General features: G+C 29.8%; 64 protein-coding genes (1 of these 64 cut by a window edge). 48 read left to right on the top strand and 16 right to left on the bottom strand.

Features of this window, described 5'->3' with window-relative positions; translation table 11 throughout:
- A protein-coding gene (locus ACTTBN_RS00320; RefSeq protein ID WP_440680465.1) for an aspartate aminotransferase family protein crosses the window boundary here: on the top strand, positions 1-362 show its 3' portion. It extends 985 nt beyond the left edge of the window; only the last 362 of its 1,347 coding nucleotides appear in the window; its start codon lies off the left edge, out of view; the stop codon is at positions 360-362.
- A 30-nt stretch (positions 363-392) separates the two neighbouring features.
- Positions 393-1,511 (top strand): alanine dehydrogenase, encoded by a 1,119-nt coding sequence (gene ald / locus ACTTBN_RS00315; protein WP_440680464.1) that lies wholly within the window; start codon positions 393-395, stop codon positions 1,509-1,511.
- 33 nt (positions 1,512-1,544) lie between these two features.
- Here the strand turns inward: ald and ACTTBN_RS00310 are convergent, their stop codons facing one another.
- Entirely contained in the window at positions 1,545-2,711 is a 1,167-nt protein-coding gene (locus ACTTBN_RS00310; protein ID WP_440680463.1) for a mandelate racemase/muconate lactonizing enzyme family protein, read from the bottom strand.
- A gap of 126 nt (positions 2,712-2,837) precedes the next feature.
- On the opposite strand from ACTTBN_RS00310, the gene ACTTBN_RS00305 reads away from it, so the two are divergent.
- The 3 genes from ACTTBN_RS00305 to ACTTBN_RS00295 are packed head-to-tail and all read left to right on the top strand — an operon-like array spanning position 2,838 to position 5,755.
- Entirely contained in the window at positions 2,838-3,788 is a 951-nt protein-coding gene (locus tag ACTTBN_RS00305; protein ID WP_440680462.1) for a tripartite tricarboxylate transporter substrate binding protein, read from the top strand.
- A 12-nt stretch (positions 3,789-3,800) separates the two neighbouring features.
- Positions 3,801-5,300, top strand: coding sequence for a tripartite tricarboxylate transporter permease (locus tag ACTTBN_RS00300; RefSeq protein ID WP_440680461.1), 1,500 nt, complete (start codon positions 3,801-3,803; stop codon positions 5,298-5,300).
- Positions 5,297-5,755 (top strand): tripartite tricarboxylate transporter TctB family protein, encoded by a 459-nt coding sequence (locus ACTTBN_RS00295; RefSeq protein ID WP_440680460.1) that lies wholly within the window; start codon positions 5,297-5,299, stop codon positions 5,753-5,755. Before ACTTBN_RS00300 ends, ACTTBN_RS00295 begins: the two co-directional genes overlap by 4 nt.
- Before the next feature lie 9 nt (positions 5,756-5,764).
- On the opposite strand, the gene ACTTBN_RS00290 is transcribed toward ACTTBN_RS00295, so the two are convergent.
- Both ACTTBN_RS00290 and ACTTBN_RS00285 read right to left on the bottom strand, forming a co-directional pair.
- The gene (locus tag ACTTBN_RS00290) at positions 5,765-7,060 is read right to left on the bottom strand and encodes a DEAD/DEAH box helicase (protein WP_440680459.1); all 1,296 of its coding nucleotides are present in this window, start codon (positions 7,058-7,060) and stop codon (positions 5,765-5,767) included.
- Between the two features lie 84 nt (positions 7,061-7,144).
- On the bottom strand, positions 7,145-7,630 hold the full coding sequence (locus ACTTBN_RS00285) for a YajQ family cyclic di-GMP-binding protein (protein ID WP_440680458.1): 486 nt from the start codon (positions 7,628-7,630) through the stop codon (positions 7,145-7,147).
- A gap of 140 nt (positions 7,631-7,770) precedes the next feature.
- Between ACTTBN_RS00285 and ACTTBN_RS00280 the strand changes: the two genes are divergently transcribed.
- From ACTTBN_RS00280 to ACTTBN_RS00220, 13 genes are all read left to right on the top strand, one after another.
- The gene (locus ACTTBN_RS00280; RefSeq protein WP_440680457.1) at positions 7,771-8,088 is read left to right on the top strand and encodes a hypothetical protein; all 318 of its coding nucleotides are present in this window, start codon (positions 7,771-7,773) and stop codon (positions 8,086-8,088) included.
- 5 nt (positions 8,089-8,093) lie between these two features.
- Positions 8,094-8,351, top strand: coding sequence for a hypothetical protein (locus ACTTBN_RS00275; protein WP_440680456.1), 258 nt, complete (start codon positions 8,094-8,096; stop codon positions 8,349-8,351).
- 4 nt (positions 8,352-8,355) lie between these two features.
- On the top strand, positions 8,356-8,928 hold the full coding sequence (locus ACTTBN_RS00270; RefSeq protein WP_440680455.1) for an MASE1 domain-containing protein: 573 nt from the start codon (positions 8,356-8,358) through the stop codon (positions 8,926-8,928).
- A gap of 211 nt (positions 8,929-9,139) precedes the next feature.
- The gene (locus tag ACTTBN_RS00265) at positions 9,140-9,610 is read left to right on the top strand and encodes an arsenate reductase/protein-tyrosine-phosphatase family protein (protein WP_440680454.1); all 471 of its coding nucleotides are present in this window, start codon (positions 9,140-9,142) and stop codon (positions 9,608-9,610) included.
- 4 nt (positions 9,611-9,614) lie between these two features.
- Positions 9,615-9,776: a hypothetical protein gene (locus tag ACTTBN_RS00260; RefSeq protein WP_440680453.1), complete on the top strand. Its 162-nt coding sequence runs from the start codon at positions 9,615-9,617 to the stop codon at positions 9,774-9,776.
- A 74-nt stretch (positions 9,777-9,850) separates the two neighbouring features.
- On the top strand, positions 9,851-10,870 hold the full coding sequence (locus ACTTBN_RS00255) for a D-2-hydroxyacid dehydrogenase (RefSeq protein WP_440680452.1): 1,020 nt from the start codon (positions 9,851-9,853) through the stop codon (positions 10,868-10,870).
- A gap of 20 nt (positions 10,871-10,890) precedes the next feature.
- Positions 10,891-11,340, top strand: coding sequence for a YtoQ family protein (locus ACTTBN_RS00250; RefSeq protein ID WP_440680451.1), 450 nt, complete (start codon positions 10,891-10,893; stop codon positions 11,338-11,340).
- Positions 11,341-11,390: 50 nt separating this feature from the next.
- Positions 11,391-12,032, top strand: coding sequence for an aspartyl/asparaginyl beta-hydroxylase domain-containing protein (locus ACTTBN_RS00245; protein WP_440680450.1), 642 nt, complete (start codon positions 11,391-11,393; stop codon positions 12,030-12,032).
- 290 nt (positions 12,033-12,322) lie between these two features.
- Entirely contained in the window at positions 12,323-13,165 is an 843-nt protein-coding gene (locus tag ACTTBN_RS00240; protein WP_440680449.1) for a HalD/BesD family halogenase, read from the top strand.
- A gap of 1 nt (position 13,166) precedes the next feature.
- Positions 13,167-14,063: an NAD(P)-dependent oxidoreductase gene (locus ACTTBN_RS00235; RefSeq protein ID WP_440680448.1), complete on the top strand. Its 897-nt coding sequence runs from the start codon at positions 13,167-13,169 to the stop codon at positions 14,061-14,063.
- On the top strand, positions 14,060-14,791 hold the full coding sequence (locus ACTTBN_RS00230; RefSeq protein WP_440680447.1) for a class II aldolase/adducin family protein: 732 nt from the start codon (positions 14,060-14,062) through the stop codon (positions 14,789-14,791). Before ACTTBN_RS00235 ends, ACTTBN_RS00230 begins: the two co-directional genes overlap by 4 nt.
- Positions 14,791-16,005: a Coenzyme F420 hydrogenase/dehydrogenase, beta subunit C-terminal domain gene (locus tag ACTTBN_RS00225; RefSeq protein ID WP_440680446.1), complete on the top strand. Its 1,215-nt coding sequence runs from the start codon at positions 14,791-14,793 to the stop codon at positions 16,003-16,005. The genes ACTTBN_RS00230 and ACTTBN_RS00225 overlap by 1 nt, the downstream gene beginning before the upstream one ends.
- 54 nt (positions 16,006-16,059) lie before the next feature.
- Positions 16,060-16,401, top strand: a complete 342-nt coding sequence (locus ACTTBN_RS00220; RefSeq protein WP_440680445.1) for a DUF2306 domain-containing protein — start codon at positions 16,060-16,062, stop codon at positions 16,399-16,401.
- 38 nt (positions 16,402-16,439) lie between these two features.
- On the opposite strand, the gene ACTTBN_RS00215 is transcribed toward ACTTBN_RS00220, so the two are convergent.
- Positions 16,440-17,378, bottom strand: coding sequence for a LysR family transcriptional regulator (locus tag ACTTBN_RS00215; RefSeq protein ID WP_440680444.1), 939 nt, complete (start codon positions 17,376-17,378; stop codon positions 16,440-16,442).
- A 117-nt stretch (positions 17,379-17,495) separates the two neighbouring features.
- Here ACTTBN_RS00215 and ACTTBN_RS00210 point away from each other — a divergent pair, with 117 nt between their 5' ends.
- The 5 genes from ACTTBN_RS00210 to ACTTBN_RS00190 all read left to right on the top strand — a co-directional run bounded on the left by ACTTBN_RS00210 (position 17,496) and on the right by ACTTBN_RS00190 (position 23,257).
- Positions 17,496-18,491 (top strand): TRAP transporter substrate-binding protein, encoded by a 996-nt coding sequence (locus ACTTBN_RS00210; protein ID WP_428080319.1) that lies wholly within the window; start codon positions 17,496-17,498, stop codon positions 18,489-18,491.
- Positions 18,492-18,557: 66 nt separating this feature from the next.
- Positions 18,558-19,058 carry a TRAP transporter small permease gene (locus ACTTBN_RS00205; protein ID WP_440680443.1) on the top strand — a complete coding sequence of 167 codons (501 nt, stop codon included), beginning with the start codon at positions 18,558-18,560 and terminating at the stop codon, positions 19,056-19,058.
- 33 nt (positions 19,059-19,091) lie between these two features.
- On the top strand, positions 19,092-20,381 hold the full coding sequence (locus ACTTBN_RS00200; protein WP_428080317.1) for a TRAP transporter large permease: 1,290 nt from the start codon (positions 19,092-19,094) through the stop codon (positions 20,379-20,381).
- A complete protein-coding gene (locus ACTTBN_RS00195; protein WP_440680442.1) occupies positions 20,378-21,649 on the top strand; it encodes an NAD(P)/FAD-dependent oxidoreductase in 1,272 nt (423 codons plus the stop codon). Before ACTTBN_RS00200 ends, ACTTBN_RS00195 begins: the two co-directional genes overlap by 4 nt.
- A gap of 12 nt (positions 21,650-21,661) precedes the next feature.
- The gene (locus ACTTBN_RS00190; RefSeq protein WP_440680441.1) at positions 21,662-23,257 is read left to right on the top strand and encodes an N-acyl-D-amino-acid deacylase family protein; all 1,596 of its coding nucleotides are present in this window, start codon (positions 21,662-21,664) and stop codon (positions 23,255-23,257) included.
- A gap of 109 nt (positions 23,258-23,366) precedes the next feature.
- Here the strand turns inward: ACTTBN_RS00190 and ACTTBN_RS00185 are convergent, their stop codons facing one another.
- Positions 23,367-23,597: a hypothetical protein gene (locus tag ACTTBN_RS00185; RefSeq protein WP_440680440.1), complete on the bottom strand. Its 231-nt coding sequence runs from the start codon at positions 23,595-23,597 to the stop codon at positions 23,367-23,369.
- Between the two features lie 530 nt (positions 23,598-24,127).
- Here ACTTBN_RS00185 and ACTTBN_RS00180 point away from each other — a divergent pair.
- The 5 genes from ACTTBN_RS00180 to ACTTBN_RS00160 all read left to right on the top strand — a co-directional run bounded on the left by ACTTBN_RS00180 (position 24,128) and on the right by ACTTBN_RS00160 (position 30,395).
- Positions 24,128-25,474, top strand: coding sequence for an NAD(P)/FAD-dependent oxidoreductase (locus tag ACTTBN_RS00180; RefSeq protein WP_440680439.1), 1,347 nt, complete (start codon positions 24,128-24,130; stop codon positions 25,472-25,474).
- A 412-nt stretch (positions 25,475-25,886) separates the two neighbouring features.
- Complete coding sequence (gene rseP, locus ACTTBN_RS00175; RefSeq protein WP_440680438.1) at positions 25,887-26,999, top strand: RIP metalloprotease RseP; 1,113 nt, start codon at positions 25,887-25,889, stop codon at positions 26,997-26,999.
- A gap of 156 nt (positions 27,000-27,155) precedes the next feature.
- Positions 27,156-27,431: an HU family DNA-binding protein gene (locus tag ACTTBN_RS00170; RefSeq protein WP_440680437.1), complete on the top strand. Its 276-nt coding sequence runs from the start codon at positions 27,156-27,158 to the stop codon at positions 27,429-27,431.
- 145 nt (positions 27,432-27,576) lie between these two features.
- The gene (locus ACTTBN_RS00165) at positions 27,577-28,878 is read left to right on the top strand and encodes an ammonium transporter (RefSeq protein ID WP_440680436.1); all 1,302 of its coding nucleotides are present in this window, start codon (positions 27,577-27,579) and stop codon (positions 28,876-28,878) included.
- 224 nt (positions 28,879-29,102) lie between these two features.
- A complete protein-coding gene (locus ACTTBN_RS00160; RefSeq protein ID WP_440680435.1) occupies positions 29,103-30,395 on the top strand; it encodes an ammonium transporter in 1,293 nt (430 codons plus the stop codon).
- A gap of 57 nt (positions 30,396-30,452) precedes the next feature.
- Here ACTTBN_RS00160 and bcp read toward each other — a convergent pair whose 3' ends face one another.
- A complete protein-coding gene (bcp, locus tag ACTTBN_RS00155) occupies positions 30,453-30,920 on the bottom strand; it encodes a thioredoxin-dependent thiol peroxidase (RefSeq protein ID WP_440680434.1) in 468 nt (155 codons plus the stop codon).
- A 79-nt stretch (positions 30,921-30,999) separates the two neighbouring features.
- On the opposite strand from bcp, the gene ACTTBN_RS00150 reads away from it, so the two are divergent.
- Positions 31,000-31,344, top strand: a complete 345-nt coding sequence (locus ACTTBN_RS00150) for a rhodanese-like domain-containing protein (RefSeq protein WP_440680433.1) — start codon at positions 31,000-31,002, stop codon at positions 31,342-31,344.
- Here ACTTBN_RS00150 and ACTTBN_RS00145 read toward each other — a convergent pair.
- Both ACTTBN_RS00145 and ACTTBN_RS00140 read right to left on the bottom strand, forming a co-directional pair.
- Positions 31,341-31,919, bottom strand: a complete 579-nt coding sequence (locus ACTTBN_RS00145) for a 2-hydroxychromene-2-carboxylate isomerase (protein ID WP_440680432.1) — start codon at positions 31,917-31,919, stop codon at positions 31,341-31,343. The genes ACTTBN_RS00150 and ACTTBN_RS00145 overlap by 4 nt on opposite strands.
- A complete protein-coding gene (locus ACTTBN_RS00140; protein WP_440680431.1) occupies positions 31,912-32,385 on the bottom strand; it encodes an ABA4-like family protein in 474 nt (157 codons plus the stop codon). The genes ACTTBN_RS00145 and ACTTBN_RS00140 overlap by 8 nt, the downstream gene beginning before the upstream one ends.
- 24 nt (positions 32,386-32,409) lie before the next feature.
- Here ACTTBN_RS00140 and ACTTBN_RS00135 point away from each other — a divergent pair, with 24 nt between their 5' ends.
- Positions 32,410-32,973, top strand: a complete 564-nt coding sequence (locus tag ACTTBN_RS00135) for a regulatory protein RecX (protein ID WP_440680430.1) — start codon at positions 32,410-32,412, stop codon at positions 32,971-32,973.
- On the opposite strand, the gene ACTTBN_RS00130 is transcribed toward ACTTBN_RS00135, so the two are convergent.
- Genes ACTTBN_RS00130 through ACTTBN_RS00120 form a run of 3 tightly spaced genes read right to left on the bottom strand, consistent with a single transcriptional unit; the run spans position 32,965 to position 34,042 of the window.
- Positions 32,965-33,108 (bottom strand): hypothetical protein, encoded by a 144-nt coding sequence (locus ACTTBN_RS00130; protein WP_179850440.1) that lies wholly within the window; start codon positions 33,106-33,108, stop codon positions 32,965-32,967. The two genes, ACTTBN_RS00135 and ACTTBN_RS00130, sit on opposite strands and share 9 nt — an antisense overlap.
- Positions 33,108-33,869, bottom strand: coding sequence for a 3'(2'),5'-bisphosphate nucleotidase CysQ family protein (locus ACTTBN_RS00125; RefSeq protein WP_440680429.1), 762 nt, complete (start codon positions 33,867-33,869; stop codon positions 33,108-33,110). The genes ACTTBN_RS00130 and ACTTBN_RS00125 overlap by 1 nt, the downstream gene beginning before the upstream one ends.
- A gap of 2 nt (positions 33,870-33,871) precedes the next feature.
- Positions 33,872-34,042: a DUF3553 domain-containing protein gene (locus ACTTBN_RS00120; protein WP_440680428.1), complete on the bottom strand. Its 171-nt coding sequence runs from the start codon at positions 34,040-34,042 to the stop codon at positions 33,872-33,874.
- 41 nt (positions 34,043-34,083) lie between these two features.
- Here ACTTBN_RS00120 and mnmA point away from each other — a divergent pair, with 41 nt between their 5' ends.
- The 13 genes from mnmA to ACTTBN_RS00055 all read left to right on the top strand — a co-directional run bounded on the left by mnmA (position 34,084) and on the right by ACTTBN_RS00055 (position 45,533).
- A complete protein-coding gene (gene mnmA, locus ACTTBN_RS00115; protein ID WP_440680427.1) occupies positions 34,084-35,202 on the top strand; it encodes a tRNA 2-thiouridine(34) synthase MnmA in 1,119 nt (372 codons plus the stop codon).
- 163 nt (positions 35,203-35,365) lie between these two features.
- On the top strand, positions 35,366-36,541 hold the full coding sequence (locus ACTTBN_RS00110; protein WP_440680426.1) for a trans-sulfuration enzyme family protein: 1,176 nt from the start codon (positions 35,366-35,368) through the stop codon (positions 36,539-36,541).
- A gap of 3 nt (positions 36,542-36,544) precedes the next feature.
- Positions 36,545-37,765, top strand: a complete 1,221-nt coding sequence (locus tag ACTTBN_RS00105) for an MFS transporter (RefSeq protein WP_440680425.1) — start codon at positions 36,545-36,547, stop codon at positions 37,763-37,765.
- Between the two features lie 4 nt (positions 37,766-37,769).
- A complete protein-coding gene (locus ACTTBN_RS00100) occupies positions 37,770-38,927 on the top strand; it encodes a chorismate-binding protein (RefSeq protein WP_440680424.1) in 1,158 nt (385 codons plus the stop codon).
- Positions 38,924-39,484 (top strand): aminodeoxychorismate/anthranilate synthase component II, encoded by a 561-nt coding sequence (locus tag ACTTBN_RS00095; protein ID WP_440680423.1) that lies wholly within the window; start codon positions 38,924-38,926, stop codon positions 39,482-39,484. Before ACTTBN_RS00100 ends, ACTTBN_RS00095 begins: the two co-directional genes overlap by 4 nt.
- Positions 39,444-40,187 carry an aminotransferase class IV gene (locus tag ACTTBN_RS00090; RefSeq protein ID WP_440680422.1) on the top strand — a complete coding sequence of 248 codons (744 nt, stop codon included), beginning with the start codon at positions 39,444-39,446 and terminating at the stop codon, positions 40,185-40,187. The genes ACTTBN_RS00095 and ACTTBN_RS00090 overlap by 41 nt, the downstream gene beginning before the upstream one ends.
- 2 nt (positions 40,188-40,189) lie before the next feature.
- The gene (locus ACTTBN_RS00085) at positions 40,190-40,588 is read left to right on the top strand and encodes an HIT family protein (protein WP_440680421.1); all 399 of its coding nucleotides are present in this window, start codon (positions 40,190-40,192) and stop codon (positions 40,586-40,588) included.
- Positions 40,589-40,686: 98 nt separating this feature from the next.
- Positions 40,687-41,481: an adenylyl-sulfate reductase gene (locus tag ACTTBN_RS00080; protein WP_440680420.1), complete on the top strand. Its 795-nt coding sequence runs from the start codon at positions 40,687-40,689 to the stop codon at positions 41,479-41,481.
- A gap of 33 nt (positions 41,482-41,514) precedes the next feature.
- Complete coding sequence (gene aprB / locus ACTTBN_RS00075) at positions 41,515-41,985, top strand: adenylyl-sulfate reductase subunit beta (protein WP_075506608.1); 471 nt, start codon at positions 41,515-41,517, stop codon at positions 41,983-41,985.
- A complete protein-coding gene (aprA, locus tag ACTTBN_RS00070; RefSeq protein WP_440680419.1) occupies positions 41,985-43,844 on the top strand; it encodes an adenylyl-sulfate reductase subunit alpha in 1,860 nt (619 codons plus the stop codon). The genes aprB and aprA overlap by 1 nt, the downstream gene beginning before the upstream one ends.
- 27 nt (positions 43,845-43,871) lie before the next feature.
- Positions 43,872-44,222: a hypothetical protein gene (locus tag ACTTBN_RS00065; RefSeq protein ID WP_440680418.1), complete on the top strand. Its 351-nt coding sequence runs from the start codon at positions 43,872-43,874 to the stop codon at positions 44,220-44,222.
- Positions 44,223-44,290: 68 nt separating this feature from the next.
- On the top strand, positions 44,291-44,425 hold the full coding sequence (locus ACTTBN_RS00060) for a hypothetical protein (RefSeq protein WP_440672607.1): 135 nt from the start codon (positions 44,291-44,293) through the stop codon (positions 44,423-44,425).
- A gap of 28 nt (positions 44,426-44,453) precedes the next feature.
- Positions 44,454-45,533 (top strand): TSUP family transporter, encoded by a 1,080-nt coding sequence (locus ACTTBN_RS00055; RefSeq protein ID WP_440680417.1) that lies wholly within the window; start codon positions 44,454-44,456, stop codon positions 45,531-45,533.
- Here the strand turns inward: ACTTBN_RS00055 and ACTTBN_RS00050 are convergent.
- The 3 genes from ACTTBN_RS00050 to ACTTBN_RS00040 are packed head-to-tail and all read right to left on the bottom strand — an operon-like array spanning position 45,530 to position 48,075.
- Positions 45,530-46,603, bottom strand: a complete 1,074-nt coding sequence (locus tag ACTTBN_RS00050) for a YeiH family protein (RefSeq protein ID WP_440680416.1) — start codon at positions 46,601-46,603, stop codon at positions 45,530-45,532. The two genes, ACTTBN_RS00055 and ACTTBN_RS00050, sit on opposite strands and share 4 nt — an antisense overlap.
- Positions 46,604-46,619: 16 nt before the next feature.
- Complete coding sequence (locus ACTTBN_RS00045) at positions 46,620-47,786, bottom strand: UxaA family hydrolase (protein ID WP_075506613.1); 1,167 nt, start codon at positions 47,784-47,786, stop codon at positions 46,620-46,622.
- Between the two features lie 4 nt (positions 47,787-47,790).
- On the bottom strand, positions 47,791-48,075 hold the full coding sequence (locus ACTTBN_RS00040; protein ID WP_440680415.1) for a UxaA family hydrolase: 285 nt from the start codon (positions 48,073-48,075) through the stop codon (positions 47,791-47,793).
- 116 nt (positions 48,076-48,191) lie between these two features.
- On the opposite strand from ACTTBN_RS00040, the gene xsc reads away from it, so the two are divergent.
- From xsc to ACTTBN_RS00015, 5 genes are read left to right on the top strand one after another with little or no spacing between them, the layout of a single operon-like run.
- Positions 48,192-49,976, top strand: coding sequence for a sulfoacetaldehyde acetyltransferase (xsc, locus tag ACTTBN_RS00035; protein WP_440680414.1), 1,785 nt, complete (start codon positions 48,192-48,194; stop codon positions 49,974-49,976).
- Between the two features lie 39 nt (positions 49,977-50,015).
- Positions 50,016-51,320 carry an NAD(P)/FAD-dependent oxidoreductase gene (locus ACTTBN_RS00030; RefSeq protein WP_440680413.1) on the top strand — a complete coding sequence of 435 codons (1,305 nt, stop codon included), beginning with the start codon at positions 50,016-50,018 and terminating at the stop codon, positions 51,318-51,320.
- A 44-nt stretch (positions 51,321-51,364) separates the two neighbouring features.
- Positions 51,365-51,748, top strand: coding sequence for an SxtJ family membrane protein (locus ACTTBN_RS00025; protein ID WP_440680412.1), 384 nt, complete (start codon positions 51,365-51,367; stop codon positions 51,746-51,748).
- A gap of 1 nt (position 51,749) precedes the next feature.
- A complete protein-coding gene (locus tag ACTTBN_RS00020) occupies positions 51,750-51,899 on the top strand; it encodes a DUF5989 family protein (RefSeq protein ID WP_440680411.1) in 150 nt (49 codons plus the stop codon).
- Positions 51,900-53,735, top strand: coding sequence for a carbamoyltransferase family protein (locus tag ACTTBN_RS00015; RefSeq protein ID WP_440680410.1), 1,836 nt, complete (start codon positions 51,900-51,902; stop codon positions 53,733-53,735).
- Positions 53,736-53,744: 9 nt separating this feature from the next.
- On the opposite strand, the gene ACTTBN_RS00010 is transcribed toward ACTTBN_RS00015, so the two are convergent.
- Both ACTTBN_RS00010 and ACTTBN_RS00005 read right to left on the bottom strand, forming a co-directional pair.
- Positions 53,745-54,869 (bottom strand): hypothetical protein, encoded by a 1,125-nt coding sequence (locus ACTTBN_RS00010; protein ID WP_440680409.1) that lies wholly within the window; start codon positions 54,867-54,869, stop codon positions 53,745-53,747.
- A gap of 48 nt (positions 54,870-54,917) precedes the next feature.
- A partial coding sequence (locus tag ACTTBN_RS00005) for a sulfatase-like hydrolase/transferase (RefSeq protein WP_440680408.1) occupies positions 54,918-57,259 on the bottom strand: 2,342 nt, incomplete at its 5' end.

The following is a 57,259-nucleotide window of genomic DNA, read 5'->3' as shown; positions in this document are numbered from 1 at the left end:
TTGCAGTAGCAGCAGGTTTAGCAGTTCAAGATATTTTTGAAAAAGAAGATATATTTAATAGAGCAAAAAATTTAGCACCTTATTTTCAAAAAGGATTATTTTCTCTTCAAGATTTAGAGTCTGTTGAGAATATAAGAGGTTATGGAATGATGGGTGGTATTGACATGAAAATGAATACTAAACCAGGTAAAGCAGGTTATGAATGTTTTAAAGCTTGTTATGAAGCAGGAGTAAACTTTAAAGCAACTGGTGACTGTCTAATTATTGCCCCTCAATTTATATGTGAAGAAAAACATATAGATGAGATTATTGATAAACTTAGAACAGGTATTACAAATTATCAAAAAAACCAAAAGAACTAATTAGTTTTTTAAAAGACATGGAGAGTGCTTATGAAGATAGGCGTACCTAAGGAGATAAAACCACAAGAAAATAGAATAGGTTTAACACCAGAGAGTGTTAAAACTTTAGTTTCTGAAGGTCACGAAGTTATTGTTGAAAACAACGGTGGTTTTGAAGCTGGATTTGAAAATGATCAATATACAAATGCAGGTGCAAAAATAGCAAGCACCGCATCTGATATTTTTAATGATGCGGATATAATTGTAAAAGTTAAAGAGCCTCAAAAAGTTGAGGTTGATATGATTAGAGAAAATCAAATTGTCTATACATATCTTCACTTAGCAGCTGCAAAGGAATTAACTGAAGGGTTAATTAAATCAAAGAGTGTTAATATAGCTTACGAAACAGTAACAGATGATAACGGAAGATTACCATTGTTAGCTCCAATGAGTGCTGTTGCTGGTAGAATGTCAGTACAAGCTGGAGCTCATTGTTTAGAAAAAAATCAAAAGGGAAGAGGACTTTTATTGGGAGGTGCTCCTGGAGTAGTCGGTGGAACTGTGGTTATTTTAGGTGGTGGTGTCGTAGGTGAAAATGCAGCAGTTATCGCAACAGGTATGCAAGCCAAAGTTCATATCGTTGATAAATCAGAAGCTAGATTAAAACAATTAGTTGAGATGTTTGGTGACAAAATTATTCCAGAGCAAAGTGATAAAATTGATCTTCCAAAATTAGTTTCTGAAGCAGACTTATTAGTTGGTGGAGTTTTAATTCCAGGTGCGGAGGCTCCTAAATTAGTTACTAAAGATATGATTAAAAGTATGAAAAGAGGTTCTGTTATTGTTGATGTTGCAATTGACCAAGGAGGATGTGTTGAGACAAGTAAACCAACTACTCATGGAGATCCTACATATATTGTAAATGATGTTGTTCATTATTGTGTAGCAAATATGCCAGGTGGAGTTCCAAGAACTTCAACTTTAGCTTTAAATAATGCAACGTTACCTTTTTTAGTTAAGCTCGCAAATAAAGGTTATCAAAAAGCTTTAAGTGAGGATAAAAATTTTTTAGCAGGGTTAAACGTTTATAAAGGTCATGTAACCTATAAAGCAGTAGCAGATGTCTTTGGTCATGAGTTTTTAGATCCTGTTAAGGCGTTAAATTCTTAAAACAAATTTTAGACAATTCTGAACTACTAATTTTTAATTAAATAGTTTTTTAAATAGATCTTTTAATTTAGCTTTATTTTCGTATCCCATTCCAATGAATTTTGGAAAGGTAACATAGCTATTTTCAACCAATGAATCATCTGGAAATCCTCCAAATGGTTGAAATAAACTTGGATAAATTTCATTTCCACCAAGATTCAGACCTGCTGCAATATTACAAGAAATTTGATGACCTCCATGAGGTACTACTCTTGTAGAGCTCCAATTATTTTCTTCCATCATTTTGAGTGTTCTTAAATATTCAACAAGACCATAACTTAAAGAACAGTCAAATTGCAACCAATCAATATCTTTTCTCATTCCGCCATATCGAATTAAATTTCTAGCATCTTGCATAGAAAATAAATTTTCACCTGTTGCAATTCCATTTTTATAAGCTTCTGACAATTTAGAATTAAGTTCGTAATCTAATGGGTCACCTGCTTCTTCATACCATTTCAAATTATAACCCTCTATTGCTTTTCCATATTCAATTGCTGTTTTAAGATCAAATCTTCCATTTGCATCAACACATAAATTTTTTCCATCACCAACAATTTTTAATACACTTTCAATTCTGTTTAGATCATCTTTTAATGATGCTCCTCCAATTTTCATTTTAACAGTTGAATATCCTAAATCTAAATAACTTTTCATCTCATCCTGAAGCATCTGAATATCTTTTCCTGGATAATAATAACCACCAGCAGCATAGACAAAAATTTTATTAGTAAAATTTCCATCACCATACTTTTTCGCTAAATGTTCATACAACGGCAGTCTTTCAATTTTCGAAACCACATCCCATACAGCCATATCAATAGTACCAACCGCTGTACTTCTTTCACCATGACCTCCAGGTTTTTCATTTTGCATTAAAACTTTCCAAATTTTTTCAGGACTAAAATTGGTACCCTCATCATTTAATAATTCTTTTTCTTCAGCTTCTTTAAGTCTTGGAATAAATCTTTTAGTTAGCAATTCACTTACAGCATATCTTCCATTTGAGTGAAATCCGTACCCAACAACATTTTCTCCATCAATTTTTACGTCTGTTTTGATAGCAACAACACTACAGTCCATTTTGGCAAAACTGATATATGCATTTTTGATTTCTGAGCTAATGGGAACAATTTTTTCTTGGATATCTATTATTTTCATTTTTATTTAATCAATTTATAAACATTTCTCAGTTTCTTATAAGCCAAATTTTAATCGCATTGACAATGGTTAAGGATTAATTAGTTTAAATATTCTTAAATTTTAATAATTAACATAAGGAAATAAATGAAATTAAATACATTTTTTAAAAAGTTCCTTGCTGTAATATCACTATTAGCTTTAACGTTTACTAGTGCTAATGCAGGAGTAACTAATATAATTCCATTTGGACCTGGCGGTGAATCTGATGTGACTGCTAGAATGCAACAACCATATTATAAAGATATTTATAATGATGACATTGTTGTTCAATACAAACCAGGTGGCGGTGGATCAGTAGGATGGTCTTCACTTAATTCTGAAAAAGGTGATGGTAGTGTTATAATGGGAGTAAACCTTCCTCATATTATTATGCAACCAATCGCAAAAGGGGACAAAGCTGGATATAAAACAGAGGATATTAATGTATTCTCTTTTTTCCATTATACTCCAGATGCAATCTTAGTAGAAGCGTCTAGCCCTTATAATAGTCTTGCAGAATTAATTGACTTTGCAAAAAAAAATCCAGGAAAACTAACGTTTAGTGGATCTGGAACTTATTCTGCAAACCACTTATTAACAATTTCTTTAAACCAAAAAGCAAATATCAAAACAACTTATGTTCCTTTCAAAGGTACAGGAGCTGCAGTTCAAGCACTACTTGGTAAACAAGTTGTAGCTGAAGCAGGTTACTCAACTGTTGCTGCTAAACAAGGATCTAAAGTTAGAATGTTGGCTGTTGCATCAGAAAGCAGACTTCCTGCATACCCTGATGTTCCGACATTTAAAGAGTTAGGTTTTGATATCGTTTCAGGTGCTTATAGAGGTTACGCGTTACCTAAGTCAGCTTCTGCAGCAACTGTTAAAGAATGGTCTGATAGAATTATGAAAATTAATTCAGATCCTAAATTCAAAAAACAGATGGAAGATGGTGCTTTCGTAGTTGTTAACATTGGTCATGATCAAATTGATGATTTTATGAAACAACAACAAGCAGCTAACGAAGCGATAGCTAAAGAACTTGGTTTAATAAAATAATTAAGTTTTTAGATGGCAAGTCTTTTTGCAGATTTTTTGTCATCACTGAGCCTAATTAATTTAGGTTTAGCATTTTCAGGAGTTCTGGCGGGGATCATTATTGGTGCCTTGCCAGGACTTTCGGCAACTATGGCGGTTGCCATTCTTGTTCCTTTCACATTTGCATTAGAACCTTCATCAGGACTTATTGTTCTTGGAGCAATATATACAGGTGCAATTTTTGGAGGATCATGGTCAGCAATTTTAATTAATACACCTGGCACACCTTCAGCTGTTGCAACTACATTTGATGGGTATCCTTTAGCAAAAAAAGGTGACGGAGATTTAGCAATGTCCATTAGTTGCATGTCTTCATTTGTAGGAGGAATAATTGGTGTGATATGCCTTGCTCTTTTTGCTCCTCCACTTGCAAGTGTTTCATTAATGTTTGGTCCAACAGAATATTTTTGGTTAGCTTTATTAGGATTAACGCTAATTTCTACATTATCAGAAGGAGATAATATCAAATCGTTGATTGGTGCTTGTATTGGTTTGTTAATGTCAATGATAGGTGTTGCAGTAGTTGGTGGTGACGTCAGAATGACATGGAATATAAGTTTTTTAAATAGTGGAATAGAGATTGTCAGTGCAATGATTGGTCTTTTTTGTATTCCTGTGATTTTAGATCTTACTAGCATGAAAGGTAAACATTTAGGAGAAAACGAAACTCCTAAAAGTCTTAGATTAAAAGAGTCTTTTTTAATTATGTTTGCAAAAAAATTTGAGGCAGTTCGAGGCGCATTAATTGGAACATTTGTTGGAATTTTGCCTGGAGCAGGTGGAAGTATTGCAAGTATAGTCTCTTACGGTGAAGCCAAAAGAACATCAAAGAATAAAGAAAATTTTGGTAAAGGTGAGCCTGAAGGATTGATTGCTTCTGAAACAGCGAACAATGCTACAGTTGGAGGAGGTTTTGTTCCAACTTTATGTCTTGGAATACCAGGAACCCCACCTGATGCAGTAATTTTAGGAGCATTATTAGTTCAGGGAATTAGAACTGGTGATACTCTGTTCACTCAACAATCTTCAATTGTTTACACATTTATTTTTGGATTGTTATTAGCAACAATAATGATGTTACCATTAGGATTATTGATGGGTCGTTATGCTTATAAGTCTTTATTAAAAGTTCCAAAGCAAGTTTTAATTCCAATAATTATTTTTTTAACAATTATTGGAAGTTATTCTATTCAAAACAATATTTTAAATGTTTATTTTATGTTTTTCTTTGGTTTAATTGGCTGGGTTTTAAACAGATCAGGTTTTAGAGCCTCACCAATTGTATTAGGTTTGGTTTTAGGTCAAATTGCAGAACAAGGTTTTGTTCAAGCGTATATCATAGGAAGCGCTCAAGGCAGTGTTGTAGCAAACTATTTTGCAAGACCAATATCTTTTGTTTTAGTTTTATTAATTATTATGAGTTTATTTTTTCCAGCTCTAAAAAAAATTTACAAAAAAAGATTTAGCAAATGATTAAAGATCTTACTTCTTTTATATCTGGAATTTGTTTAATTATTTTATCAGCTGTTTTGTTTCATGAGGCAAATCAGTTAAGCCCTTTTGCTTCTGTTTTTCCCTATGCAATAACTTCTGTACTATTATTATTATCAGTGCTTTTAATTTTCAGATCTTTTAAAATTGAAATTAAAGTTGAAAAGGAAAATGTAGATACTGTTAAAATTTTCTTACTAATTATTGTTTTTTTTGCATGGATTTATTTTTTAGAAAGAACAGGGTTTGTATTAACAAGTTTAATTGCTTTTAATTTATTAATATTGGTAAATTCAGGTTTAAACGCAGGTATTAAAAAAATAGCTTTATATATGATTTTTGGAAGTATCTTTGTTTTATTGTTATACTTTGGTTTCAAAAATTTATTGTTAGTTCCTTTGCCTGAAGGGTTATGGTTAAGAGATCTACAAAGTTAATAGATTATCTTACTTCCGTTTATTCTTTTTAAATTTAAAGTTTTTAGGCCTTTTTCTATTTTTAAATTTTCTTTTTTTATCTTTGTTTTCAAATTTTTTAAATTTCTTCTTTTTACTTAATTTATTATTCGAAAATTTATTCTTAAATTTCTTTTTAAATTTATTTTTTTTATTAAATTTCTTATTCTTTTGACCATTTGGCCTAGCTTCTTCTTTAACTTTAAAGTCAGGATCTATTAATTTTTGTATAGATCTCCACATACTTCTGTCATTGTTTGTTAAAAAAGTTAAAGCTGATCCATCTTTTCCAGCACGACCAGTTCTACCTATTCGGTGAATGTAATCTTCCGGAACTTGTGGAAGATCGTAATTGATTACGTGTTTAATAACCGGAATATCTAATCCTCTTGCTGCAACATCTGTTGCAATTAAAATCCTGCTATTGCCATTTCTAAATCCTCTAATAACTCTGTCTCTTTTACTTTGTCTAAGATTTCCATGAATGGCATCAGCTTTATGACCATCATATTTTAATCTTTTTACTATTTTATCAGCACCATGTTTTGTTTTAACAAAAACTAGAATAGATCCACTTCTTTCAACTAACTGGTTAATCAACTCATGATATTTTTTATCAGTTGTAATTTCAAAAGTTTCTTGTTTAATCTTTTCAATTGGAGTTGATAAAGACCCAACTGATATTCTTTCAGGATTGTTGAGATATTTTTGAGAAATCTTTAAAATATTTTCAGGTAAAGTTGCAGAAAATAATAATGTTTGATGATCTTTTGGAATAAATTTTAAAATCACCTCAATTTGTGGGGTAAATCCCATATCTAACATTCGATCTGTTTCATCTAGAACCAGGTAATTTACATTTGATAAGTTTAAACTTTTACGTTCAATGTGATCGTTAATTCTTCCAGGAGTTCCAACTATTATTCTTGCTCTTTTTTTTAATTGTCTAAGTTGTTTTTGCATACTCTCACCACCAATTAAAAGAGCATTACCAATTCCTATTTCTCTTATATTAAGTTTTAAAACAGTTTCCATTACCTGTGTTGCAAGTTCCCTTGTTGGACAAATTATTAATGCCATTGCTTGCTTATCTTTTAAAAGCTTATTCAACATTGGGATTGTGAATGCTAATGTTTTACCGGTACCGGTTTGAGCAGTTCCTAAAACATCTTTTCCTTCTAGGCTAATTGGTATTGATTGACTTTGAATAGGGGTTGGGGTTTTAAATTCAGCTAATTCAATCGATCTTTTTAATTTATTTTCAATATTTAGATCAGAGAAGTTCATTATGTCGGGATTGGTATAAATTTTAAGTAATTGAGTGTCTGCTTATATCTTTTTGTACCAAATACAATAAATAGTTTGAAAGGATTAATCTCTAAAGTTTACAAAATCTATTGGAAGCCCAATATCAATAGCTTTAATTGCTGCTATAGCCTCTTGAAGATCATCTCTTTTTTTACCATCAACTCTTAATTCATTTCCTTGGATTTTAACCTGAATTTTAAGTTTAAGTTTTTTAATGTCAGCTATAACTTTTTTTGCATTTTCTTGGCTAATTCCTTCTTTAAGTTCACTTATCTGTCTTATTGCACCACCTGAAGCACCTTCTGAACTTTTAACTTCTAAAACTCTTGGATCTACTTTTCTTCTTACTAAATGGGTTTGTAATAATTCATTGACTTGTTTTAATTTTAATTCATCAGGAGCATTAGTAGTAACTGATTTATCTTTTCTCTCTATAGTGATGTGTAGTCCTTTAAAATCGTATCGATTGCTAATTTCTCTTAAGCAATTTGCTAAAGCATTATCAAATTCTTGATAATTAATTTTACTGATTACATCAAATGAAGGCATAAATTACTTTTATTATATTTTACAAAATTAATCTATATTTTGGATTATCAAAGCTAATCCTATAATAACTTTAGCAAATATTTAATAATAATATTAAAATTTAATATTAATTTTTTGATTAAGAAAGTTATAGTATAACAGTGAATTTATATTCAAAATTGTTAAATTTAATCACAAGCAAAGATCCATTATTAAAAAAAATAAATGATGATAAAATAAAACTAGAAATTGTAATGATTATTTATGATTATAATATCAAGAATAAATTAATTAAATCTACAGATACATTTTTAGATCAAAATAAAATTAATGCATCAAGATCAAAGAAAATTTCAATCATACAAAATTTAGAAAAAGCAGGTATTATTATTAGACACAAAGATAAAAAAGACAATAGATCAAAAAATATTAAACTTAGTGAAAATATAAAACAAAAATTAAAAACGTATTTGGAATAAATTAAATGTCTAAAGAAAATATTAAAAATCTTATATACTATCTTGATAAACTAGAACTAAAAACTCTTAGAAATATCAAAAATTTATCAAGTTCAGATCAAAAAATTCTAAAAAAATTAATTTTAGTTAAGGAAAATTTAGAAAATTTAGAAAATTTAGAAAATTTTAAATTAATTATTAAAAAAATATCAAAAGAAATTGGATACTCTGAAAAATTATTAATGAATAAATATAATTATTTTAAAAAACTAAATTTAATTTAGTTAAATGATTAATAAGAAATTTTTTTCAATCACGATAATAGTTGCCATTGGATATATTGTTCTTCATCAAATTCAATTACTAATTTATTCAGGAAATTTTTTTACTAATGAATTTAATACAATTGCTTATTCAATTTTTATTCCTCATGGTTGGAGAATTTTAGCTTTTTTGATTTATGGATATAAATCTATACCAGGAATGTTAATTGGTCATTTATATTCTGGATATTATGTGGGTGAAAATTTTCAAAATTTAACTCTTACATTTTTTATTGCAATTATTATTGCAGTTTTCTGTGTACCTGCTGCATCTTATATTTTAAAAGAAAAATTCAAAGAGTTAGAGAATAGTTTCAATACAAAATATATTTTATTTCTTACTATTATTTCAGCTCTGATTAATTCAGTTTCTGTTAATTTTTTAAGATTTTTTGCTGATTATGATTTTACCGTAGAAAGATTTACTGCTGAATTATTTGGATATCTGGTGGGTGATATTTTAGGAGTGGTATTAATAGTTTGTATTTATTTAATTATTAAAAGATTGTTTTATTTATCTATTGAACAAGACAAATAGTTATTTCTTGCAAAATAGTATTAATCGTGAGTAGGAGATTGATATACTAAAGAGAATGAAAGATAGCTGGGGGAAAAATTATATCAAAACCCTACTCATCCTAATAGAGGTAGGTTTTTTTTAGAGCTAATAAATATTTAATATTAATATTAGAAATTAATATTATTTAAAATAAATTTAATTTAATTAATTTTGTTTTATCTGTTCTTTGATGAACTCATATTCGTTAAAGAAAACAAAAATACTAGTTGTTTGTAAAAATAATTATACAAGAGGTCCTTTAGTTGAAAAAGTTTTAGAAAAAAATTTACCTAAAGATAAATTTTTGATCACATCTGCTGGTGTTGAGATATTAAACAATAAATTAATTGATCCAAAAACAGAACAATTTTTAATTTATCAGGGTTATCCGATTAATTCTATTTTTAAGCCAAAGAAGTTAACAGCAATGATGCTTAAAAATAATGACCATATTTTAGTTTTAGATCATGGTATTTATGATGATTTAAAAAAAAGATTTAGTGACATTAGTAAAAAACTAAAATTATTTAACTCACCAGAGCCTGACAATAGTATTCATCTTAATCACAATATGTCTGATGACAATATTGAGTTGGTTATGAAAAATCTATTATTTTTCTCTTTAATTTGGGCCGATTATTTTAAACTGGGTAAGAGTTAACTTTATGAATGTCTTTAAATGTAAAGAATGTAAAAAAGTTGTAACTAATTTTGAAAAAGAATGCTCTTATTGTGGTGCTAAAAAAAATCAATTCTCTTTAGTCTTAGTATCAGCATTAGTAATAATTTTTTTGATCTATGTAATTGATAATTATTTAAGTTACTAAATCATTAATTACCTTTATAAAATTAATATAAAAATCAGTTTTTGTGTTTGTAAAATTGATAGTTTATTAAAAATATGAAAAAAATTAAAATTCACATCAGAAATAATCATTGGAAAGAGGGATTTTTACCGTGTGATGCTGAAGGTGAGAAAAATAATACAATCACTAGGGAAGAAATTGAAAAGGGTTTTGATCAATACCCAGAGTTAAGAGATAAAGTAGAATATGTAATTGATTGGGATGATGATAATTTTGTCTCCTCAATGAAAACAGCTGACATTTTACTTGGCTGGCAGTTTCCAACAAAAGATTTAAAAAAAATTGCACCTAACCTTAAATGGATCCATGTGATTTCTGCTGGAGTTAATCATTTATCTCCTTTTGATTGGATGACAGAAGATTTAGTTTTAACAAACAGTAGTGGGGTACATGCTAAAAAAGCAGGGGAGTTTGGCTTGATGAGTATTTTAATGCTCCAAAATCATATGACTAGAATTGTAACACACCAAAAAAACAAAGAGTTTGTTTCTTTACTTGGAAAACCTATTGAAGGAAGGAAAGTAGTTGTTGTTGGAACTGGTTCTTTAGGTGGTTCAATGATTAAACATATCAGCAAGCTTGGAGCTGAAGTTATTGGTGTAAATAGAAAAGGAAAAAATGTTGAGGGGTGCTCTAAAGTTATTACGTTTGATAAAATTGATGAAGTGTTAGCTTTAGCTGATTTTTTATATCTAGCAGTTCCAGAAACAGAAGAGACTAAAGGATTAATTAATAAATCAAGATTAGATAAATTAAAATCTACATGTGGGATAGTTAATATTGGAAGGCAATCAGTTTTAGATTATGAGGCTTTAAGAATTAAACTTCAAAACAATGAAATTGCTGGAGCAATTTTAGATGTATTTTCACAAGAACCTATTCCAAAAACATCAAACCTTTGGGATACCCCAAATTTAATTATCACTCCTCATATTTCTTCTGATAGTGAGGGGAATTATATTGAGATGGTTCTTAAAATTTTCTTTAAAAATTTAAAATTATTCACAGAAAATAAAGAATTAATTAACCAAATAGATAGAAATTTAGGTTACTAGTTACTATATATAAAGAACATATGTTGAAAGTATATTTAGCAGGAGAAATTCACACAAATTGGCGTGATGAAATTATTGATGAATGTAAAAAACAAAATTTAGACATTCAATTTTCATCTCCTGTAACAGATCATGCATCTTCAGATGATTGTGGTGTTGAAATTTTAGGTCCTGAAGAGAAGAATTTTTGGAAAGATCGAAAAGGTGCCAATATCAATTCAATTAGAACTAAAAAATCGATCAAAGATTGCGATGTAATCATTGTTAAATTTGGTGAAAAATACAAACAATGGAATGCAGCATTTGATGCAGGGTATGCGGCTGCGTTAAATAAATCAATAATTATTATTCATAATGAAGAGCATCAACATGCTTTAAAAGAAGTAGATGCTGCAGCAGCTGCAGTTGCTTCAGATCAAAAACAAGCAGTTAGAATACTAAAATATGTTTTAGAGGGGAGTTTAAAATAAATTTAAATAGTATCAATTAAGATATATTGATGATACATCAATTTAGATAAGTGTTCCCAGATAACAATATAATTAAATTAAAAAATATCAAATTTGATATTGAAAAGCTTACAGAAGCTTACAGAAAAATTGTACACATAAAAAAATTTGATAATGCTGGAGGAGTGGTTACAAATATTTGCAGTATTTCTCTAAACAGAATTGAAGGCGATCCTCAAAGTACAGAAGGTAAATATTCCTGGGGTAGATATTGGACGAGACCTGATAGCAATGGTAAAGAAGTTGAAAGAGCAGACTTTATTGATGAAAATAAATTTAGTGAGTTTATCCCAGAGTTTAGCAATACTTATTTCAAATATGTTTATGATGAGATTTCAAATATTTATAAACTTGGAAGAACTAGAGTTTTAAAAAAAGAACCAAGATCAACATTGAGTTGGCATAAAGATCCAGAACCAAGATTACATATTCCAATTATAACTAACTATGGATGTAGAATGGTTATTGAGGATCGAGCCTATCATATGCCAGCAGATGGTAGTGTTTATTTAACTAATACTACTAAATATCATAATTTTTTTAATGGTGGGGAAGAAGATAGAATTCATATTGTTGCAACTTTACCAAACTCAAATGTCTTTAATGACAGTGAATTTAAAATTGAGAATAAAGATCAAGCAATAACGGTTTAATTTTTATCAATATTCACTCTAGGTAGTATTTAAATTGTTAAATTCCAATTGTTTTATAAGTGAAATTTGTTTACCTGGGATTAAAAATATAATACCGTTTGTTTATGAATCTTAATCTTTTTACTCACTGTCATAGACTGGCTAGAGTTGGCTTGAGTTCAAAGTTATCATCTAATCTATTTAATTTATTACTTCAAAAAGTAGACTGTAAAAATCATATAAATTCCTCAACGCCCACGAAATTGTAATCACTTCTTTTTTTAAAAAATAATTTTAATTAAAGGAGAATTATGGAAATAAAAAACATTGTTAACTTAAAAGATTACCCAATTGATCAGACAGGATCAAAAGAGTATCAAGATTTAATTACCAAAAATAGAGAGCTACTTGATAAAGATGGATGCTGTGTACTTCCAAACTTTGTACTTAGCGAGTCTTTGAAAAGAATGAAGGAAGAAGTTGAAAGAAATCTTCCTAAAACTCATTGGACCAAAGACCATCACAACCCTTATTTTTCAAAAGATGATGAAAACTTATCAAAAGATCATCCAAAGAGAGTTTTTTCATTTAGAGAAAGCGGATACATCAATTCAGATGATTTAGAAGAACAATCTGATTTAAATAAAATATACGAGTCTGAAGAAATGCTAAAATTTATTTCAGATAGTTTAGGAGTTTTTCCTCTTTATAGATGGTCAGATCCTTTAGGAAAAAATCCATACAGTATCATGCATAAAGATCATTACTTTCCTTGGCACTTTGATGGAAACGAATTTACTTTAAGTATTTTAGTTCAAAAAGCTGAAAAGGGTGGATTGTTTGAATATTCACCTGATTTAAGAAGCACTGAAAATGAAAACTTTGATGAAGTAACAAAAGTTCTTCGTGGCTCAAGAGTTAAAGTTAAATCATTAGACCTTCAACCAGGAGATCTTCAAATATTTAAAGGAAGATTTTCTATGCATAGAGTAACAAAAATAGAAGGGAATACTTCTCGTTACATTGCATTACCAACATACGTAAAAGATAGCTACAGAGTAAATAAACCTGAACACTCTAAACAAGTTTACGGTAAAGCACTTCCAATTCATTATGAGCGAAATAATGTTGAAGTTGATGGGTTAATGGATTGATATGAAGATAGGTTTTATTGGTTTAGGAAATATGGGAATACCAATGGCATTAAACTTGCATAAATCTAAAAGAATAGATTTATTAGGTTATGATGTAAGTGCTAAATCTTTAAAACAATTTAAATCTAAAAAAGCAAAAGCAACAAGCTCATTAGATGAATTAATCAAGTTTTCTGATGTAATTATTACCTGCGTTCCTGGACCAAAACAAATTAAAGCATTATCAATTGGCAGAGGTAAAATCATAGATCAATTAGGTAAAAATAAAATTTGGATTGATTGTTCTACTAATTCTTTAACTTGCTTTAATCTTTTAAAACAAAAGTTGAGTAAAAAAATAAATCAATTTGTTGATGCAACAATATCAGGTGGAAACTTAAAGGCTCAATCAGGTGATTTATCAATATTTATTGGTGGTAATAAAAAGACAGTTAATAAGCTTAAGTTTGTCTTTAATATACTGGGAAAAAACATTTATTATTTAAATAAACCTGGCGCTGGTTATGCTGCTAAAATTGCACAAGTTAGCCTTTGTTATTTAAACTATTTATCACTCTCAGAGTCGTTGATGCTTGGGGTAAAGTCAGGAATTAAACCAAAAACAATGTTAGAAATTATCGATAAAAGTGCAAGTGGTGGTTATACTTCAACAAGATACGGACCTAACATGATTAATGGAGATTATGATCCGTCTTTTTTTTTAGGTTTATCAATGAAAGATTTAAATCTTGCTAATGAAATTATTAAATTAAATAAATTAAAACTACCAATAATGAACTTAACTTCAAAAATTTATAATAACGCGATTAAAAAATATGGACCAAATTCCAATCACTTAAAAGTGATAAAACTTTTAGAACAAAATAATAAATTAACTTTTTCAAAGGAGGGAAGATGAAGAATAATATTAGCGAAGCAGATTGGAAAGTAAGAGTAGATCTTGCTGCCATGTTTAGATTAACCAATATGATGGGTTGGGATGATACGGTTTGGAACCATATCACTGCAAGAGCACCTGGAACGGATCATACATTTTTTATGCATGAGATGGGTTTGTTGTATGAAGAAGTAAAAGCATCAAACTTAATTAAAGTAGATGAACATGGTAACGTTTTAGAAGGACCTGAAAAAGCAAATACTGCAGGTTTTATTATTCATAGCGCTATTCATCTAAATCATCCTGATGCAAAATTTGTCTTTCATGCACATCCTCCATCAGCATTAGCTGCAACGGCATTGAAAGATGGTATCCCTCATTTAGTTCAAGATAGTTCAATGCTTTATGGAAAAGTTGGTTATCATGAGTGGGAAGGACTATCGATTAATAAAGATGAGAGAGTTAGAATTGCTGAAAACATGGGAGACAATAAGGTTTTGATTATGAAAAATCATGGTCTTTTAACTGTTGGTGCAACAGCTGGGGAAGCTTTTATGAATATGTATTATGCAATTCGAATGTGTGAAGTTGCAGTACAAGCAACAGGTTCAGGACTTCCTCTTGAAAGAGCAACGGAGGAGATGTGGAAATTATCTCAAAAACAATATGATTTATTTTCACCAGGTTTAAATGAGTGGCCAGCATTACTTAGAAGATGTGATGCAAAAGACCCATCTTATAAAGAGTAATGACAAAAATTAATTCTTTAGATGATATTGTAAAAAATGGCCTTTGTATTGGCTGCGGACTTTGTAAAAGTATTGCAGGTAACTCAATTGAGATGGAAATGAGTGACAAAGGTAATTTAGAACCTAAAGAATTAACACCAATTACTAATGAAACCTTAGAGGAAATTAAAAAAGTTTGTCCTGGAGTTATTGCTGAAGGACCTGAAGATCATAGAGAAAATGAAGGATCTAATAAAGATTTGGTTTGGGGAAATTATTTTGATTTATATTATTCATGGTCTACTGATCCAAAAATTAGATTTCAAAGTTCCACAGGTGGTTTGTTAAATGGATTGTCTTTATATTTATTAGAACAAAATAAAGTAGATTTTATTATGCATACTGCAGGGGACAAAGATAACCCTATGCGAAACATTGTAAAATACAGTTATAATAAAGAGGATTTAATTAACTGTGAAAGTAGATCAAGATACGGTCCATCCTCACCTTTAAGTGAATTTCATAAAGCCTTAGATAAAAAACAAACCTTTGCTTTTGTTGGAAAACCCTGTGATGCAGGAGCTATTAGATTACTTGCTAAATCAGATGAAAGGGTTGACCAATATTGTAAATACATATTCACCCTTGTTTGTGGAGGCTTTCAAGAACTTACAAAATCACAAGAATTTATTGATAGCTTTGATGTTAAAGAGGAAGAGTTAGAAGAATTTAGATACAGAGGATTTGGTAACCCTGGAAGAATGTATATCAAAACAAAAGATCAAAGAGAGTTTGATAAAGATTATAATTCTTTTTGGGGTGATGAAAGTAATTGGAAAGTTCCATTTAGATGTAAAATTTGCCCAGATGCAATTGGAGAAAGTTCTGATATTGCAGCACTTGATACTTGGAGAGGGGGTTCACCTAAAGGAGAAGATGAAGGGTTTAATGCTGCAGTGATGCGAACTAAAAAAGGAATTAAAGTTTTTAATGAAGCAGTTGAAAGTGGTTATCTTGTTAAAGGAGATAAGGTAACCATTGAAGACATTAAAGATTTTCAACCTCATCAAACGAGTAAAAAACAAGCTGTTTATGCAAGACATTTAGGAATGAAAAATAATAATGTTCCAACAATTACGACTAAAAACCTTAGAATAGAAGAATTGTATAACTTAAACGATGATGAGTTTAACAAAGAACAAGAACAAGGAGTTTCAAAAAGGTTAGGAAATTAAAAAGACGTGACTTTGTTGTTCTATGAAACTCACCCCATACCACTTCACGCTATTATGGCAATGATTGCTATAATTTTAGGTGGTATTCAGCTTTCTATGAAAAAAGGTGGAGCCATTCATAAATTGTTAGGTCGTATATGGGTAGGTTTAATGTTGATTGTAGCGATAACTTCTTTTTTCATACACGAAACAAAAATGTGGGGAGATTATAGTCCTATACATTTATTGAGTTTGTGGACTATTTTCATACTTGGTGTGGGTATTTATTATGTGCGTGTTGGCAACATTAAACGTCATAAACAAGTAATGATCGCAACTTATTTTTTTGCTTTAATCCTCACAGGCTTTTTTACACTTATGCCAGGACGTATCATGCATCAAATTTTGATTGGCTGACAATTCTATCGCCATATACGCGTCAATGATATTAATATTTAAATTTTAAATAGTACTCCTTCATTATTTATTTCCTTCAACATATTCTCTATTGCATTTTCTAAATAATTAAGAAATGATTTAGCAATTTGTGACATAGGTTGATGCGATGGTGTTAGTATTCCAAATGAATAAGGAATTGAACTTGATAATCTTCGAAAAATTATTTTTGAGGTATCTAGATTAAATTTACTAATTAGCCAGAAACTAATTGGAGAAATAACACTATAGGTATCTGCATTATCTACAATATTAACACAACTAGTTCCTGCGTTTTGAAATTGATAGTGTGGGTTAAAGATTGCTTTATTTTTTTCAAAAATTTTAATTAAATTTTTTGTTATGAAGTGATTTGGTTGAAAGCTTGCACATTTTTTTTTTGATAAATCTTTAGGTGTAATTATTTTTTTTTTAGATAATGGGTCACCTGAAAATAAAACACATATACACTCATAATGATATTCTTTTTGATTTACTAATGCATTTTTATTTTGCAATTCTGCAATTCCTATATCAAATGTTTGAGTAGATATTTCTTGATAAACTGCTGATGATTGTCTGGAACTAACAAAAAAATTTGAATTTGGAGATTTTTTTTTAAATTTACTTATTGTACTTGGTATGAGAATTTCAGCCAAAAGAGGCATGCTAGCAATTTTTATTGGTTCAGATCCTGTTTCATTTTTTTTTATTAACGATTGATCTAAAACTCGCATTTGTTGAAGTATACTTTTGCTTTCCTCTTTTAAATAATAAGCTTCTGGAACAGGATGTAGACGACGTTTTTTTCTTATAAATAAATTGTATCCTATGTGTTTTTCTAAATTTGATAGTGCGGCGCTTATAGATGATTGTGTTCTTTTAAGATTTTTGGCAGCTTGGCTAATGGTTCCTGAGACCATGATTTCATTAAATACTTTTAAGTGCCATAAATTCATATTAACTAGATAAAATTAATATATCGAAAAAATCGATCAATATATCATTTTTAATCGTTTGACTAGCTAATTAAATATTTCTAATCTCGAAGAAAAATAACAAAAAAGAGGGGAAAAATGATTAAATTTAAGAAAATTCTAGTGGGGTTAATTGCTTCATTAGTAATAACAATTACTCATGTATCTGCTGCCAATGTTACAATGAACCTTGGTTTCTCAACGCCTGAAGATCATGACTATGGTCGTATGGCAAAGAAATTTAAAGAACTAGCAGAAAAATATTCTGATGGAACAGTCAATGTAAAATTAAGATGTTGTTCTCAGATATCTACAGAGGATGAAGCATTCAAAGCGATGCAATTAGGAACTGTTGATGCTTACTTTATTACACAGAATAACATTTCACCTAACTGGGGACTAATGGATGTTTTTGTATTACCATATATATTTCAAGATCGTGCGCATATAGAAAGAGTTCTTAATGGACCGGTTGGGAAAAAAGTTAGTGAACAACTTTTTGCTGACACTGGCGTTCACTTACTTACTTTTGGTGGAGTGTTTTTCAGAGACATGTATAGCGTGGAAAAACCGATCAACTCAATTTCAGACTTTAGTGGTTTAAAATTTCGTGTTCCAAAAAACAAAGTTATGATTGCAACATTGAAAGCTTTTGGGGCAGAACCAATTCCATTAGCATGGTCTGAAACTCCAACAGCCCTACAAACTGGTACTATTGATGCATCAGATAATGGTATTGGAACAATTAAATCTATGAAATTTTATGAATTTGCAAAGAATTTAGTTATTCTTGAGTATTTCTCTGGAACTTCACCACTATTAGCAAGTGATAGATTTATGCAAAAGTTAAATGACTCTCAACGAGCTGCAGTTCAAAAAGCAGCTGATGAGGCAGGAGCTTATATGTATGAGTTTATGAAAGATGACTTAGAATCTTTAAGAACGTGGCTTACAACTGAAGGTGGGATGACAAGAACAGATCCAGATCGTGCACCATTTATTAAGGCAGCACAAAAAATCCAAGATCAGTTCTCAAAGGATGCCTCGCCTGAGTTTAAAGCTTTGCTTAAGGAAATAAGAGCAGCAGCAAATTAAACCCTCTCCTAATTATAACACACCGTTAATTTATTAACGGTGTGTTATGTTTAATTAAAAAAATTTATGAACATTAAAAAAGTATTAAATTTTCTTGAAAGTAAGTTTGAGGAAATATTTGCTTGCGTAGCATTAGTTATCATTTCACTTTGTGTAATTTCACAAGTAATAAGTAGATATGTTTTTAACTTTGGAATTACTTGGACTGAAGAACTAGCTGGGTTTGCAATGCCATGGGCAATTTACATGGGTGCAGCATTAGGTGTTAGAGAACGATTTCATATAAGAATTTTAGTAGGAGTACGTTCCTTACCCATGTTTGCTCAATATATTATTATTTTCCTTGGGGATTTGATTTGGTTAGCCTTTAATATTTTTATGATTAAATACGGCATAGATTACCTGGAGCTTTTGTGGGAAAGACCAACTATATCACCTTCGATGTCGATTAGCCGTTTTTGGCCTGAAACAATAATTGTTATTGCTTATGCACTGATGTTGTTTCGTCTTGTTCAGATATATGTGAAATGGTTTCGCGATGGTCGTAAAGGACTGCCTGGATGTTAAAAATACTTTATTTACTAATACTTTTAAAAAATTATGAGCGATCTTAGTTTAATTGTCATAACATTTGTTGTCCTTGTAATTGGGGGTGTTCCATTATTTGTTGGTGTTGGAATTACTACTATTTTAGCATTATTTTTAATTGATATTCCTTACACATTAATTTCTCAAATTAGTTTTACATCTCTACAACCTTTTCCATTGTTAACTATACCATTATTTGTTTTGTCTGGACGTTTAATGGAAACAGGTGGCATGGCTGATCGTCTTATTGATGTAGCTAGAAAAATGGTTGGAAGCTATAGAGGTAGTACAGGCATGATGACAGTTTTAGCTTGTATGCTATTTTCTGCTTTATCTGGATCAGGTCCTGCAACAACAGCTGCAATTGGAAGTATTACAATTCCAGTAATGAAGAGAGAAGGGTATTCAAGTAAATTTGCAGGTGCAGTTGCTGCAGCGGGAGGTGCTTTAGGTAGTATGATTCCTCCAAGCAATTTATTAATAATATATGGTTTGATTGCTGAGCAATCAATCCCTAGACTTTTTCTTGCTGGTTTTGTTCCAGGATTTTTTATAACAGCTTTACTTGTGGTTACAGCGTATTTGATAGCTCGTAAAAATGGTTATGGAGAAATAGGAAAACCTTTTTCATGGAGACCATTTATTAATTCTGTCAAAGAAGGAAAGTGGTCCATAGGTGCTCCTATTTTAATTTTAGGTGGTATTTACAGCGGAGCATTTACACCAACAGAGGCAGCAAGTGTTGCAGTTTTTTATGCACTGTTTGTTGGTGTATTTATTTATAAGGGTCTCACAATCAAAAAAATTTATGAAGCTTTACGTTTCACAGCTTTAATGTCAGGGCTTTTAATTATTATTGCGCCTTCTTATGCTTTTGGTCAATTGTCTGCTTTTTATGATATTGGAACAGCAACTCAAGAATTGATCACTAGTTATACATCTAATGTATTTTTAGTTTTATTGTTAATTGGATTAATTTATATTTTTGTTGGGACTTTCATGGAGTCTCTTGCTCAATTAGTTTTATTTACTCCAGTATTTCTTCCAGTTGTAACCGCAATGGGTGTGGACCCTGTTTTATTTGGAATATTTTCGGTTATGACATGTGAGATTGGATTTTTAACACCTCCTTTAGGTGGGAATTTAAATATTTCCTCGAAGATTGCAAAAATAACGATCGAAGAAGTCGCTGTTGCAGTAATACCATTTATTTTTGCTTATATAGCAGGTTTGTTATTTTTAATTTTCTTTCCTGAAGCAACTTTATTTTTGCCTGATCTCATTTATGGGGTTTCAAAATGAGAAAGGTAAATAAAAATCTAAATTCAAAAAAGAAAGTTACTGTTATTGGAGGAGGGATAATCGGTCTAGCCACTGCCTGTCGATTAGTTCAAGATAGTTTTGATGTTACATTAATTGATGAAAATAAATCTAACAAACGTGCATCGATTGCAACTGCAGGAATTATTGGTGGTTCAAGTGTTATTCCATGGGCCAATGATCATTTATGGAAAAAAATTCCTTCAATGCTATTAAGTGAGAATGGTCCTTTAAAAGTTTCATATCCACTTCCAGCAGATTTTCTGTCTTTTATTTATAAAAGCCATAAATCAGGATCAAATTTGGAAATTAACAAAAGCTCAAAAGGTTTGGCTGCTTTAGGGTTAAAAGGATGGACTGAGTGGCAATCTTTAATAAAGCCCTTCGTTAAATTGAAAAAATTTTTCACTCAAAATGGATGTTTATTATATTACGGTGATAAGGATGAATACTTAAATGAAATTAAGAACAACAATTTAAGACGTAGGCACGGTATGAATATTAAAAATCTCACAACAAAAGAATTATTACTAAAAATACCGAAAACTACCGATAAAAATCCTCTAGCAACTTTAATTTTAAAAGCTGGACATTTAACCGATCCATCAAAATTTCAAGATAGTTTAATTAATGAACTTAAAAAAAATGGTGTTAAAAAAATATCTGCAAGCGCAAGAAGCTTTGAAATGAAGGACAATAAAATTAGCAATATAATTACAACCAAAGGAAAAATTAAGTGTGATTATGCGATAATTTGTTCAGGAACAGGAGGAAAAGATTTAGCAAAAAAATTAGGAAGCGAAATATCAATGATACCCGCTTGGGGTACATCGATTATATTCAAAGAACCTAAGATAAAAATTAATCAACCAATTTTAATTGAAAAGAAAGGCTTTGCTATAGTTCCTAATGGTAATGATCTTCGTGTTGCCGGTTTAGTCCAAGTTGGAGGTAAAGCCAATATTCGAAATTTAAAATTTGAAAATATCCTCTTGAATCAAATGAAAAAAATTTTTGGTAGATTTAAATATAAAGGAATAAGTTACGCAACAGGTGCTCGTCCATTAACTCCAGATTCTTTACCTGTAATAGGACCATCGCCAAATTATAAAAATGTTTTTTTTAATTTTGGTCACGGACACTGGGGCATGACACACGCACCAGTTTGTGCAAACATAGTTTCAAATTTAATTGGCAACAGAAAAAATAAAATTAATATTAAAGCATATGACGCTTCGCGATTTCATTAATATGAATTATTTATGTTAGATGTAATTTTAAAAAATGGACAGATTTTTGATGGCAGTGGAAAAGATCCAGTTATAGGAAATATTGGAATTAAAGATGGCACCATTGTTGAAATTGGAAAAGGTGATCTTAAAGATGCTATTGAATTAATCGATGTTAGTGGTCTTGCTATCTCTCCTGGGTTTGTGGATATGCATACCCATTCAGATTTTACTTTGATGGTGAATGGACGTGCTGAAAGTCAAGTTCATCAAGGCGTTACAACCGAAGTAGTTGGTCAGTGTGGTATCAGCTGCGCTCCTGCTAATAATGATTTAGATATAAGACAAATGGCTATAGGTTATTGCGATAACTCTCATGAATTAGGATGGAAAACTTTTGGGGAATATCTTTCAGCACTTGAGTCAAATAAACTTGGGGTGAATGTAGCTGCATTTGTAGGTCATGGTGCGGTACATAATAAAGTACTAGGAAACGAACTTCGTGCACCAAATAATGATGAAGTTATCAAAATGTCTGAAATAATTTCAGATTCACTAGACCAAGGAGCTGCAGGTTTTTCATCTGGTTTAGAGTATTGGCCTGGAAATTTAGCAACTTCTCAAAATTTAGTATCTATGTGTAAAAAAGTTTCAGAAAAAAATAAAATTTACGCAACTCATGTTCGTAATAGAGATGATCATTATGACTTAGGATTTACTGAAGCATTAACAACTGCAAGACAATCAGGTGTAAGACTGCAAATATCTCATATTCAGCCTAAATACGGAGCTCCAAAATATGCGGTAGAGCATACACTTAAGATGATAGATTCTTTTAGGAAACTAGGAGTTGATGTTGCTTTTGATATCATTCCTCATACTTGGAATCACACCAGAGTTCTTTCAATATTACCTCAATGGGCACAAGAAGGTGGAACTACTTCTGTAATTAAGCGCCTAAAAAATTCTGAAGAGAGAAAAAAAATTAGAGCAAATCCACAACCAATGTGGCTTTTAGTTCGAGATAATAAATGGGACGACATAGTTTTAATTCATTCAAATAAAAATCCTGACCTTATAGGTATGACTTTCAATGAAATCGGAAATTTAAGAAATCAAGACCCGTATGATGCAGCTTTTGATTTGTTAATAGAAGAAGGTGAAGATATGGGAAATTTACTATGGAGCTCAAAAGCATTTAGGGAAGAAGATATAATTATGTGCTTACAACAACCTGAATGTGCAGTGATTTCAGATACAACAGCACTTGCACCTTATGGTGTTCTCAAAAATAATATTGGATCTATAAGTGGTTATGGATGGGCAGCTCGTTTTTTTCAAAATTATGTAAACGAAAAAAAAGTTTTAACATTAACAGAGGCCATTAGGAGAATAACATCACTACCCGCTGAAAGATTAGGCCTTATTAAGCGTGGTAAATTAAAAAAATCATATTATGCAGATATTTGTATATTTGACTCTCAAAAAATAAAAAACAACAGTGATTTAAAAAACTTAAAAGCTTACCCTTCAGGTATTGAACATGTATTAGTTAATGGAATTTTTAGTGTAAAAAATGGAAAAAGAACAGAATTAGATGGAGGAAATGTTCTTCGTGAATTTCATTAATTATTGCTCCAATAGTGCGTCAATGACATTGGTTCTTGACTAAGATTCTTTAATTTGATTCAATAGTAATTCAGGCCTGATTGGTCAAAACTTAAGAATCCGAATTATACTATTTGCAAAAAGCTTGATAAACAGTTGTGTAATTTGCTGCTGTTTGAGAATATTTCATAGCTTTATCTTCATCCTTAGTTTTTTTCCAGTGATCATCAGCTACTTTAAGAAAATAGCCAATTGCACCATATATTTCTTCACAAGTTTTTTGAGAATATTTTTTATCTTCGGCAATTGAAGTATTGCAAAACAAAATAAGTAACAAAGTAATTTTTAATATTTTTTTCATTAACCAATATTAACAAATATTAAATACAGAGTCTAATCACTGAAAATCATGCTCCATATACGCGTCAATGACAATTAGAATTTAGAATTTCAGATTACTAACTTTTATGGTATAGTTTAAATTATGAAATTAAAACAAACCTTCAATTTTTGGAGACATTGGAATTGTAGTTTATTTGTTAAAGTTCATTATTCTTCAGATATATAAAAAATCTTCTTTACTAAATTTTCAGTAATATTCGTTTAATTTTTATTAAAGGGCTCTTATGAGTAAAAAAGCATTATTTTATAAATCAGTTATATGGCAAGTTATCGGGATGATCTGGATATCATTGCTTTCTTATTTATGGTTTGGTAATTGGATACGATCCTTAGGTTTTATTACTGTGGTTGTGATTGTAAGTATCTTCGCATACGTACTCTATGAAATGTTGTGGGATAAATTTACTAAAAATAAGAAATTTTAACTCATAAAATTTAAGTAAATTATTATTTAGATAAATAAGGTTTGTGTTAACCTAACATCAACTAATGAGTAATATTTATCATTCAGATATTTATCAGTTCAATAAACCTGTTCCTAGTTATTGGGAAGCAACTTCAAGTGAAAATCTAAATTTAGATAAACTTCAAAAAGATATTAGTTCAGAAATAGCAGTAATAGGTGGTGGTTATACTGGATTACTTTGTGCAATAAATTTGATTGAAAATTATAATCTAGATGTGGTTTTGGTTGAGGCTGGAAAAATAGGTTGGGGTGCTTCTTCTCGTAATGCAGGATTTTGCTGTCTACCTCCAAGCAAAATGTCTTATAAAAAAATGCAATCAGTTTATGGAACAGAGGAGACTAGAAAATTTTTTAAAAATTCTGTTGAAGGAGTTAATTATACTAAAGAATTAATTGATAATTATAATATTGATTGTGATGTAACGGGTGAAAATAATTTTGTTGTAGCTCATCACAAAAATAAATTTGATCAAATCAAAGGACAAGCAGAAGTTTATAAATCTGAATTTGGTATAGAGACTAAAGTTTATTCAAAAGAAGAATTTAACGAAGTAGGTCACGGTGGAACTGAACAATTTGGAGCTTTTTCATATAAACCTGGATTTGCAATCAATCCTTTAAAATTTGTAAATGGACTTGCAAAACATGCTTTATCTAAAAAGTTAAAAATCTATGAACATACAAAAGTTGAAAAAATTGAAAAAGACAATGGTTCTTATCTTTTAAGAACAAGTGAAGGATCAATAAAGACAAAAAAAATTGTAGTTGCAACTAATGGATTTTATCAAGAAGGATTAATTCCTGAAATGGATGGAAGGGTGTTACCTGTTATATCAAATATTATCGTAACTAGACCGCTTACAGATGAAGAGCTTAGCTTACATAACTTTAATACTTATGCACCAATAGCTAATTCTAAAAATCTTTTATATTATTATCGAAAGTTACCTGATAATCGAATTTTATTTGGAACTAGAGGAGATTTTGAAGGAAGCGATCAATCAAATCAAAATAGAGCAAATGATATGGAGAAATTTTTAAAAAATATTTTTCCTAAATGGAGCAATGTAACCATTGATTATAATTGGCGAGGTTTGATTGCATTATCTCAAAAGCTTACTCCTTCAATTGGTAAAATTGATAATGAAGAAATTTATTATGGATTTGGTTACAGTGGCGTAGGGGTTAGCGCTGCACCATGGACTGGAAAACAATTGTCTAAGCTAGTTTTTTCATCAAATAGCAAAGACTTAGATATTTCAACAATTTATAAAGGTTTACCTAAGAAATTTATTTTTCCACAATTAAGAGTGTTTTATTTTAAATTAGCAGTGTGGTTTTATAGAATTAAGGATAAGTTTAACATTTAATGATTGAGTTTATTGATATATTTTTTAATCAATACTTAAGGATATTTGTAGGTATTGTCCTAGTAGGTCTCATTTTGTTTTCTTTGTACTATAAATTTAAGAATAAATAATTGCTTATTATTGAAATTATAAAAGCTATTGAAATTGTTTTTTAAGCTCATAGACTGTTTTCAAACTGATTATGGATAAATTTTTACCATTTATATACATGATTGGATTGTTAATTTTAGTCCTACCTGCTTTTTTACAATCTAATTCTAAGTTAAAAATTTTTTTAAAAAACTTTTCAATATGGACAGTGATAGTATTAACAATTATTTCAATAATTTATATTTTTAATAATTAAAAAATATGAATACTATTGATTTTAAGAAGGTTGTGATTACTGTGATATTAGCTAAAATAGAGTTGTATGCTTAGTTATATTGTTCCATTTTTAATTCTGATTTTAGTTGTGGTGTTTATTCATGAATATGGACACTATTATTTTGCAAGAAAATATGGAGTGGGGGTTACTGATTTTTCTATTGGATTTGGTAAAGAATTATTTGGTTGGAATGATAAACATGGAACTAGATGGAAAGTTTGTGCTATTCCTTTAGGTGGATACGTCAAGTTTTTTGGAGATCGTAATGTGTATTCACAAGCCGATCATGAGGAAATTTTAGAAAAATATAATGAAGAGGAAAGAGATAAATTATTTATTTTAAAACCTTTATATCAAAGAGTATTAATTGTATTTGGGGGTCCTTTAGCAAACTTTTTATTAGCTTTAGCAATCTTCTTTTGTATTTATACTTTTGTTGGAAAAGATTTTACTCCTGCAGTTATTAGTGAAGTTCAAAAAGACAGTCCTGCAATGATTGGAGGCTTAAAAAACCAAGATATTATTTTAGAAATTGATGGCAATGAAGTTAAAAGCATCATGGAGGTTTCTAAATATATTACAATGTCTACATCTGACTTTATAGATTTTAAAGTAAAGCGTTCATATGATGAATTAATTTTAAAAGTAAAACCTAATATTGTTGAAGGTGAAGATGGTTTAGGAAATAAAATTAATAAAAGAATGGTTGGTATAAAACTTAGTGCCTACAATGATAAAATTAATCATGTTAAATTAGGTCCAGCACAAGCATTGTATCATGCAGCAAACGAAGTCTATTTCGTAAGTGTTTCTTCCTTGAAATACATTGGTGGAATGATCATGGGAAAAGCAGATACTTCCCAACTTGGAGGTCCTATTAGGATTGCAAAGATATCAGGACAAGTTGCAACCTTTGGAGTGTTAGCTTTTATTAGTATGATGGCTTATATTTCAATAAGTTTAGGCTTAATTAACTTGTTCCCTATACCAATGTTAGATGGTGGACACTTAATGTTTTATGCATTTGAAAAGGTTTTAGGTCGTCCTTTATCTCAAAAAACACAAGAAGGTTTTTTTCGAATCGGTTTGTTTTTATTGATATCATTGATGTTTTTCACCACATTTAATGACCTAAAAGACCTTGGTTTATTTAGATAATTTAAATTTCTAAATTGTTAAAAAATACAATAAAATCAACACTTATTTAAGTTTCAACTAGATATTGTATGTCTTTAAAAAAAAGACACTAAAAAAAAGCTTGATTTATCAACGTTTATGACAAGTATGAATATTAACCAACAAACCGGAGCTAAAATGAACAAAAAACAACTAGTAGCAAAGCTTTCTGGCTCTTTAAATCAGAGCAAAGCAGATGCTGAGCGAACTTTTGATACCATTACTAACACTATTTTAGATAGTCTTAAGAATGACGAGCCAGTGAAAATCGCTGGTTTTGGTACTTATAAAGTTGCTAAGCGAAAAGCTAGAGTTGGAAGAAACCCAAGAACTGGTGAGCAGATCCAAATCGCTGCTTCTCAGAAGGTAAAATTCTTACCAGCAAAAGCTTTAAAAGAAGTATTCAATAAATAATATTTTTTTAACAGCCCTAAACGATTGTAAAAACACGTTTAGGGCTGTTACTATATGCAAAAACTGCATACCCAATTTTCCTAATCAGCGTTAGTTTTTAATTTTTTTAAATTTATAACCCACCACTTTAACAAGTGGAGGTCTTATGACTAAAATAATAAAGAGTATATCTGCACCATTACTAAGTTTGGTATTTTTACTAAACATGAGTAGTGCGGGTATGGCAGAAACAACCGTTTCTGCTGAAGTGGGGTTTATATTTAACACTCTACTATTTTTAATTTGCGGTTTTCTTGTCATGTTTATGGCAGCAGGTTTTGCAATGTTAGAATCTGGAATGGTAACTTCAAGAAGTGTTTCAGTAATTTGTGCAAAGAATATAGGTTTGTATGCAATTGCTGGAATAATGTTTTGGCTAGTTGGTTACAACTTAGCTTATGGTATTCCAGAAGGCGGATACATTGGATCATTTACGCCATGGTCAGATGCAAGTGCAATTGACACGGGTTATTCAGATGGATCTGATTGGTTCTTCCAAATGGTATTCTGTGCAACAACAGTTTCAATTTGTTCAGGTGCTATGGCTGAAAGAATCAAGTTATGGCCGTTCTTCTTATTTGCAGCTATCTTAGCTGGTATTATTTATCCAATCGTAATGGGTTGGCAGTGGGGTGGAGGCTGGTTAGCAGAAATTGGCTTCTCTGATTTCGCTGGTTCAACTTTAGTACACTCAACTGGTGGTGCTGCTGCTTTAGCTGGTATCATTTTACTTGGTGCTAGAAGCGGAAGATTTGATAGTAAAGGTCAACCAAAAGCTTTACAACCTTTTGCTGCATCTTCAATTCCATTAGTAACAATAGGTGTATTTATCCTTTGGTTAGGTTGGTTTGGATTTAATGGTGGTTCACAATTAGCATTAGGTACTTTTGATGATGCAGTTGCGATCTCATCAATTTTTATCAATACAAATCTTGCAGCTTGTGGTGGAGTAATGGCCGCAGGTATCTTAACAAGATTAATGTACGGTAAAACAGATGTTATTCAAATGTTAAACGGAGCAATTGGTGGTCTAGTAGCAATTACTGCAGAACCATTAGCACCATCTCCATTTGCAGCAATTTTAATTGGAGCTGTTGGTGGATTAATCGTAGTGTTTGGAACTAAGTTGTTATTCAACTTCAAACTTGACGACGTTGTAGGTGCAATCCCAGCTCACTTATTTGCTGGAATTTGGGGAACACTTGCAGTGCCATTAACAAACGCTGATGCATCGTTCAGTGCACAATTAATTGGTGTACTTTCAATTAACATTTTTGTGTTTGCTGTGTCTTACATCGTATGGTCAATAATGAAAGGTACGTTTGGAATCAGATTAAGTAAAGAAGCTGAAACTAAAGGTACAGACGTTACTGAAACAGGTGTAATTGCTTACGCAATACGTGACTAATTGCATGCAATATAGAGGCTCTTCGATCTCCATGTCGTTATCTCATTGAAGAGCCTCTAAACAAAGAATTAACTAAATATCTCTCTCTAGTTAGTTATAACCAAAGGCCCCATTTCTGGGGCCTTTTTTTTACACATATGCTTATTTCTCATAACTCTTTTGACCTATCAGCAGTACTTAAAAACTAAATTTTTATTAAAAAGCTTCCAAAACAAGGAGAGATAATGATCAATAATTTAAAAAAAATATCATTAAGCTTAGTAGTAATTTTAAGCTTTACTAATTTTGCTTCAGCAGAAACAACTATGTCAGCTGAGGGACAATATATTTTCAATTCACTAGGATTTTATCTTGGCGGTGTTTTAGTTGCATTCATGGCAGCAGGTTTCTGTATGCTTGAAAGTGGATTAGTGACAACTAAAAGTGTATCAACAATTGCAGCAAAAAATATTGGTAAGTTTGCAATTTGCTCATTAATATTCTTTTTCTGTGGCTATAATTTAGCTTATGGAATTCCAGAAGGTGGGTTTATAGGTTCATTCTCAATGTGGAGTGATGCCTCAGAACTTTCAACAGGTTATTCAGATTATTCAGATTGGTTCTTTCAAACAATGTTTGTATGTGCAACTGCTTCAATTGTTTCTGGTGCAGTAGCTGAAAGAATTAAAATTTGGCCATTCTTTATTTTTGCAGCAATCATGGCTGGAATAATTTATCCAATTTCAATGGGTTGGCAGTGGGGTGGAGGTTGGTTAGCAACTTCAGGTTTCTCTGATTTTGCTGGTTCAACTTTAGTTCACGCTTGTGGTGGAGCTGCTGCTTTAGCAGGTGTTATATTATTAGGTGCTAGAGAAGGAAGATTTTCAAAATCTGGTGAAACAAAATCATTGGTTCCTTTCGCAGCGTCTTCAATACCATTAGTAACACTTGGAACTTTCTTATTATGGTTTGGCTGGTTTGGATTTAATGGATTTAGTCAACTTGCAATGGGAACTTTTGATGATGTGAATGCAATTAGTAAAATTGCAGTTAACACTCACTTGGCAGGAGCCGCTGGGACTGTAATGGCTGCAGTAGTTACAAGATTACTTGGTGGTAAAACTGATATTGTAATGATGCTTAATGGAGCATTAGCAGGATTAGTTGCTATTACAGCAGAGCCTTTAACTCCAAGTCCTTTATTAGCAATTTTAATTGGAGCTCTTGGATCATTAATTATGTATTTTGGTACTAAATTTTTAGAAAGTAAAAAAATTGATGATGTTGTAGGTGCAATTCCAGTTCATTTATTTGCTGGTATATTTGGAACTTTAGTTGTTCCAATGAGTAATCCAGATACAAATTTTGGAACACAGTTAACAGGTGTGATCGCAGTATGTTTATTTAGTTTCATACTTTCATACATCGTCTTTAGAGTTCTAAAGGCGACTATTGGTCTTAGAATTAGTGCTCAAGCTGAAAAACTTGGAACTGATGTTGCTGAGGTTGGTGTAAAAGCTTACGCGATCAGGGACTAAAATATCTCTCTATATATAACAATAAAAGGCTCCTTAGAAATAAGGAGCTTTTTTTTTTTATTTTGAAATATCTTTTAATGTTTCTAGGACTTCTTTGGCGTGATCTTTTACTTTAACGTTTTCCCAGATTTTTAGAATTTTACCTTTTTTATCAATTAAAAAAGTTGTTCTGTTTATTCCCATAAATTCACGTCCCATAAATTTTTTCTTACCCCAGACTTTGTATTTTTTAAGTACTTTGATCTCTTCATCTGCAAGTAAATCAAATTTAATTTTATATTTATCTCTAAATTTATCGTGACTTTTTAGGCTATCTTTTGATATTCCATATACTTCACAGTCTAACTTTTTAAATTTAGCTAACAATTTATTGAAGTCATTAGTTTCAATTGTGCATCCAGGTGTATCATCTTTTGGATAAAAGTATAAAACTACATATTTTCCAATTGAATCTTTTAAAGAATATTTATCCTTTGAGGTCGATGGAATTACAAAACTTGGTGCTTTAGAATTTATTTTTAACATAGTTCTAGCTATATAATCCTTTTTTGATATTTTAAAATAAAATAATTAAAATAAAATCAACTTATACTGCTAATTTTTTATGACTGAAATTAAAACTATAAATGCTGATGAAGCATATCAAATGGTTCAAGAAAACAAATGTAATCTAATTGATATAAGAGAATTGAATGAATTAGAACTTGCTGGAAGGGTAGAGAACGCTAACCATATTCCAATGGGAAACTTAGACATTCTTCTTGATCCAGAAAGCGATGTTTTTAAGAGTGGTCAGTTAGACAAGGATAAAGAAATGGTTTTGTTTTGTGCTGGAGGAGTAAGATCTGAAATGTCAGTGAAATCTTTAATAACAAAAGGTTATAAAAATATTTCCCACATCGAGGGTGGTTTTGGATCTATAAGTAATAGTAATTTTAAAATAGTTTAATTTATTTTAAATTCATCTAAGGCATATTCTAATCGGTCTTGCCCCCAAAAAATTTTATTATTTACTATAAAAGTTGGAGCTCCGAATACTTCTTTTTCAAAAGCTTCCTGAGTTAATTGTTTTAAATTATCTTTGATATTTTGATTATTTATTGAATTAAAAAATTGATCTTCATTGATTGTTAATTTTTTTAAAAGAGATTTGATATTATCTTTAACAGACAAATCTACATCATCTTTCCAATAAGCTTCAAAAAAAGAATTTAAATAATTTCTTTTTTTATCTTCCTCGACACAAAGATAACCTCTCATAACACTTAGAGAATTAATAGGAAACTTAGAATTCCATTTAAAAATAATATTATTTTTTTTTGCAACAAGCTCACAATCATTTTGCATATTTTTCATTTTATATTTATTAAAAGCAGGTGCAGTAATACCTGCTAAATTATGAAGTCCACCAAGCAATATGGGTTTTAGCTTGAAATTAATGCCACTTATCTTTAAAATTTTTTTGTAAGCAATGTAGGCATATGGACTAATTATATCGAAATAAAAATCTATATGATTACTCATATAGGTTTAATCTTTTGGCGTAAAAAATTCTAATTATCCAATAAACAAACAATCCAATAGGTCCAATTAAATAAGTAATTATCAGAGGCACAGCCATCAATACTTTATTTATAAAGTATTTTTGAGAGTCCTTAACAATCCAACCACCAACAAATAAATTTATAGCCACAAAGTGCGTCCAGAAAAGAGTTAGGTATAAATTGTCTTCAAATAATCGCGATAGCTCAACTAAACCAAGATATAAACTAAAATTAGCATCAAAGTCGTAACCAATTGTGAAAGATCTGTATAAAATATAAATATAAACACCGCTCAACAATAAAAAAGGAAATATTGAAGTTACCAAATATCTACACAAATGTGATTGTGGAAATATTATTAACATGAACCAAAAGGGTATAACTCCTAAATTGATCCACATGTAAAGTACATCAATTGTAAAATAGTTATAAATTTGTTCGATCATATTTATATTATATAAAATCTAACCATGATTCCTATAAGAAATAAAAGAAAAACTCTTCAAGTTACCGTTGATGAAATGCGAAATTTTGCCTTTGCTTACATTGAAAAATATGCACCCTCAAAACAACAACTCAAAACATATTTATTGAAAAAATATATGAAGCTTTCAGTATCAGATACTAGGAAAAAAGATGTTAACAAGTTAATTGATATTGTTTTGTCTGATTTAGAAAAAAATAAATTCATTAACGATCAATTTTATTCAGAAAGTAAAGCAAGGAGTATGATCCAAAGAGGGAACTCAATAAATAAAATTAGAAATTATTTATTAGGCAAAGGAATTGATGATAGTTTTATTAAAGATACAGTTGATAAAATAAAGGATGATAATTCTGACCAGGATTTTTTTTCAGCAATAAAATTATGTAAGAAAAAAAGAATAGGACCAGCACGAACTGAAGATAATAGATCATTGTTTTATAAAAAAGATATATCGTTACTTGCAAGGAATGGATTTGATTTTGAAACATCAAAAAAAGTGATGGATATTGATAAAAACGAATATGAAAAAATAATTAAATTACTTTAATTTTCTTTTTTTCTCTTCATCAACAAGGTGGTTTATTTTATTTCTAATATAATTTTTAACAAAAACAAAAACTAGTAATCCAAAAATTGAAACAGATACTATTATTATTAAAATAATTCTTAATTGTTCGTCCATTAAATTATATTTTTACTTTTTAAAATTAAACTTGGATTTTTTAAATCATTCTTACCATATAATATTTCATTACCATTAAAGTCTTTAACTGATCCTCCAGCATTTTCTAAAATTGCATGTCCCGCTGCAATATCCCACTCGTAAGCTCGAGGCTCAGCAACATAACCATCAAATTCACATGCAGCGACAACACAAAATTTCAAAGAACTTTTCATACGAGTATTTTCCTTTACCCCAAGTTCATCATAAATTTTTTGTATCTCAGGTTTAATTTTATTGCTGTATGAAATAAACTTAAGTGGTTTGGTTCTTTTAGAAGGCAGCTCAAAAAGATTTATGGTTTTGTTATTTGTAAATTCAAAAGATTTACCCTTACCATAAGAATAAAACATTCTTTTTTTAGCTGGAGCATTTATTAAACCTGCTACAGGTTTATTATTAATTATTAAGCCAGCATTAATAGTAAATTCCTCTAAATTGTTTATATAATCATAAGTTCCATCTATTGGATCTACTAACCAGAAATTTTTTAATGAGTTACCTTTATTTTCAGATGTTTCTTCTGAAATAATTGGAATATCAGGTGTTACTTTTGATAATTGGTTAGATATAAATTTATTTACTTCGATGTCGCCATTGCTTACTGGTGTATTATCTGATTTAATTTCTTTGCTTAATCCTTCTTTTCTTAATCGAAGAGCCAAATCTCCTGCAGATAAGAAACTATTAATTAAATCTTCGACAATTTTTTGTAAATCCATTTTTATTTACCAATTTTTTTTAATTCGATATTTTTTGCATTAATTACTTTTTTACCTGCATTTTCAAAGTTTACAGTAACTTTATCATTTATAATTGATTGTACTTGTCCAATACCCCAGTCTTTATTCATAGGATTTGTGACTTTGTCACCTGGCTCATAATCTAAAATCATTTAATTTAACTTATATTGCAAATAAGTATAAATACCACCTTATGAATAAAGAATTAAACTCTATCGGAATTAACAAAAAACCTGAAGATACTACAGTAGTAGTTGCCATGTCTGGTGGAGTAGATTCCTCTACTGTAGCTGGGATAATGAAAAACGAAGGTTACAAAGTGATCGGTATCACACTTAAACTTTACGATGATGGAAAAGAAGTTGCTAAATCTAAGCAGTGTTGTTCAGGTCAAGATATATTGGATGCTAAACGTGTTGCTCACAAATTAGGCATTGAACATAAGATTTTATACTATCAAGATAAGTTTAAACAAGGTGTGATAGATAATTTTGTTGATAGTTATTTAAAAGGTGAAACACCAATACCATGTGTTCAATGCAATCAAACAGTAAAGTTTAAAGATTTATTTGAAGTATCAAAAGATATGAAAGCGGATGCATTAGTTACTGGTCATTATGTAAAAAACATAACTGAAAATAACACCAACAATATGTATAGAGCAATTGATGAAAATAGAGATCAAAGTTATTTTTTATTTAACACAACAAGAGAGCAATTAGATTATTTAAGATTTCCTTTAGGCGGAATGTTAAAAGACAAAACAAGAGAGATTGCTAAAGAGTTAGATTTAAATGTTGCTGACAAACCTGATAGTCAAGATATTTGTTTTGTTCCCAATGGTGATTACGCATCTGTAATAAGAAAATTTAGACCAGACTCTTTTCAAAAAGGAAATATTAAAAATTTAGATGGAAAAGTAATAGGTGTTCACGATGGTATAATAAATTTTACAATTGGACAGAGAAAAGGAATAAAAGTTTCAGATAAAGAGCCTTTGTATGTTTTAAAAATAAATTCAGATAATAATGAAATTATTGTTGGACCTAAAGAGTACCTAGGTAAAAAGGATATACATCTGAAAGATTTAAATTTATTAACTGATAAAAAAGATCTTGATCAAAATATATTTGTTAAAGTTAGATCAACAGGCAGTCTTCTTGAGGCAAAAGTAGATTTAAATAATGATAATACTGCCCATGTTCATTTAATAGAGCCTGAGGATGGAATATCTCCAGGACAGGCATGCGTATTCTATAGCAAAGACCAATATGGTCATAGAGTTCTTGGCGGTGGTTGGATTAAAGAATAAAAGAACTATTTCTTCTTATTTTTTCTTTTTGCTCTTCTCTTTTTGGAGCCTTGTTTTCTTCGACCCCTATGTTTCTTCGGATAACTCATTTAGTCCTATTTATTAATTTATTGACGTTTTTTACGGGATATAGCATTGTCTTTTAAACATATCAAATTTTATTATGAGCAATTCTTTTAAAACATTTTTAAAACATACTGCTAAAGATTTTCACAATCAGTCTGTAAATCCACCAATTGTGCGTGCATCAACGATTATTTTCAAATCGATGCAAGATATTAGAAAAACCCAAGAGAAAGCTAAAAAAAATCCTACTGGTGGTCATTTTGATTATGGAAGACAAGGAACTTCAACGACTCATATATTGCAACAAATTTTATCTAAGCTTGAAGAAAGTTATTTTACTTTTTTAACACCTACTGGATTTGGAGCAGTGTTCCTTGCAATCTTCAGTGTTACAAGACCTGGTGATGAAATTATTGCAGCTGACCCAGTTTACAGTCCAACAAGACTATTGACTCAAGATTTTTTAAAAGAATTTAATATCAAAACAACTTTTTATGATCCACACGATCTTAAGACATTAGAAAAAGCAATTACCAAAAAAACTAAATTAATTTTTGTAGAAAACCCTGGAAGTAATACTTTTGATTTTCAAGATTTAGGTAAAATTATTTCAATTGCAAAAAAACATAAAATTTTAACAGCAATTGATAATACGTGGGGAACTCCATATTTTTTAAAACCTATTAAACTCGGTTTTGATATGGCAATTGTTTCAGCAACAAAATATTATTCAGGTCACTCAGATGTAATGGGAGGAAGTTTAGCGGTTAATAAAAAAGTATTTCCAAAAGTAAAAGCAACAGAAAGAGTTACAGGTTTAAGATTAGGACCTGATGATGCCTATTTAATTACAAGAGGATTAAGAACTTTAGATGTAAGATTAGATAGACATAGAGAAAATGCGAAAAAAGTAGCAGAATTTTTATCTAAATTTAAAAACATAAAACTATTGTATCCATTCAAAAAAGACTCTTACAATTTTAGAATGTGGAAGAAATATTATTCAGGTGCTTCAGGTTTAATGGGCTTAAGAATAAAAGCTAAAAGTGAAAAGGCAGTTGTAAAATTTGTAAATAATTTAAAATTATTTGGACACGGTTACAGTTGGGGAGGGTTTGAAAGTTTAGCTTTACATCAAAATGTTAGAGAGCAAGGAAATAGAAGTTATCTTAAATTAGCAAAAAATGAGTATATAGTTAGATTGCATATTGGTTTAGAGGATCCTAGCGACCTTATCGCAGATATTAAGCGGGCCCTAAAACACCTAAAGTAATTAATGGCTTCAGAAAAGTTTATTAGAAATAAAACAGCTTTAATTACATTATTAGCAGCATGTTTTGTAGTTTTAGTTTCTTTAGGAGTAAGACAAACCTTTGGATTATTTTTTTCGGACTTTAAAAATGATTTAAATATTTCCCTAACCGAATCTGGCTTATCAATTGGTCTACAAATGTTGATGTGGGGATTAACAGGACCTATTTTTGGAGCAATTGCAGATAAATATGGTGGCCACAAAGCTATAATGTTGGCTTTTATATTTTATATTTTAGGAATTTATTTTTTATACGCTGGTCCAAATACCAATCTCTATTTCCAACTGGATATGGGTATATTAATCGGTATTGGTTTGGGCGGTACTGCAATTAGTATACCAATGTCTGTAGTGGGAAAACATTTCCCACTGTCTAATAGAACAATTGCAATGAGTATAGTCACAGCAGTTGGTTCATTCGGGTACTTTGTTTCACCAATTTTTACAAATCTATCTTTAAATAATAATGGATGGGAAGTCACTCTTCTATGGTTTTTGTTATTTTTGATTATGGGATTAATCATTTCTTTTTTTGTAAGATCACCATCTAGTGACCAAATTTTAGAAAAATCAAATGATCAAAATACTTCGCAGGCATTAAATGAAGCCTTTAAAAATAAAAGTTATATTTTGTTAGTGTTAGGTTTTTTTGTGTGTGGATTTCATATCACTTTAGTTGGAACTCATGTTCCAACATACGTTATTGATAGAGGATTAGAAAGTTGGACCGCAGCAGCAATCTTATCTTTAATAGGATTATTTAATATTTTTGGATCATTATTTAGTGGATATCTATCAACTAAAATGAGTAAGAAAATTATTTTGAGTGCAATTTATGCTCTTAGAGGTCTATCAATAATTTTCTTTATATTTCTTCCTCCTAGTACACTTAATGCATTTATATTTGGAGCAAGTTTTGGTTTTTTATGGCTATCAACTGTTCCAGCCACAAGTGGTATCGTTGCACATATTTTTGGAACAAAATTTTTAGGATTATTGTATGGAATAGTATTTTTAAGTCATCAAATAGGATCTTTTTTTGGTGCTTATCTAGGAGGCTTATTTTATGATCTATATGGATCCTATGATTATGCTTGGTATTTAGCAATTATGTTGTCGGTGTTTGCAGCAATTGTTCATTTACCTATAAAAGAAGAGCCAGTATTAAGATTAAGAACAGAATAAAAAATTGAAACAAAATATTTTACAAAAAATTAATAGTTCCAATAAACCTTATATTATTTATAAATCAAAAAAAGGATTTGATCTTTATACTGAATTTACTGAAAAAAAAATTCTATCATCAAAAAATACAGTACAGTTTTTAAATAAATTTAATAAAAAAAAAATTAAATTAAAAAAAACTGATTTATATATTGGTTTTTTTGGCTATGAGCTTCTTAACAATTTAATAGGAGTAAAAATTCCTAAGCAAAATTCTAATAATTTTCCAAAAGGAATTTTTTACAAACCAAGTAAAATAATTAATTTAAACGAGAAGTTAATTGATTTTAATAAAACAAAAAAGAATTACTCAAAATTTAAAATTAATATTAATTTAAAAACATATAAAAAAATTTTTGAAAATTTTAAAAAAAAGATAAAAAAAGGGGAAACCTATCAAATTAAAATTTGCACAAAATATAAAAACAATTCAATTATAGATCCATTAGAGTTTTTTTGTAGATTGTCTAAATCTAATTTGGCTCCAGAGGCATTTTTAATAAAAGATAAAAATTATTCTATAATTAGCTGTTCGCCTGAAACATTAATTTTAAAGAAGGGTAATATTATTGAAACTAAACCAATAGCTGGAACTTTAAAAAAAAATAAAACTTTGAATAAAAAAAAGGCATTAAATTTTTTTAGAAAAAACATTAAAGAAACAAAAGAGCATAATATGATAGTAGATATGGAGAGAAGTGATTTATCAAAAATATGTTTACCCGGATCAGTTAATATAGCCAAACAAAAAACTGTTGAGGAATACAAAGATCTTTTTCATTATGTAAGCTTGATTAGAGGTAAAGTTAAAAAAAATACATCCACTTTAGACATTATTAAAGCAATGATGCCTGGAGGTTCAGTTATTGGCTGTCCTAAAATAAGCACTCTAAATCTTTTGAATAATCAAGAAAAAGAAAACAGAAACATTTACACCGGTAGTTTTGGTTTTATAAAATTTAATGGGGATATGAGATTTAATATAATTATTAGGTCAATTTTAAATTATAAAAACACATCTGAAATTTCTGTAGCTTCAGGTGTAGTTGTAGATAGCACTGCAAAACATGAATTTAATGAAAATTATATAAAAGCAAAAGCTTTAATAGATTTGTTCAAATGATATATGTAATTGATCATAAAGATTCCTTTACACATAACATTGTGCACCAATTTTCTTTATTTGATAGAGTTGAGTGTAGTGATTTTAATGAAATTAATAAATCAAAATTAAATAAAGCTTCAACTATAGTACTTTCACCAGGACCAGGTTCACCAAAAGATTACCCCTTAACCACAAAAATATACAAAAAATACAAAGGTAAAAAAAAAATTATTGGAATTTGTTTGGGATTTCAACAAATCCTATTTTCTGAGGGAGGAAAAATAATTGAACAAAATAAAATCTATCATGGCTTTCAATCAGACGTAATAGTAAATGAAAATAGTAAGTTATATAAAAAAGGCCAAATATTTAAAGTTGGGCGTTATCATTCATTAAAGTTGAAAGAGCCTTTTGAAGCTAAAAATTTTGATATAACTATGAGATGTGCTATTTCGGGTTCTGCAATGTCTATAGAAAATAGAATTGATAAAGTTTATGGATTTCAATTTCACCCAGAATCATTTTTAACAATCAATGGTAACACTCTTATTAAAAAAATCTTATCAGCTAAGTAATCTTAAAGAAGTTTCTTTTAAAGATCTTTGGGGGTCCAGAGGTGTATTTACAACAATGCGAATGGTTGGAAAACCTTCTAAGTTAATTTTACTGAAACCACATATTGAAAACTTAATTAAATCTACAAAAAAATATGGCATAAGAAAAAAAAATTTAAAAAGCACTATCAAAGATTTAATTAAAATAAATACTTTATACAAAGGTCCTGACAATTTATTTAGAATTGCACTCAATAAAAAACTTATTTCTATATCAATAAGAAAAAGACCAAAACTTAAAAAAAACTTTAGTCTTTTATTATTTAGATATCAAAGAATTGAGCCAAATTATAAAAATCTTTATTATAAAAAAATATTAGCAAAACTTAGTAAGGTTGACTCTTCTAAATTTGATGTTGCTTTAGTTGCAAACAATAAAATATTAGAAACTGGTACTTCAAATTTAGTCTTTGTTAAAAATGGAAAAATATTTTCTCCAAAAAAAAATTGTTATTTTGGAAATACACTTAAGTTTATAAGTAAAAAAGTTAAAATTAGTTTTAAAGATATATCAATTAAAGAAATTAACGATTATGAGGAGATAATTCTCATTGGATCAGGTAAGGGAGTTACATCGGTGTCAAAAATAGATGAATTAAAATGGAAAAGTAGAAATAATATTTCATTTATTAAACTAAGCAAAATATATAATACTTTAATTTAAACATGAGAGATCCAAACAACCCTTGTTTATTTTGTGATTCAAAAAAAAGTGGTATTGCTCACGAAAATGATCTTGCTTATGCAAGTTACGACTCTTACCCTGTTTCAGATCATCACTGTTTAATAATTCCGAAGCGACATATTAAAGATTATTTTGACATGACTAATGATGAGTTGATTGCGTGCAATGATCTTATGCAAATAATTAAAAATGAGATTTTAGAAAAAGATAATACTGTAAAAGGGTTTAACATTGGAACAAATGCAGGAAAAATTGCAGGTCAATCTATACTGCATTGTCATATACATTTGATACCAAGAAGAGAAGGTGACGTTGATAACCCACAGGGTGGGGTAAGATCAGTAATTCCTAATAAGCAACATTACAAACGTAAACCGTAAGTTGTTATTAATGACAATATTGACCAATAGTTTTGGTTGAACTCTTCATTTAACTAGATTAGAAAATCTCAAATTAACTTTATAAATATTTAAAAATTATGTTATCTACAAATCCTTTTTCAATTTTAGCCGAAACAGTCTCACCTTTTGCAATGCAAAGTTTTATAATTGCTATGGTTATTTTGATTGCAGTTGGAACAATTATTCAAATGATTGTTCACAAAAATGTTACTTATTTTTTTAACAACGCAAAAAAAGCAAAAGCAAATGCTGTTAAAGAATTGAGCACAGGAGAAAGAGCTTCAATTATCGCAAAGACAACAGTTTATGATATTGGGACAACAGCAGAACTTGGATTTGGAAAAAGAAGACTTGCGCACGTTCTTGGAATGTATGGAACAATATTATTTTGGATTGCATCAGCTGTTTTAGTATTTTGTTATACAGGAGCTGACAAACCTACTTCATCTACTTGGTCTATGGTTTGGCATGTAGGAGCAATACTTACATGTGTTGGTGGTTATTGGTTCTGGTTTTTCTTAAGAGTAGATGTATCTGCGGAAGCGCATCCATGGTACAGAATAATTAAAGCTGATTTATTTGTTTTAGCTTTATTAGCTTGTTCGACTTTTGGTTTATTGTGGTCTTACACACAATCTAATGGTCAAGCAGGATTATCTTATTTATTTTTGACTTTATTTGTTCTTTCAAATTTAGTTTTATTTGGAGGAGTTTATTGGTCTAAATTTGCACACATGTTTTATAAACCTGGTGCAGCAATCCAAAAAAATTTAGCAGAAGCAGATGGTTCACGAGACAACTTACCTCCTCCTGCTGACGCGCCTGAACAGTTTGGTTTAGGTATTAAAAGAGAACAACCTAAACACTATTAATATGATGAAATTAAAAAAGGAGAATAAATAATTATGTCAACTTTCGTATACATGACAAGATGTGATGGCTGTGGTCACTGTGTGGATATTTGTCCATCAGATATTATGCACATAGATGAAAATATCAGACGTGCAAAAAATATTGAACCTAACTTTTGTTGGGAATGTTATTCATGTGTAAAAGCATGCCCAAATCATGCAATTGATGTAAGAGGTTATGCTGATTTTGCTCCTATGGGTCATAGCGTTAGAGTTAGAAGAGAAGAAGAAAAAGGAACAATCTCATGGAAGATCAAATTTAGAAATGGAACAGAGAAAAACTTTGTTTCTCCAATTACCACAAAACCATGGGGTAAATTTATTCCAAAACTTGCTGAAGGTGATAAACCAAACCAAGGTGAGATTAATTCACAAAGACTTTATACTGAACCAGAAGGTTTAAATATTGACGGTGAACTACCATCAGTTCCAAAAGAGTCATTTAAAAAAGGAGTTTATTACTAATGGCTAGACACAAGACACATTACGAAGATTGCGATATATTAGTTGTTGGCGGTGGTATGGCTGGAACGGGTGCTACGTTCGAAGCTAGACACTGGGGAAGAGATATGAAAATTGTTTGTGTAGAAAAAGCAAACATAGATAGAAGTGGAGCTGTTGCTCAAGGTCTTTATGCAATCAATTGTTACATGGGAATGCAATGGGGAGAAAATCAACCTGAAGACCATGTTAGATATGCTAGAAACGATTTAATGGGAATGGTTAGAGAAGATTTAGGTTACGACATGGCTAGACATGTAGACTCTACTGTTCACATGTTTGATGAATGGGGTCTTCCAATGATGAAAAATGAACAAACTGGAAGATATTTAAGAGAAGGTAAATGGCAGATCATGATTCATGGTGAAAGTTACAAACCTATTGTTGCTGAGGCGGCAAAAAAATCTGCTGACAAAATTTATAATAGAATAATGATCACTCATTTACTTATGGATGAGTCTCAAGATAATAGAATTGGTGGAGCTGTAGGTTTCAACATGAGAACGGGTGATTTTCATGTATTTAGAGCAAAAGCTGTTATAGTTGCAGCTGGTGGTGCTTCTCACATCTTCAAACCAAGAGCAGTTGGAGAAGGAATGGGTAGAACTTGGTACGCTCCATGGAGTAATGGTTCAGCTTACGCACTTCCGATTGCTGCTGGAGCTAAAATGACACAAATGGAAAATAGAATTGTGTTATGTAGATTTAAAGATGGTTATGGTCCTGTTGGAGCCTATTTCTTACACTTAAAAACATATACTCAGAATGCTAATGGTGAGAATTATGAGAAAAAATGGTATGATCAAACTAAAGAGCTAGTTGGAGAATATATTGATCATCATCCAACACCTACTTGTTTAAGAAACCATGCTTTTATTCAGGAAGTTGCTGCCGGTGGTGGACCAATTCATATGGTTACAACTGAGGCTTTCCAGGATCCACACTTAGAGACAGTTGGTTGGGAGAACTTCTTAGGAATGACTGTTGGTCAAGCTGTAGTATGGGCGTCTCAAAACATTGACCCTAAATACACAAACCCTGAATTAACAACCTCAGAACCTTATGTAATGGGTTCACACGCTACTTGTTCAGGAGCTTGGGTGAGTGGTCCAGAAGATTTATCTCCACCAGAATATTTCTGGGGTTATAACAGAATGCTTACAATTGATGGGTTATTTGGTGCTGGAGACACTGTGGGTGGAAGTGCTCATAAGTTTTCATCTGGATCTTTCACAGAAGGTAGATTAGCTGCTAAAGCTGCTGTTAAGTATATCGAAGATAAAAAAGCTGAAGGTGTTAAGGTTTCAGACAAACAATGTGAAGATTTTAAAGCTATGGTCTACAAACCACTTGAAAACTACACTGTTGCACAAAACGAAATAACAGGAGGAACTGTTTCTCCTAGTTATATATCACCAATACAAGGTCTACAAAGACTACAGAAGATTATGGATGAATATGTAGGTGGTATTACATCTAATTATATGACCAATGGCAATATGTTGAAAAGAGGCCTTGAATTGCTTGAATGGCTTCAAGAAGACCTTGAACATGTTGGTGCTGAGGATTATCACCAATTGATGAGAGCTTGGGAATTAAAACATAGAGCTTTAACTTCTCAGTGTGTAACTGAACATACTTTATTTAGAGAAGAAACTAGATGGCCAGGATACTATTATAGAGGAGATCATATGAAACTTGATGATGATAATTGGCATTGTCTGACAGTTTCTAGAAGAGATCCAAAAACTGGTAAATTTAGTATGGAGAAGGTTCCTGTCTACCACATCGTGGATGAGAACGAGAAGAAAAAAGCTTCTTAAGATACTTTAATTAGAAATAGATAAGTTATGGATATTTTATCAAAAAAAGACGATGAAATATATGAGTTGGCTAAACCTATTTGGTTCAATCTAATCAAATCATCAAACCTTAAAGATTATGGTGGATTTACTAGAGATTTTTCAACTCAGATGCTCTTTGGAGCCAATGAAGTAGAGCTTGGAAAACAATGGGCTAACAATAAGCTAATTACAAATCTTCATGAAACTTTCGAGCCCTTTGGTTGTCTTAGAAGAGGAGAGCATATAACCGTTTTGATAAAACAGACCAACAAAGAAATACCAGGAGAATTTTTGGGAAGGTTGGTTTTAGGTGTTGAGGATGGAATGGTTAAAGTTTTTGGTGCAACGATCTATTAGAAAAAAATTTATCTAATTTTTTAAAATAATATTTGACAATTTGTTCTCTGGGTGTATTGACGCACTTAATGCAATTTTCTAACGTAAAAATTTTCAATAAACTTACTAGCTTAAAAGTTTCTTTAGTGAAAACAGGTATATTTTTAAGTCTAGCTGCTTATTGGGGAGTTATTATAGTTGGAACTTTTATTACTTTTAACTAAATTGTTTTTAAACAATTTAATTATTTAAATGGATGTATTTTTACCCATCGCTCAAGTTTTTGTTAATCCAATAGAAATACTTATATTAAGCGCAATCGTTGGTGTCCTTTCTGGATTGTTTGGAGTAGGTGGTGGTTTTTTAATGACACCTTTTTTAATTTTTTTAGGAATTCCTCCTGCTTACGCAGTTGCAAATGAAGCTAACAATATCTTAGCCACTTCAGTTTCTGGTTCAACAACGCATTATTTAAAAAATACTTTAGATTACAAAATGGGTTTAATGATTGTCATTGGTGGTGCTATAGGTACCTCATTAGGAATTTTTACTTTTTCTTATTTTAAAGGTATCGGAAAGATAGATACGGTAATTTCTTTAGCTTATATGTATATTTTAGCAATCATTGGGTCTTTAATGTTAGTCGAAAGTCTAGGAGAAATAGATAGAGCAAAAAAGAACATTTTAGTTAAAAAAAAATTACATGTTCATTATTGGATCCATGGTCTTCCTTTAAGAATGAGATTTCCAAAATCAAAGTTATATGAAAGTATTTTTACTCCTATAATTATTGGTTTAGTTGTTGGTTTTATTGCCGCAATAATGGGAATAGGTGGAGCATTTATATTGGTACCAGCAATGATTTATATTATAAAGATGCCAACCAAACTTGTTCCTGGAACATCGCTTTTTGTTACTATTTTTGTAAGCGTAATTGTTACTTTCTTGCATTCATTTAATTATGGCTCGATTGATTTACTTTTAGTATTTCTACTTGTTATTGGTTCTATAATTGGTGTTCAGATTGGACAAAAACTAGGAGAAAAAATTGATAGCTCAGGATTAAGAGCATTGATGGCTATTTTGATTTTAGCAGTTGGTATTGCTATTGCTTACGACTCATTTTTTGCAGATCATGATACAAATGAAACAAACACTTCTGTAATTCCTGACTTAAATTTCTTCTCACAATTTATTTTAGATTTTTCTAATGAGATGCCATTCTTTTATGGCTTATTTTCAATAATGTTTGCAATATTTCTAGGTGTAGCAGCAGCATTTATAAGAAGATTTTTTTCAAATTTTAAAAAACAAATGTTGATGAAATCTTAATTAAGTAAGTAAAGATATAATTCAATAGTCCCTAAACAAACAATCCCAACAGTAGCCATTCCAACAAATCCAACCACAAAAGGTTTGTATCCCATATTTTTTATATCTCTTAAATTTGTAGACATACCAATTGCTGCCATTGCCATTGTTAAGAATATTTTTGATAAAGATTTAATACCATCTACAATGCTAAGCCAAAGTTCACTATTGTTTATAATAAAAAGTTGATCACCAACATTTCGAACGATAATCATTACAACAAATCCAAGTACAAAATAGGGAAAAATATCAATTATTGAGTATTTTTTTTCTTTAGTTTGTCCTCTGTTATAAAGATAAGCAAACAAAGGTATCATAATAATCAAAAAAGTATTTCTTATTAGTTTAGTAACTGTTGCTACATTTAAAGTCTCTGGACTATTGAATTGTTGATCATAGATCAATCCAGCCGCCGCTACTTGCGCTGTTTCATGTATAGAAGTTCCTAAAAATAAACCAATTAGAAGTGGTTCACCATTAAAATAAAAATTTGCAAAGTATGGGTAGATCAACATTGAAAGAATTCCAAACAAAGTGATATTCGCAATCGCATAAGATATCTCATTTTTTTTTGCACCAATAACAGGAGCAGTTGCCATGATTGCTGTTGTTCCACATACTGTGCTTCCTATAGAAATAAGATAAGCCATATTCCTAGGAATTTTTAATTTGTTGATCAAAAGTTTAATGACAACCAATACACTAACGATACAAATTATTATTAAAGGAATAGCAATTGCACCAAATTCAAGAAACTCAAAAGGTTTTAATTGAATTCCTAAGCAAATAATTCCAAGTTTTAAAATATTTTTTTGAGTAAAATCTAAACCTCTTATGAAACTTTCTCTTATTTTAAAAACATTTCCAAAGAACATTCCTAAAAGGATTGCTATCATTGCGGTAGATATAGGACTTTTTTCATATCCTAATAACTCGGTGCCAATAATATTATTAAAACCTTGTGATAGTGTGTAAAGAACAAACGCAAGTATAATACCGGGCAAAAGTACCAGGTACTTATTTTGAGCCATAAATTTGAGTTTTTAATTAAGCACTTCTGTAAAGCTTAGTCATTACAAATTCTCTATGACCTAAAGCTTCAGCACAAGTTAACCTTCCATTAGCTGTTCTAATAGTTGCTTTAATTAGTTCATCACCAGCTTGATCCAAATTCATTTCTCTAGAAAGAATTTTAGAAACATCACAGTCGATATGTTCTTTCATGCTGACTGCTGTTAATGGATTAGCTGTTAATTTAACAACTGGTTCAATTGGGTTTCCAATAATATTTCCTTGTCCTGTCGGGAACAAGTGAATATTAAAACCACCAGCAGCTTGTAAAGTAACACATTCAGCTGCAGCTGATGAAGTATCCATAAAATATAATCCTGGACCTTTTTGTGGTTCTTCAGCAGGTGTTAAAACATCTACAAATTGTCTTGATCCTATTTTTTGAAAATTTCCAAATGCTTTTTCTTCAATTGTAGTTAGTCCTCCAGCAATATTTCCAGCTGTTGGTTGACTTTCTGATAAATCATCTGTTGCTTCTTTTAAAATAAAATCGTTGTATTCATTCCAAGTTTTTTTAAACTTCTCTTGTGCTTCTGGAGTTTTACCTCTTTTTTCACAAACAGTTTCTGCACCTGTTAGTTCCGAAGTTTCACCAAAACACAAATGAACCCCTAATGGCTCCAATTTGTCCATTAGATTTCCAACTGTAGGATTAGATGCAAGACCTGAAGTAGTATCAGACTCTCCACATTTTACAGAAATCCAAAGATCACTTATTGGACACTCTTCTCTTTGTTTTTCAGAAGCCCACATTGAAAATTCTTGAGCTTTTTTTGAGGCTTTCATGATTGTCTCAATGTCACCAGCACCCTCAATGCTAAAACCTTCAACAGGTTTTCCAGTTTTTGCTACTTCATCAACAATTCTTTTTGTCCATTTTGGCTCAATACCAATAATTATGGCAGCAGCAACATTTGGGTTTTTTGCTGTACCTATCATTGTTCTAAAATGTAACTCTAAATCAGCACCAAACTGCAGTCTTCCATACGAGTGAGGTAGCGCAATGGTGCCTTTGATATTGTTTGCAACAGCTTCTGCACAAGCATTAGAAATATCATCTACAGGTAAAATAATTACATGATTTCTTGTTCCGGCTCTGCCGTTTTCTCTTTTATAACCTAAAAAACTTTTTGGGATTTCCATATTACTACCACTTCTTTGTTTTAACATTGTGAACGTGTACGTGTTCACCTTTTTTAATTGATTTGACTACTTTACCAATATCGTGACCATATTTAATAATAGTGTCACCTTCATTTAAATCACTCATAGCAATTTTGTGTCCTAAAGGGATTTCATCTTCAGATTGAATGTTAACTGTCTTGTCATTTTCCATGATCCAGCAAGAGCAGTCCTGTTTTGGAGCGATTTTTTCAATAACAACTACTCCTACGTTGTCTTTTTCGTCGTGTATAATAATGTCTGTAGCCATAATGTTGTGTCGAATTGTTTGTTTGAAATTATGAAAATCTTATATATTAATCCGAAAAATTGACAAACGAATTTTATAAATTCTTAATAATTATACTTTAGAGGGGTTCTAGTCTTATGACAAAAATGACAACAGAAGAAGCTTTTGTAAAAGTTTTACAAATGCATGGTATTGAGCACGCTTTTGGAATTATTGGTTCTGCTTTTATGCCAATATCAGATATTTTTCCTGATGCAGGAATTACTTTTTGGGATGTAGCACACGAAACAAATGGTGGTTTAATTGCTGATGGTTACACAAGAGCAACAGGTAAAATGTCTATGGTCATAGCACAAAATGGGCCAGGAATAACAGGATTAGTAACTCCAATTAAAACTGCATACTGGAACCATACTCCTCTATTATTGGTAACACCACAAGCTGCAAACAAAACTATGGGTCAAGGTGGTTTTCAAGAAGTAGAACAAATGAACTTGTTTAAAGATATGGTTTGTTATCAAGAAGAGGTTAGAGACCCTTCAAGAATGGCAGAAGTTCTAAATAGAGTAATTGAAAAAGCAATAAGAGGATCAGCTCCTGCACAAATAAACGTTCCAAGGGATTATTGGTGCCAGGTTATTGATATTGATTTACCACCAATTGTTAGATTAGAAAGACAAGGCGGAGGTAACGAAGCAGTATCAAAAGCTGCTGAGTTATTATCTAATGCAAAATTTCCAGTAATACTGTCCGGTGCCGGAGTTGTAATTGGTGGAGCTATTGATGCAACTAAAAATCTTGCTGAGAAATTAGATGCACCAGTATGTTCTGGTTATCAACATAACGATAGCTTTCCAGGAAGTCACCCATTAGCAGTAGGACCTTTAGGTTATAATGGTTCTAAAGCTGCAATGGAATTGATTTCAAAAGCTGATGTTGTTTTAGCACTAGGTACAAGATTAAATCCATTTTCAACTTTACCAGGATATGGAATTGATTATTGGCCAAAAAATGCAAACATCATTCAAGTAGATATTAATCCTGATAGAATTGGTTTGACTAAAAAAGTAACAGTTGGAATTAGTGGTGATGCAAAATTAGTCGCAGAGCAAATTTTAGCAAAACTATCTTCAAACGCTGGAGATACAGATAGACAGGCTAGAAAAGATTTAATTCACCAAACAAAATCTGCATGGTTACAAAAACTCTCAAGTTTAGATCATGAAGATGATGATGAGGGAACAGTTTGGAATAAAGAAGCTAGAGAAAGAGATTCAGATAGAATGTCACCAAGACAAGCTTGGAGAGCAATTCAATCTGGTATGCCTGATGACGTAATTATCTCAAGTGATATTGGAAATAATTGTGCAATTGGTAATGCTTACCCAACTTTTGAAAAACCAAGAAAATATTTAGCCCCAGGTTTATTTGGACCTTGTGGTTATGGATTTCCATCTATACTAGGTGCAAAAATTGGTTGTCCTGATACTCCAGTAATAGGTTTTGCTGGTGACGGAGCTTTTGGAATCAGCATGAATGAGATGAGCTCATGTGCTAGGGAAGAATGGCCTGCAATTACAATGGTAATTTTCAGAAATTATCAATGGGGTGCAGAAAAAAGAAATACTACTCTATGGTTTGATAATAATTTTGTTGGAACGGAGCTAGACCCTGAATTAAGTTACGCTAAAGTTGCTGATGCATGTGGTTTAAAAGGTGTAACTGTTAGAACAATGGAAGAAACAACAAATGCAATCAAGCAATCTTGTGAAGATCAAAAGAAAGGAATTACAACATTTATAGAAGTAATTCTAAACCAAGAACTTGGCGAGCCATTCAGAAGAGATGCTATGAAGAAACCGGTAAGAGTTGCTGGTATCAACAAAGCAGATATGAAGAAACAACCTTCATTAAACTCTTAAAATCTTTTAAAAATTTATCAATTATCGTAAAGTCACTTCATGGAAGTGACTAACGATAATAGCTGTAGTTGGATTAATGACCTTAATCCAAGAACAAACATCAGGTCTCTTTTATCAAACGATGAGTGTGATTGGTTAATAATAGGAGCTGGTTATACAGGTCTGTCCGCTGCAAGAAAATTAGCTCAAATAAATTCAAATTTAAAAATTATACTAGCAGATGCTCAGTTAGCTGGTGAGGGTGCTAGTGGAAGAAATTCAGGTTATTTAGTTGATACAACACTGAATGATGGTTTCACATCAAATAAAGAACTGCAAAATTATAAAAAGAAAGCTGATATTTATTCATTAGGAATAGATGTGGTAAAAAAATTTATTAAAGAACATCAAGTTGATTGTGATTGGAATGAAAGTGGTAAATATTTTGCTTCATCAAAAATTGAAGATAAAAAAATTTTAGAAAATTTTTCAAATACATTAACTAAGTTAGGCTTTGAACACAGTTTATTAGGAAACAAAGAATTGTCTGAAAAATTAGGTACTAGTTTTTATAATATCGGACTTTACACAAAGGGTGGTATTCTACTACATCCAGGAAAATTAGTTAGAGCAATGGTTGATGTTCTTCCTACTAATGTTTTTTTGTATGAAAATTCTTGTTTATTAAATTGGTCTAAAAATAAAGATTTTATATCTTGTAATTTTAAAAACGGAATAATTAAAACAAAAAATATTATTTTTGCCACGAATGGTTTCTTGAAATCATTAGGTATAAAATCAAATTATAATTTTCCAATTACTTTAACTGCTAGTATGACAAGAAGATTGTCTGATGAAGAATTCAAATCTATTGGAGAACCAAAAGAATGGGGAGTACTACCTGTAAGACCAATGGGTGCAACAATTAGAATGACAAAAGATAGAAGAATTTTGATAAGAAATACTGCAGAAGTTCACAATCCATTTAGCATGTCAAATTCTACTCTTCAAAAAAGATCTTTAAATCAGAAAATTGGAATACAAAAAAGATTTCCTCAATTACCTAAAGATATAATCGAGTTCTCTTGGTCAGGTATTGTCTCAAGAACAAGAAATAGCTCTCAAATATTTGAAAAAATTGATGATAATATTTTTGCTGCTGGTTGTTATAATGGCTCAGGTATTGGTGTAGGAACTTTATTTGGTGAACAAATTGCAATTAAAGCAATTGGTGAAAATAGTTTAGAAATAGAGACTATCGAAAAAAGAAACAAACCAACTTGGCTACCTCCTGAACCTTTTTTAAGTTTTGGTGTAAGATTGAGACTAATTTATGAGAAATTTAAAGCAAAAACTGATGTTTAAATTTAATATTTGTTATCTGTCTTTTTTGTAATAATAACTTTAAAATGGAAAATATAAAAATAAATTCAAACAAAAATTTCGGATTAGTTTTTTTTATATTTTTTCTAATTATAGCCATTTATCCTCTTTTAAATAATGGAGATGTTAGATATTGGTCATTAGTCTTATCTTTAATCTTTCTTATTTTAGGCATAATTAATTCAAAATTATTGACACCACTTAATAAACTTTGGTTTAAATTTGGAATTTTTTTAGGAAAGATTGTTTCGCCATTGATTATGGGTGTTATTTTTTTTATCATTGTAACGCCAATAGCAATAATTATGAGAGTTTTAAGAAAAGATTTATTAGGATTAAAATTTGATAATAGTAATTCTTACTGGATAAAAAAAAATGAAACTAAAAGTACAATGAAAAATCAATTTTAAAATGGATTTTATTAAGGAATTTTGGGAATTTTTAAAAGTAAGAAAAAAATATTGGCTTTTACCAATAATAATAGTTTTGGCTTTATTTGGTGGCTTAATTGTTTTGACTCAAGGTTCTGCTGTTGCGCCATTTATTTATACTATTTTTTAAGTGACTAAAATTTTAGGTATATCTGCGTTTTATCATGATAGTGCTGCTTGTCTCTTAATAGATGGTAAAATTACAGCTGCTGCCCAAGAGGAAAGGTTCACAAGAAAAAAACATGACCCTAGTTATCCTAAAAATGCAATTAATTTTGTTTTAAATTTTTCAGGAATTAAATTAAGTGAAGTTGATCAAATAGTTTTTTTTGAAAAACCTTTCTTAAAGTTTGAACGTTTACTAGAAACTTACGTTGCATTTGCTCCAAAAGGTTTCTTATCATTTAGTAAAGCTATGCCTTTGTGGATTAAAGAAAAACTTTTTCAAAAAAACTTATTATTTAATAAACTTAAAGAACATGACGAAGATTATAAATCTGACAAAAATATTTTTTTCTCAGATCATCATTTAAGTCATGCTGCTAGTGCATTTTTTCCATCTCCGTTTAATGAAGCTATTATTTTAACTGCTGATGGAGTGGGAGAGTGGGCAACCACAACTGTAGCTATTGGTAAAGGCAATAATCTTGAAATAAAGAAAGAAATACACTTTCCTCATTCCCTTGGCTTGCTTTACTCTGCCTTTACTTATTATACAGGATTTAAAGTAAATAGCGGAGAGTATAAATTAATGGGTTTAGCACCTTATGGTAATCCAATTTATGAAGATAAAATTTACAAAATAATTGATGTTAAAAATGATGGAACTTTTAGACTTGATCAAAGTTATTTTAATTATGCAACTGGTTTAACAATGACAAGTAAAAAATTTCATATTCTGTTTGATTCTGAACCAAGGAATCCATTGAAAGATAAACTTACTCAATTTCACATGGATATTGCTGCTTCCATCCAAAAAGTTACTGAAAACATAATGATAAAATTATTAAAATCATTAAAAATTGAATATGGAATAAACAATTTGTGTATGGCTGGGGGTGTTGCGTTAAATTGTGTTGCAAATGGAAAAATTCTTGAAGAAAAAATATTTGATAAAATTTGGATACAACCTGCTGCTGGTGATGCTGGTGGTGCTTTGGGTGCAGCTTTAGCATTATGGCACCTGGAATTTAATAAATCACGTGAAATAAATCCAAACGATAGCATGCATGGTTCATATCTTGGCCCAGAATTTTCTCAAGATCAAATTGAAATACATTTAAGGGAAATAGGGGCAAATTTTGAAGTTTTAGAATATGAAAATTTAATAGAACTGACTGCTGATCTATTATCAAAAGAAAAAGCTATAGGTTGGTTTCAAGGAAGAATGGAATTTGGACCAAGAGCATTGGGGTGTCGGTCAATTTTAGGTGATCCCAGATCAGAAGCTACTCAGAAAAACTTAAATTTAAAAGTGAAATACAGAGAAAGTTTTAGACCTTTCGCACCTTCAATCCTTAAAGAAGATTTAAACAATTGGTTTGATATTAATATAGATAGCCCATATATGCTTTTAGTTTCACATATAAAAAAAGATAAAAAAATTGAAATGACAGAAGAACAAAAAAAATTATTTGGTATAGATAAATTGAATATCAAAAGATCAGAAATTCCAGCAGTAACTCATGTAGATTATTCTGCAAGAATACAAACCATAGATAAAAAAAATAATAGAAAATATTTTGATTTAGTCACAAAATTTAAAGAGAAAACAGGATGCCCTGTTTTAGTAAATACATCTTTTAATGTAAGAGGTGAACCAATAGTTAATACTCCTTTGGATGCATTTAATTGTTTTATGGGTACAGAATTAGATTATTTAGTTATTGGAAATTGTATATTAGATAAATCAAAACAAAATCTAAATCTTAAAAAAAATTATAAGGAAAAATTTGAACTGGATTAATTGATTTTATTAATTATTTTTTAAATTACCAATAATATGTTTAGCTATAATTTTATGTCCACCCGAATTCCAATGAATATCACAAATTATATGGTTTTCTTTGTAGTTTTTGATGGGGTCTGATGAAATAAAAAAATCTTCATTGGTATCTATAAAAGTGACATTATTTTCTTTTGACCAACTATTTAGCAAATTATAATGTTTACTTTGAATTTTATTATAATTACCCTCTAAAACATCTATAGCGCTAGGGTAATATACGATTAGTAGTTCAATCTTATTCATATCTAAAAAATTTTTTATTTTTGTTAAATAATTTAAAGTCTTAATTTGACCATTTATAGCCCAATCAGATAAATTTATTTCATCATTAAAAGCATACCCAAATCTTTCATAATCTAAAAATTTTTTAAAATTTTTAATTGAATTTTTTTTATCTAAACATAATTGGGATCTTTCGTTGACAGAATTCAAACCAAATATTTCATAGAATTTAAATACAAAAGAATTTTGTTTTAAGTAATTTTTAAAAAAATATTTAAAATTTTTAAATTTTACTTCCTCATCTGTATTCCATTTTCTAACAATATTTCCATATTTATCTTCTCGATAAAACAAACCTTCATCTTGTATATCTGATGTATCTATGAATAAAAAAATTTTATCAAATTTTAAATTTTCATTTTTAACAAAATGAATCATTTTTTTATAATAAATAGATGGCGAATAGCTAACATAACCAAGATTTAAATAATTGAAGTTGCTGTTTTGATTTTTAATATGATTTATAAAATGATCTTCAAATTTAATTCCAGAACCATAAACAAAAGAGTCTCCCATAAAACCTATATTTTTTTTATTATCGTCATAAGTATTGTTTGTGTTAATTCTCATTCCATATTGGTTTGTTACAACTTTGTATTTTTTCTCTCCCCAAAACTCATACACGTCAATATTAGGCGCAATTTCATGATGAAATTTTTTTGATTTTAAAGAGTAGTTCTTAGTTACACCTATATTTTTCTTAATATTTTCTGGTAAAAAAAAATTTATTAAAAGATCAAAACTAACTACAATTAGAAATAGTATGAGAGAAAATAAACATAATCTAATAATTTTATGGATTACGATCATCTTAATTTTCAAAATTATTTATGATATTTTTATTATGAATTTTTATGATTAATTTATACATTCAACATTTTCTTTTGTGAAATCCCAAAAATCTGCGTACATTCCATAGAATACATCTCTATATTTACAAATAATATCTAATTCATTTACTGTATCTTTTTTTTCATTCAAGTTGTAAGCAAATATTTTAAAATTATTTTCGATCAATTGTTTTTCAATATTTTTTCCAAATAAATTTTGCAATATATTAAAAATATTATTTTTATATTTTTCTTTAATTTTATGGGAAGCTGAAATAAATGATACATTATTTTCTTTGAGGTAAGTTATTGGATTTTCTATTTCATTTAAAAAATCAATATTAGCAATTACATTATAGTCTTTATTTCTAAATTTTTTTAGATCTTTACTATTAAATACTTCTATTAGTATTTTTGATTTATCTATATTAATTTGTTCTTCAATCTTTTCTAAACTTCTTAATTTATCTGTTATTAAAATTGCATCTTTATTTTTTTTAAACCAATTATTTATTTTTAAGTAATTCAATCCCTGCTGTCCATTTTTATAGCTTTCATTATTAAAGTCAGATAACAAAGGAGGTATTTCACCTTTATAATTTGTATTTTTTTTCCATTTTTTCCAATCATGTGTGGCAACAATATATCCATCTTTAGTAAGCTGCAGGTCAAGCTCAAACATTCTAAATCCCAAATTATAGTTGTGATTAAGAGCTTCTAAAGAATTTAAATACTTAACCCCATTAACACCGCCTCCAGCATGTGCAATAAACCTTTCTTTATCAGTTGAATAAATTTGAATATTGTTTTTTTTGCTTATATTTGGAATGTTAATATTTATATTGTTGTTATTTATTTTTAAATTATAGGATGTTTTGTCTTTTGCGTTAATAATTTTTCCACTCATCATGATATTATTTTTTTTAAATATTGTTAAAATATTATAATTAAACACTTCATCTTCTTTTCTGATTTTTCTAGGGGTAGCAGTCTCTTTTTTGTATTCATCATTTATAAAATTAAAATTTTTATCAAAAAGAAGATTAATGTATGAAGATATATTGTTATTTAGATTTAAATTAAAAACCTCATTTTTATCAGACTTTATAGTTAAATTATTATTTTTTATAGATATTACGATTTTTTCTAAAGGTTTATTATAGATTATATTCTCGTCATTAAATTTTGAAAAAAAATTTGAATTATTATTTATAAATTCATTTATATTTGAAATAGAATTATTTTGATTAAAAAATTCTACATTACTTTTTATTCCAACTGAGTCTAAAATTATATTTGCTATATCGAGTTGAGAAGGATCTTCATGAGAGATGATGTTGTTATTGGATATTATATATAAAGAACGTTCTGTTTTATTTATTTTATCATTTATTTGTTTTAACGATTTGTTTTTTGGAAAAAAATGATCTGGTACAATGAATACAGAAGTGTTTTTTAAAATTCCTTCATGTTCTAAAAAATTAATAAAATCTCCAACTAAATAATCTAATGATTTTACAGCATGCTCTACATCATTTTCATAATTATCTCCAATAATAGATGTCATTCTTTCATCTCTAATACCATTCAAATGAGTATTTATAGTTGCAGCAAATGTAACGAAAGATTTTTTTTCATCATTTAGTTTTTTTAAATTTTGTTTTAACTCATAAAATAAATCTTTATCGTGATAGCCAAAAGTATTAGGATAAATTTTAAATTTACCAGTAATTTTAGAATGATCTTTTAGATCAAATCCAATTGATTTTAATAAATCTCCAGTACCAACAAAATTGGACTCCCCAACAAAATATTCAATATTTGAATAATTAGATTCTTTAAAAACTTTGCTAAGTGTGTTTAAATTGATTTTCGAAGTATTTTGAAAAATTTTGTTTTTTTCAAATGGAAAATAAGCAGGCAATCCTGTCATTAAACAATACAGAGATCCTACAGACCAGCTACAACCATCAATGTCTTTAATTTTCTTAAAGTGCCATTTTTTTATTATCTTGTTAAGATTGGGTGTAAGTTCTGGAGTGTTAAAAATAAAACCATCGTCTACAGACTCTAGAGTAATTAATATTATATTTTTATCTGGAATTTCAAATGTTTCTATATTTTTTTGATATTTATCTAAATTATTTTTTATAATAAAATTTTTATAATTTTCTTCGCTGTTTGTTTTTGATTTTACATCATAAATTAAACTGCCATTATAAATTTTATTTACTTCATAAAGTTTATAAATTGCACTTTTGTTAGGCAGTGTAATCGACAAGAATACTAAAAAAAATAAGGGAAAATATATTATTTTTTTTATGAATTTTTTAAAATTAATTTTAACTATTAAATAAATAAGTATTAAAT

The organism is Candidatus Pelagibacter sp. HIMB1623, assembly GCF_052047695.1.
Classification (GTDB): domain Bacteria; phylum Pseudomonadota; class Alphaproteobacteria; order Pelagibacterales; family Pelagibacteraceae; genus Pelagibacter.
The sequence above is the reverse complement of the archived record's forward strand: the minus strand, read 5'-3'. Positions and strand labels throughout refer to the sequence as shown.

Coding starts and splice junctions, on each gene's coding strand:
- ald (WP_440680464.1), top strand. CDS start 393: ATGAAGATAGGCGTACCTAAGGAGATAAAACCACAAGAAAATAGAATA.
- ACTTBN_RS00310 (WP_440680463.1), bottom strand. CDS start 2,711: ATGAAAATAATAGATATCCAAGAAAAAATTGTTCCCATTAGCTCAGAA.
- ACTTBN_RS00305 (WP_440680462.1), top strand. CDS start 2,838: ATGAAATTAAATACATTTTTTAAAAAGTTCCTTGCTGTAATATCACTA.
- ACTTBN_RS00300 (WP_440680461.1), top strand. CDS start 3,801: ATGGCAAGTCTTTTTGCAGATTTTTTGTCATCACTGAGCCTAATTAAT.
- ACTTBN_RS00295 (WP_440680460.1), top strand. CDS start 5,297: ATGATTAAAGATCTTACTTCTTTTATATCTGGAATTTGTTTAATTATT.
- ACTTBN_RS00290 (WP_440680459.1), bottom strand. CDS start 7,060: ATGAACTTCTCTGATCTAAATATTGAAAATAAATTAAAAAGATCGATT.
- ACTTBN_RS00285 (WP_440680458.1), bottom strand. CDS start 7,630: ATGCCTTCATTTGATGTAATCAGTAAAATTAATTATCAAGAATTTGAT.
- ACTTBN_RS00275 (WP_440680456.1), top strand. CDS start 8,094: ATGTCTAAAGAAAATATTAAAAATCTTATATACTATCTTGATAAACTA.
- ACTTBN_RS00270 (WP_440680455.1), top strand. CDS start 8,356: ATGATTAATAAGAAATTTTTTTCAATCACGATAATAGTTGCCATTGGA.
- ACTTBN_RS00265 (WP_440680454.1), top strand. CDS start 9,140: ATGAACTCATATTCGTTAAAGAAAACAAAAATACTAGTTGTTTGTAAA.
- ACTTBN_RS00260 (WP_440680453.1), top strand. CDS start 9,615: ATGAATGTCTTTAAATGTAAAGAATGTAAAAAAGTTGTAACTAATTTT.
- ACTTBN_RS00255 (WP_440680452.1), top strand. CDS start 9,851: ATGAAAAAAATTAAAATTCACATCAGAAATAATCATTGGAAAGAGGGA.
- ACTTBN_RS00250 (WP_440680451.1), top strand. CDS start 10,891: ATGTTGAAAGTATATTTAGCAGGAGAAATTCACACAAATTGGCGTGAT.
- ACTTBN_RS00240 (WP_440680449.1), top strand. CDS start 12,323: ATGGAAATAAAAAACATTGTTAACTTAAAAGATTACCCAATTGATCAG.
- ACTTBN_RS00235 (WP_440680448.1), top strand. CDS start 13,167: ATGAAGATAGGTTTTATTGGTTTAGGAAATATGGGAATACCAATGGCA.
- ACTTBN_RS00230 (WP_440680447.1), top strand. CDS start 14,060: ATGAAGAATAATATTAGCGAAGCAGATTGGAAAGTAAGAGTAGATCTT.
- ACTTBN_RS00225 (WP_440680446.1), top strand. CDS start 14,791: ATGACAAAAATTAATTCTTTAGATGATATTGTAAAAAATGGCCTTTGT.
- ACTTBN_RS00220 (WP_440680445.1), top strand. CDS start 16,060: ATGGCAATGATTGCTATAATTTTAGGTGGTATTCAGCTTTCTATGAAA.
- ACTTBN_RS00215 (WP_440680444.1), bottom strand. CDS start 17,378: ATGAATTTATGGCACTTAAAAGTATTTAATGAAATCATGGTCTCAGGA.
- ACTTBN_RS00210 (WP_428080319.1), top strand. CDS start 17,496: ATGATTAAATTTAAGAAAATTCTAGTGGGGTTAATTGCTTCATTAGTA.
- ACTTBN_RS00205 (WP_440680443.1), top strand. CDS start 18,558: ATGAACATTAAAAAAGTATTAAATTTTCTTGAAAGTAAGTTTGAGGAA.
- ACTTBN_RS00200 (WP_428080317.1), top strand. CDS start 19,092: ATGAGCGATCTTAGTTTAATTGTCATAACATTTGTTGTCCTTGTAATT.
- ACTTBN_RS00195 (WP_440680442.1), top strand. CDS start 20,378: ATGAGAAAGGTAAATAAAAATCTAAATTCAAAAAAGAAAGTTACTGTT.
- ACTTBN_RS00190 (WP_440680441.1), top strand. CDS start 21,662: ATGTTAGATGTAATTTTAAAAAATGGACAGATTTTTGATGGCAGTGGA.
- ACTTBN_RS00185 (WP_440680440.1), bottom strand. CDS start 23,597: ATGAAAAAAATATTAAAAATTACTTTGTTACTTATTTTGTTTTGCAAT.
- ACTTBN_RS00180 (WP_440680439.1), top strand. CDS start 24,128: ATGAGTAATATTTATCATTCAGATATTTATCAGTTCAATAAACCTGTT.
- rseP (WP_440680438.1), top strand. CDS start 25,887: ATGCTTAGTTATATTGTTCCATTTTTAATTCTGATTTTAGTTGTGGTG.
- ACTTBN_RS00170 (WP_440680437.1), top strand. CDS start 27,156: ATGAACAAAAAACAACTAGTAGCAAAGCTTTCTGGCTCTTTAAATCAG.
- ACTTBN_RS00165 (WP_440680436.1), top strand. CDS start 27,577: ATGACTAAAATAATAAAGAGTATATCTGCACCATTACTAAGTTTGGTA.
- ACTTBN_RS00160 (WP_440680435.1), top strand. CDS start 29,103: ATGATCAATAATTTAAAAAAAATATCATTAAGCTTAGTAGTAATTTTA.
- bcp (WP_440680434.1), bottom strand. CDS start 30,920: ATGTTAAAAATAAATTCTAAAGCACCAAGTTTTGTAATTCCATCGACC.
- ACTTBN_RS00150 (WP_440680433.1), top strand. CDS start 31,000: ATGACTGAAATTAAAACTATAAATGCTGATGAAGCATATCAAATGGTT.
- ACTTBN_RS00145 (WP_440680432.1), bottom strand. CDS start 31,919: ATGAGTAATCATATAGATTTTTATTTCGATATAATTAGTCCATATGCC.
- ACTTBN_RS00140 (WP_440680431.1), bottom strand. CDS start 32,385: ATGATCGAACAAATTTATAACTATTTTACAATTGATGTACTTTACATG.
- ACTTBN_RS00135 (WP_440680430.1), top strand. CDS start 32,410: ATGATTCCTATAAGAAATAAAAGAAAAACTCTTCAAGTTACCGTTGAT.
- ACTTBN_RS00130 (WP_179850440.1), bottom strand. CDS start 33,108: ATGGACGAACAATTAAGAATTATTTTAATAATAATAGTATCTGTTTCA.
- ACTTBN_RS00125 (WP_440680429.1), bottom strand. CDS start 33,869: ATGGATTTACAAAAAATTGTCGAAGATTTAATTAATAGTTTCTTATCT.
- ACTTBN_RS00120 (WP_440680428.1), bottom strand. CDS start 34,042: ATGATTTTAGATTATGAGCCAGGTGACAAAGTCACAAATCCTATGAAT.
- mnmA (WP_440680427.1), top strand. CDS start 34,084: ATGAATAAAGAATTAAACTCTATCGGAATTAACAAAAAACCTGAAGAT.
- ACTTBN_RS00110 (WP_440680426.1), top strand. CDS start 35,366: ATGAGCAATTCTTTTAAAACATTTTTAAAACATACTGCTAAAGATTTT.
- ACTTBN_RS00105 (WP_440680425.1), top strand. CDS start 36,545: ATGGCTTCAGAAAAGTTTATTAGAAATAAAACAGCTTTAATTACATTA.
- ACTTBN_RS00095 (WP_440680423.1), top strand. CDS start 38,924: ATGATATATGTAATTGATCATAAAGATTCCTTTACACATAACATTGTG.
- ACTTBN_RS00090 (WP_440680422.1), top strand. CDS start 39,444: ATGGTAACACTCTTATTAAAAAAATCTTATCAGCTAAGTAATCTTAAA.
- ACTTBN_RS00085 (WP_440680421.1), top strand. CDS start 40,190: ATGAGAGATCCAAACAACCCTTGTTTATTTTGTGATTCAAAAAAAAGT.
- ACTTBN_RS00080 (WP_440680420.1), top strand. CDS start 40,687: ATGTTATCTACAAATCCTTTTTCAATTTTAGCCGAAACAGTCTCACCT.
- aprB (WP_075506608.1), top strand. CDS start 41,515: ATGTCAACTTTCGTATACATGACAAGATGTGATGGCTGTGGTCACTGT.
- aprA (WP_440680419.1), top strand. CDS start 41,985: ATGGCTAGACACAAGACACATTACGAAGATTGCGATATATTAGTTGTT.
- ACTTBN_RS00065 (WP_440680418.1), top strand. CDS start 43,872: ATGGATATTTTATCAAAAAAAGACGATGAAATATATGAGTTGGCTAAA.
- ACTTBN_RS00060 (WP_440672607.1), top strand. CDS start 44,291: ATGCAATTTTCTAACGTAAAAATTTTCAATAAACTTACTAGCTTAAAA.
- ACTTBN_RS00055 (WP_440680417.1), top strand. CDS start 44,454: ATGGATGTATTTTTACCCATCGCTCAAGTTTTTGTTAATCCAATAGAA.
- ACTTBN_RS00050 (WP_440680416.1), bottom strand. CDS start 46,603: ATGGCTCAAAATAAGTACCTGGTACTTTTGCCCGGTATTATACTTGCG.
- ACTTBN_RS00045 (WP_075506613.1), bottom strand. CDS start 47,786: ATGGAAATCCCAAAAAGTTTTTTAGGTTATAAAAGAGAAAACGGCAGA.
- ACTTBN_RS00040 (WP_440680415.1), bottom strand. CDS start 48,075: ATGGCTACAGACATTATTATACACGACGAAAAAGACAACGTAGGAGTA.
- xsc (WP_440680414.1), top strand. CDS start 48,192: ATGACAAAAATGACAACAGAAGAAGCTTTTGTAAAAGTTTTACAAATG.
- ACTTBN_RS00030 (WP_440680413.1), top strand. CDS start 50,016: ATGGAAGTGACTAACGATAATAGCTGTAGTTGGATTAATGACCTTAAT.
- ACTTBN_RS00025 (WP_440680412.1), top strand. CDS start 51,365: ATGGAAAATATAAAAATAAATTCAAACAAAAATTTCGGATTAGTTTTT.
- ACTTBN_RS00020 (WP_440680411.1), top strand. CDS start 51,750: ATGGATTTTATTAAGGAATTTTGGGAATTTTTAAAAGTAAGAAAAAAA.
- ACTTBN_RS00010 (WP_440680409.1), bottom strand. CDS start 54,869: ATGATCGTAATCCATAAAATTATTAGATTATGTTTATTTTCTCTCATA.